Source organism: Catellatospora coxensis, from assembly GCF_016862635.1.
Taxonomy (GTDB): Bacteria; Actinomycetota; Actinomycetes; order Mycobacteriales; family Micromonosporaceae; genus Catellatospora; species Catellatospora coxensis.
On record NZ_BONI01000001.1, the window covers coordinates 56,495 to 114,165 of the forward strand.

A 57,671-nucleotide genomic window follows, 5' to 3' on the forward strand; every position below is an offset into this window, starting at 1 on the left:
GCAGCACGCCGTTGGCGGCGTCGTCGATGGAGAAGGTGTCGGTCCAGATCGTCGACCAGGGGTCGCCCTGCCGGTTGACCGTGGTGCGCTTGATGTCGCCGTCCCCGGACGCCCAGCGGCCCATCGTGTACCAGGGGGTCTGCCCGCCGGTGTTGTAGGTGCCCTGCATCTCGATCTGGATCCAGGTGCCCGCCGGGGTGTCGGCGTTCCAGGAGGCGACCAGCTCGGTGGCGTCGAAGCCGACCTCGGTCACCGGGGAGGTCCAGGTGCTGTAGTCGTAGCTCTTGGTGACGCTGGTGTACGGGTCGGTGTACTCGGTGGTGCCGGCCGGCCGCAGCATGGTGATGCCGGTGCGGATGCCGGGCAGGGCGAGGGTGCCCTGGTGGGTGCCCTGCCGCCACTCGGTGAAGCGGGACCACTCCTGGAACGTGATCTGCTCGTCGTGCGTGGGCGGCGCGGCTGCGGCGGGCGCGCCGGCGGCGGACAGCGCCGCGAGGCTGAGCGCGGTGAGGCCGGCGACGACGGCCGCCCGCAGGCGTGATCTGGCCATGGGTACTCCGCGGAAGTGATGGGTGGACATTCACCCGCCACTATCGCCGTTGAAGTTAACTTTCGCCAGACCCTAGTTGTCCCGAAGATTTCTTCATCCGGCCCCGGCGGCCGGCGAGAAGAAGCTCAGGCGGCCACATTGGCCACCGACGGCTCCGGCACCTCGTCCTGCTGCTGCCGGCTGCCCGCCTTCTTCTTGCGCCGGCGCAGCAGCCAGCTCACCACGCCGACGAGGCTGGTGACCACGGCCGACCAGGTGCCCCAGTGGGTGACGAGCTGCCACAGGGTGTACGACATGGTCCGGCGCACCTGCACCGACAGCGCCACCTCGTGCGTGATGGTGTGCCCGTTGCTGAGCGGCACCTCCAGATAGGCGGTGAGCAGCAGGTCGTCGGTCGGGTGTTTGGGGTGCACCAGCCAGGTCCACAGCATCTGCACGTCGCTGCCGGTGGTGGCGTTCACCGACTCCGACGGCGTGATCTCCACGTCCTCGGCGTTGCCGCGCAGCGTGGCCTTGACCGTCGGACCGACCTCCACCGGCCCGGCGGCCGTGGTCCGGGTGTCCTTCAGCATCGTGTTGATCTTCTGGGTCAGCTTCTCGCCCTCGCCGACCGCGAGCCCGATCCGCTGCGTCTGCTCGACGTCGAGCACGGCGGGCGACTGCCAGTAGGCCTGCCGCGTGACCAGCTCACGGGCTGCCGTGTCGATGTCCTTGAAGGTCCCCGTGCCGGGTGCGACCTGGCTGGGAGAGGGCTGCTGCTGGGAGTCGCCGTTCCGCTCGGCCCCGCAGCCGGCCAGTACGGCCATGGCGGCCACGGTGGCCACGGCCAGCAGCGCTCGCGTTCCGATGTGCATGGTGACGGCTCCTCCCCGATGAAATCCCGTCACATCATGGCACCCGTCGATAACGCGGAGGTCACCTCAAGGCCGCTGCTCGCGCAAGCTCGACCGCAGCTGCTCGATGCTCTCCTCGGCCAGGCCGGCCCCGGTGAGGTAGGCCCGCACCGAACCGTGCCGCTCGCGCAACTGCGCCAGGAAGGTGCGCATCACCTCGGCCGGAGTGCTCGCCAGGTAGGGCTGCAGCGGGCCCTTGTCCGGCCGGTTCCGGCGCTGCCAGGCCAGGTAGCGCGCCATGCCCTGCTCGGTCAGCTCGTAGTCGGCGGCGATGTCCGCATCGGACACCCCGACCAGCTCCAGCACCAGCGCGACCACCACACCGGTGCGGTCCCGCCCGCCCCAGCAGTGCACCACCGTCGGACCCTGGCCGGCGGCGATCAGCTCGATGGCGCGGGCGATGTCGGCCGCCGCGTGCTCGGCCGTCTCGTGATAACGCGCCAGCAGGAACGCGACCACCCCCGCCTCCGCGGAGTAGTCCTCCGCCCGCCACACCGGGTTGTTCAGCGGCACGTTGTGCCAGTCCTCGCAACACCAGGCCGGGGCGCGGCCGAAGCGCTCCAGCTCCACCGGGTGCCGCAGGTCGATCACGGTACGCACGCCGAACCGCGCGAACCGCTCGCGGTCGGCCTCGCCCAGCGCGGTCAGGGTGTCCGAGCGGAACAGCACACCCCGGCGCACCTCGGCCCCGTGCGTGGTGGCCAGCCCGCCCACGTCCCGGAAGTTGAACAGCGGACTCTCGAAGTCCACCAGCCGCGAGTACTCCGCCTGTTCGCTCACGCTTCGAGCATCCGTTCGCGCAGGCGCTGCACCCGGTCGCGGTGCAGGCCCGCGCCGACCAGGTATTCGGTCACCGAACCGTGGCGGTAGCGCAGCCCGTGCAGCGTCATCAGCATGGCCTCGGCCGGGGTGTACGTGAAGAACGGCGGCGTGGTCGCGTGGTCCTCGTTCGGGAAGGCCGAGCGCACCCACTGGGTGAACATCGGCGCGCTGCGCTCGGTCAGCGCGTAGTCGGCCGCGATCTGGTCGTCGGGCACGCCGAGCAGGTCCAGGGCCAGCGCGACGATCAGGCCGGTGCGGTCCTTGCCGGCCACGCAGTGCACCACGGTCGGGCCGTGCTGCTCGTCGGTGAGCATGCCCACCACCCGGGCGATGTCGGCCCTGCCGTGGTGGGCCAGCTCCAGGTAACGCTCGGAAAGCCAGCGCGCGACGCCGATCTCCGTGGTGTAGGTCGAGTGGTCCCAGAGCGGGTGCTCCAGGTGGTTGTGCCGCCACACCACCTGCGTCCACTCCGGCACCCGGCCCATCGAGGCGACCTCGGCGGGCCGGCGCAGGTCGATCACGGTGCGGACGCCGAGCGCCGTGAACGCGTCGCGGTCCTCGGCGCCCAGTCTGCTGAGCGTGTCCGACCGGTACACCGTGCGGCGGCGTACGGTGCGGCCGTCGGCGGTGGTCAGCCCACCGAGGTCACGGAAGTTGAAGACGGCGGCGAACGCGATGCTGCGCTCAACGGGCGTGGTGGTCACCCCGATACCGTAATCAAGGTCACGTGGCCGGGTGTAGGCCGACCGCGTCACATCCCGGGCGTGTCAGCCGAGTTGCACGGAACGTTTGGCCAGGCCCATCCAGAAGCCGTCGATCACGGTGCGCTGCGAGGCCAGGTCGTCCTCGCCGGCCCCGAGGGTGACGAACAGCGGTGCGAAGTGCTCGGTGCGCGGGTGCGCCATAGCGCCCGACGGGGCCTTGTGCAGGAAGTCGAGCAGCCCGTCGACGTCACCGGCGTCCAGCGCCTGCCGGCCCCAGTCGTCGAACTCGGCCGACCAGCCCTGCACCGGCGCGTCGAAGCCCAGGTGCAGGTACGGCATCGCGGCGCGCAGGTTGTGGGTGAAGAAACCCGAGCCGATGATGAGCACGCCCTCGTCGCGCAGCGGCGCGAGCCTGCGGCCGATCTCCAGCAGGCGCTGCGGGTCCAGGGTCGGCATGGAGATCTGCAGGACCGGGACGTCGGCCTCGGGGAACATCTCGACCAGCGGCACGTACGCGCCGTGGTCCAGGCCCCGGTCCGGCACGTCGGCCACCGGCGTCTGCGGTCCGCGCAGCAGCGCCCGCACCTTCGCGGCCAGCTCGGGCGCGCCCGGCGCCGGGTACTTCACCTCGTAGTAGTGCTGCGCGAAGCCGCCGAAGTCGTAGTAGAGCGGGACCGTGGTGGTCGCGCCGACGGCCAGCGGGGCGTTCTCCCAGTGCGCGGAGACGACCAGGATCGCGGTGGGGCGGGGCAGGCCGCTCGACCAGTCCGCCAGCTGCCGGGTCCACAGCGGGTCGTCGGCCAGCGGAGGAGCGCCATGGCTGAGGTAGAGCGTGGGCATGCGGGTGCTCATACCGACCAGAATACTTGACCATTCAACTAACGTCGAGTGGCCGCCCTCACCCTGACATGCGGAAAGCCCGGCGGGACGTCTCCCGCCGGGCTCCCTTCCGGGTAAAGCCTCGGCCGGCCCCCGGCCGCAACTCTTGAAGAGTTGCGGCGTCAGGGGCCGTCGGAAGGCGCGACTCTTCAAGAGTTGCGCCAGGTGGTCGTCAGGCCGCGAGGGCGGCCTCGGCGTCGAGGGTGACGGCGGCGGCGTGGATGACCGCGGCGATGCGCAGGGCCTCGTGCACGGCCTCGCGGCCGACGCCGGTGCCGATCAGCGTCTTCTCGTGCGACTCCAGGCAGACGCCGCAGCCGGTGATGGCCGAGACGGCCAGGCTCCACAGCTCGAAGTCGGCCTTGTCGACACCCGGGTTGCCGATGATCTGCATGCGCAGCCGGGCCGGCAGCGACTGGTACGCGTCGTCGCCGATCAGGTGCTTGGACCGGTAGTACACGTTGTTCATCGCCATGATCGACGCCGCGCCCTTGGCCGCCTCGATCGCCTCGGGCTTGAGGTGATCGGCCGCCTCGGCTGCGATCTCCCGCAGCACGAACCCGTTGCGAGCGGCGAACGCGCAGGCCAGAGCGGTGCCCCAGAGCTGCTGCGCGGTCAGCGGCGAGGTGCCCAGCACGGCGCCGAGGTTGAGCTTGGTGTCCCGGGCGTACGCCGGCAGCGCCGCCTTGATCGCCTCGATGCCCATCAGGCCGCGGCCAGCAGCTTGCCGGCGTCGAGGGTCTCGCCGCCCTTGTTCCAGTTGCACGGGCACAGCTCGTCGGTCTGCAGGGCGTCGAGCACCCGCAGCACCTCGGCGACGTTGCGGCCGACCGAGCCGGCGGTGACCATCACGAACTGGATCTCATTGTTCGGGTCCACGATGAACGTCGCGCGCTGCGGCACGCCGTCCTCGCCCAGCACGCCCGCCGCCTCGGTCAGCTCGCGCTTGACGTCGGCCAGCATCGGGAAGGGCAGCTCGCGCAGGTCGGGGTGGTTCTTGCGCCAGGCGTGGTGCACGAACTCGTTGTCGACCGACCAGCCCAGCACCTGCGCGTCCCGGTCGGCGAACTCGCCGTTGAGCCGGCCGAACTCGGCGATCTCGGTGGGACATACGAAAGTGAAGTCCTTGGGCCAGGAGAACAGCACCCGCCACTTGCCCTCGTAGGTCTTGTTGGTGATCGTCTCGAACGCCTTGTCGGCGTCCAGCGAGACGCAGGCCGTGAGTTCGTAGGCGGGGAAGTGATCGCCGACGGTGAGCAAAGCAGGTACCTCCTGAACGGTCTTTCTTGAGCCGTTCAAGATTAGGCAGGGCGTGACGACGCGGCGATTACCGGATAATGACATTGTGGCGACCGACACGGGGCCGTCCCGGTGCACCGCGGCGCAGGTCATCGACGTGATCCAGTGCCCGGAGCGCGACACGGCATCTCGAAATGCGGGAGCCTGCTGGTCTGAGGGCCGCAGAAGTGGGACGCTACCGAGCGTGATCCGCCTCGTACTGATTATTGGCACCTAGCGCGCCGGCCGCACCTGGGCAACCAGGCCCCTCGCCGACGCGCAGACCTCCCGCGACCGCGGGGGGTCTTTTGTTTTGCAGCTCCTTCCCGGTTTCACGGTCGGCGCCCCGCAGGCGGGCGCCCGCACAGGAGGTCACACGACATGCAGATCTTCGACACCACGCTGCGCGACGGCGCCCAGCGCGAGGGCATCACCTACTCGGTAGCTGACAAACTCGCGGTGGCGCGCCTGCTCGATCAGTTCGGGGTCGGGTTCATCGAGGGCGGGTGGCCAGGGGCGGTGCCCAAGGACACCGAGTTCTTCGAACGGGCCAGGACCGAGCTGGAGCTGAAGAACGCGCTGCTGGTGGCGTTCGGCTCGACTCGCAAGGCGGGCGTCGCGGCGGCCGAGGACGCGCAGCTCGCGGGCCTGCTCGCGGCGCAGACGCCGGTGGTCTGCCTGGTCGCCAAGTCCGATGTGCGCCACGTCGAGCGGGCGCTGCGCACCACCCGCGAGGAGAACCTCGCCATGGTCGCCGACAGCGTGACCCACCTGCGCTCGCACGGCCGCCGCGTCTTCGTCGACTGCGAGCACTTCTTCGACGGCTTCCGCTTCGACCCCGACTACACCGCCTCGGTGGTGCGTACCGCGCTGGACGCGGGCGCGGAGCGGGTCGTGCTCTGCGACACCAACGGCGGCATGCTGCCCTCGCAGGTGGGCGCCGCCATCGCCGACCTGGTCGCGCGGCTGGGCGTCTCGCCGGAGCTGTTCGGCATGCACGCGCAGAACGACACCGCGTGCGCCGTCGCCAACACCATCGCCGCGGTGGAGGCGGGCGTACGCCACGTGCAGGGCACCGCCAACGGCTACGGGGAACGCCCCGGCAACGCCGACATCTTCGCCGTGGTGGCGAACCTGCAGCTCAAGCTGGGCATGACCGTCCTACCGGACGGCTGCCTCGAACAGATGGCGCACGTCTCGCACGCCATCGCCGAGATCGCCAACATCGCACCCGACTCCCACCAGGCCTACGTCGGGTCCGCGGCCTTCGCCCACAAGGCGGGACTGCACGCGAGCGCGATCAAAGTCGACCCGGCCCTCTACAACCACGTGGACCCGGCCGTGGTCGGCAACGACATGACGATCCTCGTCACCGAGATGGCCGGCCGGGCCAGCATCGAGCTCAAGAGCCGCGAGCTCGGGCTGGACCTGGCCGGCCATCCCGACACGCTGTCCAAGGTGACGCACCGGGTGAAGGAGCTGGAGGCGGCCGGCTGGTCCTTCGAGGCCGCCGACGCGTCCTTCGAGCTGCTGGTGCGCCAGTCCCTGGGGGAGCAGACGACCCCGTTCACGCTGGAGTCGTACCGGGTGATCGTCGAGCACCGCGAGGACGGCGCGGTGGTCAGCGAGGCGACCGTGAAGCTGCGGGTGCGCGGCGAGCGGGTGATCGCCACCGCGGAGGGCAACGGCCCGGTGAACGCGCTGGACCAGGCGCTGCGCCAGGCGCTGGAGCGGCACTTCCCGCAGCTGTCCGGGCTGGAGCTGGCCGACTACAAGGTGCGCATCCTGGCCGGCTCGCACGGCACCGACGCGGTGACGCGGGTGCTGGTGGAGACGGTGGACGTCGACGGGCGCGACTGGACCACGGTCGGCGTGCACGAGAACGTGGTGGAGGCGAGCTGGCGGGCCCTGGTCGACGCGCTGGCGTACGGCGTGGCCGCCGCGGGCGGGGACCGCAAGGTGCGCTCGCGCCGCTGATCCTGTGCGGAACGTCCGCGCTCGGTGACGGCCCGTTGCGTGAATTTTCGGAAGGATACTACGTAGTAACTGCAAGACATGCAAGTTCTTGACATCGACAGACGTGGTTGGCACAGTGCCTGGCATGTCTCGTCGCTTCCCTCGCAACGCCTTCATCCGGGCGTTCACCGTGCTGGTGATGGCGGCCATCGGATCGGTGGCCGCCATCACCGTCGGCGCGTCCCCCGCGTACGCCGACGGCTGCTACACCTGGGGCCGTTCGCTGTCCTCGGGCATGTCCGGAGAGGACGTCCGCCAGTTGCAGATCCGCGTCGCGGGCTGGCCTGGCTACAACAACACCATCGTCATCGACGGCATCTTCGGCGCGGAGACCCGGGACGCGGTGGTCCGCTTCCAGCAGGCGTACGGCCTCGGTGCGGACGGCATCGCCGGCCCGCTGACCTTCAACAAGATCTACGCCCTGCAGGACGACGACTGCACCCCGATCCACTTCAGCTACGCCGAGCTGAACAAGTGCAACACCACCTGGGCCGGCGGCGCTGTCTCGGCCGCCACCGCCAAGGCCAACGCGCTGCGGGCCATGTGGCGCCTGGAGGCGCTGCGCCACGCCCTCGGCGACCAGGCCCTGCGGGTCACCTCCGGCTTCCGCAGCACCGCCTGCAACACCGCCGCGGGCGGCGTCTCCGGCAGCCGCCACCTCTACGGCGACGGCGTCGACCTCGGCTCGGGGCCGCTCTCCCTCTGCGCCATCGGCCGGCAGGCCCGCTACCACGGCTTCACCGGAATCCTCGGCCCCGGCTACCCCGACCACTCCGACCACATCCACACCGACGCCCGCAGCGGCACCCTCTGGTCCGCCTCCCAGTGCTTCTGACCTGACCCACCCCGAGCAAAGGAAGGGCACCTTCACATCGCTATGCGTTGTAGAAGGTGCCCTTCCCATCGCCCCCTGGGGTCCCTGGTGGCGGTTCGGGGGAGGGCCCGGGGTCGCCGGGTGACGGTAGGCTGCGGCGGCAACGCACTCTGGCGGCCCGGCCGCGTCCGACGTGGAGGCACCCCGTGAGCGACAACCCGTACCGGGCACCGAGCCCGCCCGCTCCGCCCGAACCGCCCGCGACGGAGGCGCCCGCCGTCGCCGCGTGGTCCCACCCCTCGCTGGACATCCCGCCCCCGGTCCGGCGACCCGTGCAGGCCCGGCTGGTGTGGCGCGGCATCTTCACGATGCTGGGCGCGCACGCGCTGACCATGGTCGTCGGCGTCGTCGCGGGGCTGCTCTTCGGGCAGCAGAACGACTACGGCCCGGCCGGCGAGGGCAGCGACGAGTCCGTCTTCATGCTGGTCGGCGTCTTCGGGCAGTTCATTCTCGGCATCGTCGCCCTGGTCATGGGCATCGGCGGCGTCGTCGGCAAGGACGGCGGCAAGGGCGCGGGCATCCTCATCGGCTGGGTCGCCGGCATCCCGGCCAGCCTGATCGCCGGCATCGCCCTCACGATCACCCTCGCCAACGCCTGACCAACCGCCCTCGCTCGCCCGCCCCGGGGCTGCCCCGCGCTGCCTCGGGCCGCCTGGATTGATCATGAACTTGTGGCACCGACACGCCGTCGAACCGTGCCATAAGTTCATGATCAACGCGGATGGGGTGGGTGGGTGGGTCAGGTGGTGGCGGGGGCGACGGTGAGGGTGCCGGTGTCGGCGTCGAGGGTGGCGTGGGTGCCGAGGGGGACGGCGGTGTGCTGGGCGCCGTGACCGATGGGGAGGCCGCCGAGGACGGGTAGGTCCAGGTCGAGCAGGCGGTCGGTGAGGACGTCGGCGATGGTGACCGGCCAGGCGTCCGCGCAGTCGGTGAACTGGCCGACGGCGATGCCCGCGACGCCGTCGAGCGCGCCGCTGCGGCGCAGGTGGGTGAGCATCCGGTCGACGCGGTACGGGTACTCGCCGACGTCCTCGATGAGCAGGATCGCGCCGGTCAGGTCCGGCAGGTGCGGGGTGCCCAGGGTGCTGACCAGCAGCGACAGGTTGCCGCCGAGCAGGGTGCCTTCGGCGTGGCCGGAGGTGCGCACCCGGTGGGTGTCCTCGGCCGGGTCGGCGGCCACCGCGACCGGCTCCCCGCTCATCAGCGCGTGCCGCGCGCCGAGCGCGGTCGGCGAGTCCGCGCCCTTGTCGAACTGCGCCGCGACCGGCCCGTGCACGGTGGCCAGGCGCGCGCCGCGCCACAGGGCCAGGTGCAGCGCGGTGATGTCGGAGAACCCCATGACCAGCTTCGGGTCACGGCGTACGGCGTCCAGGTCGACGCGGTCGGTGATGCGCTGCGCGCCGTAGCCGCCGCGGGTGCACAGCACGGCGCGCACCTGCGGGTCGCCGAGCGCGTCGTTGAGGTCGCCGAGGCGCTGGTCGTCGGTGCCGCCGAAGTAGCCGTGCCGGGCCAGCACGTGCGGGTACACCCGGGGCGCCAGGCCCCAGCCGGTGAGCACGGACACCGCCGCCTCGACGCGCTCGGCGGGCACCGGCCCCGAGGGCGACACCAGCGCGACCGTGTCGCCGGGCCGGAGGGTCGCGGGGTGCAGGGTGGCCGTCATGGCCGCAGAGCCTAACGCCGCGCACGGAACCTTCACAAAGCCCACACCTAGTTGACCATGAAAACGTATAGCATCCCGCGCATGAAACGGTTCCTTCTGCGCGCGCTGCCCTGGGTCCTGGCGCTGCCGGCGGCGGTGTGGGCCGTGTTCCGGGTCGCGGGCTGGGACGACCGGTATCCGATGGCGCAGTTGATGGCGTTCACCCCGTACGTCGCCGCGGGTTCCCTGGTGCCGCTGGCGGCGCTGCTGCTGTGGCGGCGCTGGGCGGCCGCCGGTCTGGCCGCGGTGACCGCCGTGGCGCTGGCCGTGGTGGTGCTGCCGCGCTGGTTCGCCGACGGCGACCCGATGGCCGGGGCGGCGGGCGCGTCGCTGCGGGTGCTGAGCGCGAACGTGCTGGTCGGCTCGGCGGGCCCGGCCGAGCTGGTGGGCCTGGTCCGGGCGCACCGGGTGGACGTGCTGGCGCTGCAGGAGGTGACACCGGAGTTCCTGGCCGCGGCGGACGCGGCGGGGATGAGCGGCGAGCTGCCGTACCGGGTGGACTATGCGGTCCCCGGGGTGGAGGGGTCGGCGCTGCTGTCCCGGTTCCCGCTGCGCGACGACGGGGTGCGGGTCAACCCCGGCGGATTCCGGCAGGCGCGGGCCGAGGTGTCGGTGCCGGGCGGGGGCACCGTGCTGGTCGAGTCGGCGCACCCGCTGGCGCCCTGGGCCGACTTCGTGACCCCGCTGTGGGTACGCGGCTTCGAGGGGCAGCCGCGGGCCACGCCGGAAGGGCCGGTGCGCGTGCTGCTCGGCGACTTCAACGCGACCCTCGACCACCACCTGCTGCGCGACCTGATCGACTCGGGTTACCGGGACGCGGCCGACGTGCTGGGCCGCGGCTTCACCGGGACCTGGGGGCCGTACGACGGGGACCCGCTCCCGCCGGTGACGCTGGACCGGGTGCTGGCCGACCGGCGGGTGGGCGTCAAGGACTTCCAGGTGCTGGAGCTGCCGGGCAGCGACCACCGGCCGGTGTACGCCGAGCTGGTCCTGCCGTAGCGAAAGCCACTGTTTGAGCGGACGCTCAAGCCTGCTAGGCTGACGTTTGATCGACCGCTCAAATATGTGGCACGGGCCGTGTTTCCTGGAGACACCGTCCTGACCCGACACTGCCGCGCATCGGGCATCTGTTTTGTCAGACCGGTGCGAGAAAGTCTGGCCGTCCCGCGAGTCGGGGACGCGACAGTACGGGCGGTGCCGGCCACATTGGCAACGGGGGGTGGCCGGCACCGCCCGCTTTCGTGTGCGCAGCACGTCGCGGGCCCGGGAAACGAGGGGAGCGGCATGTCCGACACGAAGCAGCGGTTGCTCGACGGAGCCATGGACACGCTGCGCAAACAGGGGATCGCGGGGGTGTCCGCGCGCAACATCGCGGGCGCGGCCGGGGTCAACCAGGCGCTGATCTTCTACCACTACGGCAGCGTGGACGACCTGCTGGTGGCGGCGTGCACGGCCGCGACCGGCGCGCGTGTCGAGGCGTACCGGGAACGCTTCGCGACCGTGGGCTCGCTGCGCGAGCTGCTCGACGTCGGCCGCGCGCTGCACGAGGAGGAGCGCGACCTGGGCAACGTCGCGGTGCTCGCGCAGATGCTGGCGGGCGCGCAGCACGACGAGAAGCTCGCCCGGGTGACCGCCGAGACGCTGGGCATGTGGACCGCCGAGATCGAGTCGGTGCTGCGCCGTGTGCTGGCGGGTTCGCCGTTCGCCGAGATGGCCGACGTGCCGGGGCTGGCCGCCGCGATCTCCGCCTCGTTCGTCGGGCTGGAGCTGTACGAGGGCGTGGACCGCCCCGGGGCGCAGCGCGCGATGGCCGCGCTGGAACAGCTCGGCACGCTGATGGAGGTCGTCGAGGAGCTGGGGCCGGTGGCCCGGCGGGCGCTGCGAAGCAAGATCAATAAAGCGGCGGCCCGGCGGTCCTGAGCAAGCCGGCCGAGCGGTTTCACCGGACAGCGGCCGGTGGCACGGCTCGTCTAGCATCGCGCCCGTGAACGGACGGCTGGCGGGGGAGACCGGGCGGCAGGCCTGGTGGCGCAGGCATCGGCGCACCGTGGCGGGCATCGCGCTGCTCGGGATCGGGGTCGGGTTGTTCACGGCATACCTGCGGGGCGGCTCGGCGCAGATCATGCCGCCCGCGCCCGGGGCGGTCTGCCCGCTGCTGCGGGCCGAGCTGCTCGACCTGCTCGTGCCTGGCCGCAGCGTGAGCACGCTGGAGAACGACCGGAACGACGAGACGCTGTCGGCCTGGTGCATCGTCCAGCGACCCGAGGACGACGGCGAGGACGCCTCGCTGATGGTGGGCGTGATCAACGTGGGCCGGGCCGAGGGCGAGGACCCGGTGACCCGGGCGCGGCGGCACTTCAACCGCCAGTTCGCGGCCAACCGCGAACGCTTCCCGCTGGACGGCCTCGGCGAGCAGGCCGGGTACTGGTCCGAACTCGGCCCCGCCGGGCGGATCTACCTGACCGTGCGCGTGGGCGCGCGGCTGGTGCACGTGCAGTACCGCAACACCATGGTCGGTCCGGAGCGCAGCCGGGAGGCGGCCGTGCTGGCCGCGCGGGAGGTGCTGGCGAAGCTGTGAGAAACGACGATCTGGTGGACGACCTCGTCGCGGGCCGCGGCGGGGCGGTCAGTCACCTGCTGCAGGAGCTGCGGCCGGAGCCGAACTGGCTGATCCGGTGGGCGGTGGCGATCGCCGTGATGGTCGCCTGCGGGCTGGCCGGACACCACGGCAGCGGCCTGCTGCTGGAGCTGTCCACCCGGCTGGAGCTCGCCTGGTCCGGCTCGTCCTGGCAGGCCCCGCCGCAGCCGGACCTGCCGGCCGCGCCGTTCGGCCACCCGGTGCCCTGACCGCGGGCAGGCTTCGCGCCCGGTTGGGCCTCTGGTGCCCGGACCGCGGGCAGGCTTCGCGTCCAGCGCGGGGTGCCTCGGGCAGCCTGGGCGCTGACCTGGGGCGGGCGACGCTGGGCCGCTGACCGGCGCTGCCGCGGCCGGGCTAACCTCGTCAGCGTGGCGACCGCACTGGTGATCGAGAACGACCCGACCGACGACCTGCGCCGGCTCGGCGACTGGCTGACCGAGGCCGGGCTGGAGCTGACCGTCCTGCGCCCGCACGCCGGCGACGCGCTGCCCGACGACCTCGACGGGTACGCCGCGTTCGTGGTGCTGGGCGGCGAGCAGGACGCGTTCCCCAAGGACGGGGTGCCCGGCGCGCCGTGGTTCCCGAAGCTGGAGTCGCTGCTGCGCAAGGCGGTCAAGAACCGGGTGCCGACGCTGGGCGTCTGCCTCGGCGGGCAGCTGCTGGCACAGGCGCACGACGGCACCGTCGAGCGCTCCACCAGCGGGCCGGAGATCGGCGCGCGCCTGGTCGCGCGGCGGGACGTGGCCGAGGCCGACCCGCTGTGGTGGGCGGTGCCGTTCGCGCCCGACGTGATCCAGTACCACTTCGACGAGATCACCGAGCTGCCCATCGGCGCGACCCTGCTGGCCGCCTCGCCGCGCTACCCGCACCAGGCGTTCCGGGTCGGCGACCGGGCCTGGGGCACCCAGTTCCACATCGAGTGCGACGTCGACATGTTCGCCGGCTGGGTGGAGAACAACCGCGAGTGGATGACCGAGCAGGGCTGGCAGCCCGACGGGCTGATCGCCGGCGTCGAGGCGACCCAGGAGGACGTGGCCGAGGTGTGGCAGCCGTTCGCCCGGCGCTTCGCCGAGCTGGCCCTGGGCACGCTGCCCGAGGCGGGCCGCCGGGAACTGCCGCTGCTGAGCTGAGCCGCCGCGCCGTGGCTTCTGCGCCCGGGCGCGCGCCGATAACCTGAGCGGGTGGCGGGAATCGGGCGGTTGGCACGGTACGGCTTCACGCTGTCGGCGACCGGCCCCGACCCGGCCGTGCTGCTGGGCGGGACCGGGCTGAACCTGTGGGACGCGGCCGCGCAGCGGCCCGTCGACGAGGAGAGCGCGCTCGTCCTGGAGCAGCTCGGCCGCGCCGCCGATCCCGACCTGGCGCTGCGCCAGCTGCACCGCATCGCCGAGCGCGACGCCGGACCCGACAAGGGTGTGCTGGAGCGGCTCGGCGCCGACGAGGACCTGCGCATCCGGCTGATCACGGTGCTCGGGGCGTCGTCCGCGCTGGGCGACCAGATCGCCGCGCAGGCCGGGCAGTGGAAGGTGCTCACGCACACCGTGCCGCCGCGCTACGAGGTGCACAGCGGGCTGGCCGACGTGCCGTCGCTGCGGGCCGGCTACCAGCGCGGGCTGCTGCGCATCGCGGCCGGCGACCTGGCCGACGGGGTCGACGTCGAGACGACGATGGCCGAGGTGACCGCGCTGGCCGACGCGACGCTGCGGGCGGCGTACCGGATCGCGCTGGGCCGGGTCGGCGACCAGCGGCCCCGGCTGGCCGTCATCGCGATGGGCAAGTGCGGCGGGGACGAGCTGAACTACGTCTCGGACGTCGACGTCATCTTCGTCGCGGCCGAGGACGAGGACCTCGCCGCGGGCACCACCGTCGCCGCGGCGCTGATGGAGATCTGCGGCCACGTGGCCTGGCCGGTCGACGCCGCGCTGCGGCCGGAGGGCGGGCGCGGTCCGCTGGTGCGCACCCTGGCCAGCCACCTCGTCTACTACCAGCGCTGGGCCCGCACCTGGGAGTTCCAGGCGCTGCTCAAGGCCCGCCCGGTCGCCGGCGACGCCGGGGTCGGCAAGGCCTGGCTGGCCTCGTTGCAGCCGCTGATCTGGCACGCCGCCGAGCGGCCGGAGGCGGTCGAGGACGTGCGCGCGATGCGGCGGCGCATCATCGACCAGGTGCCGCGGGCCGAGATCGAGCGGGAGATCAAACGCGGACCGGGCGGGCTGCGCGACATCGAGTTCGCGGTGCAGCTGCTGCAGCTGGTGCACGGGCGCGGCGACGAGACGCTGCGTTCGGGCAACACGCTCAACGCGCTGCGGGCGCTGGTCGCGGGCGGTTACGTGGGCCGCGGCGACGGGGAGGCGCTCAGCGCCGCGTACCGCTTCCTGCGCAACGTCGAGCACCGGCTGCAGCTGCAGCGGCTGCGGCGTACGCACACCGTGCCGGCCGACGACGGCCAGGCCGGCACCCTGGCGCTGCGCTGGCTGGCGCGCGCGATGAACTACAAGCGCGAGGAGCCGTCGCTGGGCACCGGCCGGGGCCGCGAGGGCGGCGGGCTGGACCCGATCGCGGCGTTCCGCGCCGACTGGGTCACCCACGCCGCCGAGGTCCGCCGGCTGCACGCCAAGCTGCTCTACCGGCCGCTGCTGGCCGCCGTGGCCAAGGTCCCCGCCGACGGCCTGTCGCTGCGCGCCGACGCCGCCCGCAAGCGCCTGGAGCTGCTCGGCTACGCCGACCCGGCGGGCGCGCTGCGGCACATCGAGGCGCTGACCTCAGGCGTGTCCCGGACCGCCGCGATCCAGCGCACCCTGCTGCCGGTGCTGCTGGCCGAGTTCGCCGACGCGCCCAATCCCGACGCCGGCCTGCTGGCCTACCGGCAGGTGTCCGACACGCTCGGCACCACCCCCTGGTATCTGCGCCTGCTGCGCGACGAGGGCCCGGTGGCGCTGCGGCTGGCCCGGGTGCTGGACAGCTCGCGCTACCTGACCGACCTGCTCTCCCGCGACCCGGAGGCGCTGCGGCTGCTGGCCGACGACACCGAGCTCGCCCCGCGCACCCGGCAGTCGCTGCTGGACGGCACGGCCGCCGCCGCCGGGCGGCACGCCGACCCGCGCGCGGCGGTGGCTGCGGTGCGGGCGATGCGCCGCCGCGAGCTGTTCCGCATCGGCAGCGCGGACCTGCTCTCCGGGGCGGGCGAGCTCGCCCCGGCCAAACCGGTCGGCATCACCGAGGTCGGGCAGGGGCTCGCCGACCTCACCGACGCCACCATCGCGGCCGCGCTCGCGGTGGCCCGGCAGGCCGCGGGCGCCCCGGACGAGCTGCGCTTCGCCGTGATCGGCATGGGCCGGCTGGGCGGTGCCGAGACCAGCTATCCGAGCGACGCCGACGTGCTGTTCGTGTACCAGCCCGCGCCTGGGATGAAAGATGACGAGGCCAACGGCGTCGCGCTGGCGATCGCGGAGCAGCTGCGCACGCTGCTGTCCGCGCCCGCGCCCGACCCGCCGCTGGGCATCGACGCCGACCTGCGCCCCGAGGGCCGGCAGGGTCCGCTGGTCCGCAGCCTCGCCGCGTACCAGCGCTACTACGCGACCTGGTCGCAGGTGTGGGAGGCGCAGGCGCTGCTGCGGGCCCGGCCCGTCGCCGGGGACGCCGGGCTGGCCGCCGAGTTCACCGCGCTCGTCGACCCGGTGCGCTACCCGGTCGACGGGCTGCGGCGGGAGCAGATCGTGGAGATCCGCCGGATCAAGGCCCGGGTGGAGAACGAGCGGCTGCCCCGGGGCGCGGACCCGCTCACCCACACCAAGCTGGGGCGCGGCGGCATCGCCGACGTCGAGTGGACGGTGCAGCTGTGGCAGCTGCGGCACGGGCACGAGGTGGCGGGGCTGCGCTCCACGCGCACCCTCGACGCGCTCGCGGCGGCGCACGCGGCCGGGATCGTATCGGTCGAGGACGCCGAGGTGCTGGCCACGGCGTGGACGCTGTGCTCGCGGGTGCGCAACGCGCTGACGCTGATCCGCGGCCGGGCCGTCGACCAGCTGCCCCGGCACGGCGTCGAGCTGGCCGGGGTGGCCCGCCTGCTGGGCGGCGGCGACCCGGGCGGGTTCCTGGACGAGTACCTCAAGGTCACCCGCCGGGCCCGCGCCGCCGTCGAGCGGCTGTTCCTGGCCTGACCGCCCGCGTGTCATCGACGCCGGCCCATCACGTCGAAAATGATCTACCGCCAGTCGATGTCATAGGCCAATGTCGATGCGGGCGGGGGTGGGTGGCGCGGAGACCGTCAGCCCTGCGTGTGTACGGCGCGCGCGAGGGCTCGGCGTGCCCAGGGAGCTTTCATGGTCATGTCGTACTGTGATCGCGTGACGCTCTACGTGGTCGGTGACGTGCACGGGCATCTCACGCCGCTGACCCAGGCGCTGCGGGTGACCGGCCTGCTCGACGCGCAGGGCGCGTGGTCCGGTGGCGACGCGCGGCTGTGGTTCCTCGGCGACCTGACCGACCGCGGCCCGGACGGCATCGGCGTGATCGACCTGATCCGCCGGCTGCAGGGCGAGGCCGCCGCGGCCGGCGGCGAGGTCGGCTGCGTCATCGGCAACCACGACATGCTGCTGTACGGCAGCCGCTTCGTCCCGCAGTCGCCGGTGACCGAGGTGCGCACCATCGTGCAGGTGTGGGCGCTCAACGGCGGCCAGGAGCACGACCTGGAGGGCCTGAACGAGCAGCGGGCCGCCTGGCTGGCCGACCTGCCGGCGGTGGCGCTGGTGGACGACCACCTGCTGCTGCACGCCGACACCCTGGCCTACCTGGAGTTCGGGCCGACCGTCGACGAGATCAACGCCGCGGTGCGCACCATCATGCGCGAGCGCGACGAGCAGACCTTCGGCCGCAACACCCGGCTGCTGTTCCGCCGGTTCGAGTTCCTGGAGCACAACGACGGCGTCGCCAACGCCCGCCTGCTGCTGGACAGGCTGGGCGGCCGGCAGATCGTGCACGGCCACTCGACCATCCCGGAGACCTTCGGCGTCGCCCCGACCGCGGTACGCGGGCCGGTCACCTACGCCGACGGGCTGGCCATGGCCGTGGACACCGGCATCTCGCTGGGCGCGCCCTGCATCGTCGTCTCGCTCACGCCCGCCGCCGCCTGACGTCGGCGGCGTCCGGTGAGGCCGGACGAGCCGCAGGGGGTGCCCGCGGCGTGTCGCGGTGGCCTAGGCTGGCTCCCCGTGACGTGGGGGATGGCGCGGCCGGCGGACCTGTCCCGGCGGGCGTGGTCGGTGGACGTCGGGCTGACCCTGACAGGCCGGGACTACCCGAGATCATTCGAGTTGCCCGGCACCTGTGCGAATGTGTCGTCAAGATACGCACAGGTGCCAGGCAACTCCGATGATCAAGGCTTTACGGCTTGAGGATCTGCGTGTTCGTCGCTTCCTTCTCGATCGTCGCCTGGGCGAAGCGGAACGGCAGGGTCTGGCCGGTACGCCACAGTTCGAACTGGTCGGCGTAGTTGTCGTGGAACGCGTGGCCGGAGTTGCCGGTCAGCTGGATCCAGCGGGAGTCGTCCAGGTCGGCCAGGTTCACGATCATGCGCATGGACGGCACCGCGTCGACCTCGTACCCCTGCCCGGCGCTCCAGCCCGTGGCGTTGACGATCGCGTCGCCGCCGGAGACGCCGACGGTGTCCCGGTTGAACAGCCACTCGATCGGGCCGATGCCGGACTCGCCGAACGTCGCGTGGGTCGGGGTGAGGGTGTGCATGTCGCCCCAGCGCCACTGCTTCGGGTCCTCGCCCTGCGCCTCGGACAGCTCCTGCACCGCCGCCGACATGGCCTGGGCCAGCATGTCGTCCCGCTTCTCGACGGCGGGCGTGCCCTTGTTGTCCCACCACTTGTCGTCGGGCTTGGCCAGCAGCGCGCGGACCACCTCGAACCAGCGGTCCCCGCCGTCGGCGGCGTAGTCCTCGCCCAGCTCGTCGAAGGTCAGGCCGAGCAGGTTCTTCCAGACCGCGTTGTAGTACGCGGCCGCGGCCGAGTCCTCGCCCTGCTGGAAGTCCCAGTCGACGAGCAGCGCGTCGGCGTTCTTCTCGACCTGCGACGGGGCCTGCCGAGGGGCCTTCTGCAGGGCCGGGATCAGCGTCGGGGCGAAGCCGTTGCGGTTGTCGAACTGCTGCTTCTGCACGTCGTCCAGCGTGATCTTCCCGCCGGCCGCGCCGAGCATGTCGTAGATGCGCTGGCTGCGGTAGCCGTAGCTCCAGTCGTCGGTCAGGTGCTGCTGGTACTGGTCGCCGATGACGGCCTGGTTGGCGGTGACCACGTAGCCGCGCTCGGGGTTGAGCACGTTCGGCAGCTCGTCGAACGGGATGAAGCCGGTCCAGTCGTACGCCGGGTCCCAGCCGGGCGCGAACCACTTGCCGTCGCCCTTGCCGCGCACCGGGATACGCCCCGGCGACTGGTAACCGATGTTACCCTCGACGTCGGCGTAGACGATGTTCTGCGCGGGCACCTCGAACAGCGCGGCCGCGGCCCGGAACTCGTCCCAGTCGCCCGCCTTGTTGATGGCGAACACGGCGTCGCCGGTGCGGCCCGGGTCGAGCGCGGTCCAGCGCATCGCGATCGCGTACTGCCCGCCGAGCTTCTTCAGGCTCTCGCTGGCGTCCGACAGCAGCGGGCCGTGCTTGCTGGTGCGCACCGTGATGGTGACGTCGGAGCCACCGGCGACCTTGAGCACCTCCTGGCGCGTGGCCAGCGGCTCCCAGGTCTCGCCGACCTTCACCTTGTCGCCCTCGACCTGCTCCAGGTACATGTCGATGACGTCGGGGTCGAGGTTGGTGAAGCCCCAGGCGATCTTCGCGTTGTGGCCGATGACCACGCCGGGCACGCCGGAGAAGGTGAAGCCCGCGACGTCGGTGCCGCACTCGCAGTGCAGGCCCATCTGGTACCAGATGCCGGGCTGGCTCGGGCTCAGGTGCGGGTCGTTGGCCAGGATCGGCTTGCCGGTGGCGGTCAGCTTGCCGCTGATCACCCACGAGTTGGAGCCGATGCCGTCGCCGTCGGCGTTGCCCATCAGGCCGGGCAGCCCGGCCAGCGCGTCGGCCATGTCGTTCAGGCCGTCGGCCGCCAGCGCCGCCAGGGGCGTGGCCGGCGGGGGGACCGATGCGGCCGGGGCGGTCGCCTTGGCGTCGAACGCGCCGTTCACGATCGCGCCGCCGGTGACGATCGGCAGGTTGCGGTCGATCGGGTACGCCGGGTAGAGCTGGTCCACCTGCTCCTTGCTCAGGCCCTCGGCCTGCAGCGCGGCGCGGCGGATCTCGGCCTCCATGTTGCCGCGCAGGTCCCAGGCCATCGCCTTGAGCCAGGCCAGGCTGTCCACCGGCGACCAGCGCTCGATGACGTAGTCGGAGTTCTGCAGGCCGAGGATGCCGTACTCCAGGCTCAGCGCGCCCGACGCGGCGAACCCGTCACCGTCTTTGTCGGTGTTGGCGGCCAGCCACGCGTTCACGCCCTCGGCGTACGCCTCCAGCCCCTTGCGGGACTCCGGCGTCAGCAGCGCCACCTCCTGCTCGGCGACCCGGCGCCAGCCCATGGTGCGCAGGTACTTGTCCGTCTCCAGCTGCGACTCGCCGAACAGCTCGGAGACCCGGCCGGCGGTGACGTGGCGGCGGAAGTCCATCTCCCAGAACCGGTCCTGGGCGTGCACGAAGCCCTGGGCGCGGTACAGGTCGTCGCTGGTCTTGGCGTAGATCTGGGGGATGCCGTGGCTGTCGCGGCGCACGGTCACCGGCGCGGCGAGCCCGGTCAGGGTGAGCTCGCCGTCGAGAGTCGGCAGGGCGCGGCGCACCGACCAGACGGCCAGCCCGGCGACGAGGACGGCCAGCACCGTCACGACGCCCAGCAGCCAGAACGCGGTCTTACGCAGGCGGCGGAGCCAAAGGCGTGGGGGGTTCACGTTGGCGGAGTCTACGCACATGTTGTGACCCGCGTTACCACCAGGTAACACAGACTTTGCTGGTCAGGTGCGCAGTCTTACCTGAGCCGTTCCGGTCGCCCGGTCGTTCGGGTCCACGATCAGCTGGTACGTCCCGGTCGCCGGCAGCTCGGTGCCCTCCTCGCGCAGCCCGCCCCTGCCGTTGATCACGCAGCCGGACTCGACCACGTCGCCGTCCGGGCCGCGCAGCTCCAGGCCGCCGCACTGGCTCGGCAGGTCCGTGCTCGGGACCTCGATGAACACCCGCTGCCCGATCCGCCCGGTGAAGGTCAGCACGCCGACCGCGCCCGGCCGGTCGATCCGGACGGTGACCGCGTCGCCGTCCACCGGAAGGTCGAGCCGTTGGTCCACGGCGAGGACCACGCGCACCTTCGCCTCGCCGACGTTCGTGTCCCGCGGGTCCACGACCACCGTGTACGTGCCGCCGTCCGGCAGGGTGAAGCCGTCGATGTAGCCGCTGCCGTTGATGACGCAGCCGGAGGTGACCTGCTTGCCGTCCGGGCCGAGCAGGTCCAGGCCGCCGCACTGGCTCGGCAGGTTCGTGCTCGGCACGTCCACGAACACCTTCTGCCCGGCCGTCGCGGTGAAGGTGAACCGGGCGACCGTGCCCGGCTTCGCCAGGCGTGCGGTCAGCTCCGGGCCGTCCGGCGTGATCGCCTCCTGCTGGTCCTCGACGGTCAGCAGGCGCAGCCGGGCCTCACCGGTGTCGTCGCCCCGCGGATCGACCGTGATGCTGTACGTGCCGGTCTCCGGCAGCACCGTGCCGTCGATGTACCCGGCGCCGTTGATGACGCAGCCCGACGCCACCTGCTTGCCGTCCGGGCCGAGCAGGTCCAGGCCGCCGCACTGGCTCGGCAGCGTCGTCGCGGGCACGTCCAGGAAGACCTTCTGCCCCTTCGTGCCCGCGAACTCGACCTTCGCGACCGCGCCCGGGGCGTCCACCCGCACCGTCCAGGTCTGCCCGCCCAGGTCCGCGCCCCCGGCGAAGACCTGGCCCGCCTTGGCGGCCACGGCGAAGTCGGGCTGCCCGGTCAGCGCCACGTCCAGCACGCAGCCGGCCAGCACGGCCGGGTCGGAGACGCCCAGCTCGCGGCAGATCGCCTCGGCCGAGGCCCGGTTCGGCAGCTCGGCGGTGGCCGCGTCCTGCTCCGGGAAGGCGCGGTCGACGTAGCTGTCGGTGGACTTGCCCGCCGGGTAGGTGAACAGGGACGACGCGGCATCGACGCGCCAGCTGTCGGCGTACGCCGGATAGAGCGCGGCGAACGTCGGCTGCGTGCCCAGCGGCGTGCCGCCGCGCGGGCGCACGTCGTCGTCGGACTTGCCGTTGAAGTCGCCGAGCAACCCTTCCAGCTTTCCCGCGTACGCCTGCGCGGGCTCGACCGACAGGGCCAGGCCCCAGATGCCGATCGGATCGATCACCAGGCGGGAGCCGTCCTTCCAGCGCAGCTCGACGTCGCCGTCGGCGTTCGTGCGCACCTCGCCGCCCCCGGCGAGCCGCCGGGGGGCGGCCAGCTCCGCCGGGGCCGGGCCGGTCGCCACGCCCGCCACCAGCAACTCGACGCCGGCCGTGGTCATCCGGGCCTCGACCCGCTCGCCGTCGACCTTCGCCGCGACCGCCGAGTTCACCGCGACCATGCGCGAGCCCGGCACCGGCTCCTGGCGGACCTGGATCTCGTACGCCCCGGCGGTCTCGCGCACCGCGACGAACTCGCCCGCGGCCTGGAAGTCGTAGCGCAGCCCGTCGATCGTGCGCAGGTGCGGGTCCCCGGTGCTGTGCCCGCAACCCGCGCCCGTGCAGGCCGGGGGCGGCGGGGGAGCGGTGCAGTCCCCGCTCGGCAGCGGCCGGTCGCCGTAGTGGCTGCGCGCCGGGCGGCCCAGCGCCTCCCGCAGCCGGTTCTGCGCCCGGGTGGCCATCACCTCGGTCGTCGGGATGCCGCTGCCCGCGCAGTCCTCCCGGCTGTACGTGCCCTGGTTGTGCTGCCAGCCGTGGTGGAACTCGTGGTAGAGCACGTCGCACGGGTCGGCGTTGCCGCCGCTGCCGAAGTAGGCGTGCCGGTCCTCGGTGTCCCAGAAGACCAGGATGTTGTTCTTGTCGAGCGCGCCCTCGTGGCTGTCGCCGGGCTGGGCGCGGATGATGCTCACGGTCACCCCGGGCGCCTCCAGCGCGGGCAGGATGCCCGCCGGGTCGCCGCCGGGCGCGTGCAGGATCGCGCTGCAGGCGGCCCAGGCGTCGGCCAGCTCCGGGTCGGTCACGATGATCTCCGCGTACGCCGGGCGGCCCGGCCCCGCCACTGCGCCGAGCGCCACCACCAGCGCCAGCACCACCGCCCCGCCGATCCCGGCCACCCCGCCGGACCTGCCGGAGTCCCCGTTCCCGTCCGCTCCGTCGGACCCGGACCTGCCGGAGTCCGCGGTTCCGTCTCCGGCGCTGGAGCCTGTGCCGCCGGCCGCCGGACCGCCGTCGGGAGCGGGGCCGTCACCCGTCGCGGCGGCCGCGCGGCCGCGTCTGCGCCGCTTCACCAGGATCACGACGAGCAGCACCACCACCAGCACCGACGCGACGGCCCCGGCGAGGATCGCCCAGTGCCACCACGGGCGGCCGGCGTCCACCGCTTCGGCCGTGACAACTGCCCCGGCCAGCGGGGCGCAGGCGGCCGGCCCGCTCTCCGGCACGATCGGCACCGCGTACGTGAACTCCAGCCGCAGCGGCACCCCGGGCTTCACCGGGTACAGCGAGCCGAACGCGCCCGCGCCGGCCGACCAGGTGACGATCTCGATGGCGTGCCCCGTCGGCCCGATCGGGATGGCGCGCAGCGGCACCTCCGTGCTCGCCCCGGGCTCCAGCGTGTGCAGGCGCTCGGCCAGCACTGCCTCCAGCGATTCCGCGAACGAGGTCTCCATCGGCAGCGGCGTGACGGTGACGCCGTCCTGCTCCAGCCGGGTCACCGCGAGTGTGCCGTACGCCGAGGTCACCACCTGGCAGGCCGCGTCACCCCGGTTGGCCAGCACCAGCACCGTCGCGAGTGGATCATCACCGCGTACGGTCACCGCCAGGTCGCCGGCCGCACGGGCGGGCGTGGCGGGCAGGAGTACACAAGCGATCGCGGCGGCGCTGAGCAGCGCGCGGCGGAGGGGGTGCGCCATGCGGCACACGATATGGCCTGCGGGCCTCCGCGGTCGGTCGGGAAGCGGATAGGTGACACGGGCGCATGCGATCTAAGCTCGTGAGCGCCTTTCGGGCATGCCCCCTCATCCCCCAGGAGAACTCCGATGTACCTGCTGAACAAGCAGTTCTGGATCGCCAGCGCCGAGCGTGCCATCAAGACCTTCGTGCAGGCCCTGATCGCCGCGTTCGGTGTCGGCCAGGTCAGCGGCGTGGTGGGCGTGGACGTCGCCGCGATCGACTGGCGCGGCGCGCTGTCGCTGGCCTTCAGCGCCGCGCTGCTGTCGGTGCTCATGTCCGTCGGTTCCGGACCGATCGGCGCGTCCAACAGCCCCAGCGTGCTCGCCGCCGCCCCCGCCGCCGCGGCCACGGCTCTCGTCGCGGCCGCCGCCGCCAGCCCGGTGCTCGCCCCGGCCGTCGCCGCCGCCACCGCGGCCACCGAGCCCGCACCCGCCGCCGAGCCCGCCCCGGCCGCCGCCCCGGCGGAGCCCGCGCCCGCCGCAGCAGCCTGACCGGAACACGGAAAAAGGCCCCGCCAACCGGCGGGGCCTTTTTCCGTACCGCTTCTCAGCAGTCACTGGGCTTCTGCTTCGACTGCTATCCGCTTCGCTCCTAGCAGTCGAAGTACATCTGGAACTCGTGCGGGGTCGGGCGCAGGCGGACCGGGTCGATCTCGTTGGACCGCTTGTAGTCGACCCAGGTCTCGATCAGGTCGCTGGTGAAGACGCCACCGGCCTGCAGGTAGTCGTTGTCCTTCTCCAGCGCCGTGAGCACGTCGGCGAGGGAGCCCGGCACCTGGGTGACGTTGGCGACCTCCTCCGGCGGCAGGTCGTAGAGGTCCTTGTCGATCGGAGCCGGCGGCTCGATCTTGTTGCGGATGCCGTCGAGACCGGCCATCAGCATCGCCGAGAACGCCAGGTACGGGTTCGACGACGGGTCGGGGCAGCGGAACTCGATGCGCTTGGCCTTCGCGTTCGTGCCGGTGACCGGGATACGGGTGCACGCGGAGCGGTTGCGCTGCGAGTACACCAGGTTGACCGGCGCCTCGAAGCCGGGCACGAGGCGCCGGTACGAGTTGATCGACGGGTTGGTGAACGCCAGCAGCGACGGCGCGTGGTGCAGCAGACCGCCGATGTACCAGCGGGCCATGTCCGACAGGCCGGCGTAGCCGGTCTCGTCGTAGAACAGCGGCTCGCCGCCCAGCCAGAGGCTCTGGTGGGTGTGCATGCCCGAGCCGTTGTCGCCGAACAGCGGCTTCGGCATGAAGGTCGCGGTCTTGCCCGCGTGCCAGGCGGTGTTCTTGATGACGTACTTGAACAGCTGCATCTGGTCGCCGGAGGCCAGCAGCGTCGAGAACTTGTAGTTGATCTCGGCCTGGCCGGCGGTGCCCACCTCGTGGTGGCCGCGCTCGACGGTGTAGCCGAGGTTCACCAGGTTCGTCACCATGGTGTCGCGCAGGTCGGCGTAGTGGTCGGTCGGCGCGACCGGGAAGTAGCCGCCCTTGTAGCCCGGCTTGTAACCGCGGTTGGCGCTGCCGTCGGCGTTGGTCGTCGCGCCGGTGTTCCACGCGCCCTCGACCGAGTCGATGTGGTAGAACGCCTGGTTGGCCTGGGTGGAGTAGCGGATCGAGTCGAAGATGTAGAACTCGGCCTCGGCGCCGAAGTACGCGGTGTCCGCGATGCCGCTGGCCGCCAGGTAGGCCTCGGCCTTCTTGGCCACGTTCCGCGGGTCACGGGAGTACGCCTCGCGCGTGAACGGGTCGTGGATGAAGAAGTTCAGCGCCAGGGTCTTCTGGATGCGGAACGGGTCGACGAACGCGGTGGTCACGTCCGGCAGCAGCAGCATGTCCGACTCGTGGATCTGCTGGAAGCCGCGGATGGACGAGCCGTCGAAGGCGAGACCGTCGGTGAAGACGCTCGCGTCGAACGACTGGACCGGCACGGTGAAGAACTGCATCACGCCGGGCAGGTCACAGAAGCGGACGTCGACGAACTTGACGTCTTCGTCCTTGAGGTACCGAAGCAGTTCCTCGGAATTGGCGAACAACACGTCCTCCTGGCACGGATGGTCTGCGGGAGCCTCCCGGCCCCCACTTCAGCACATCTCCGGGGCTGACCTCGGGAGACGCGGCCGACGGCGCTGCACTGCGTCGGGTGGCCATTGGCTGGTGGCGACGCTAGAACCGTGGCGTTGCCCGGCCGTGTCAGCTTTGTTTCCGCCGTGTTACGTCACCCGTAAACCGGCCGTATGGGCTGGCCGGACAGCTCACCCGGCCGGTGCGGCGGGGCGGACGGTACGCTCGGCGGGTGACCGACGTATCCCTGCCTGCCGTACCCTCCCTGGCCCGAAGGTTCGGGGCGCTGCTGCTCGACTGGATGCTGTGCGTCCTGGCCGCCGGCGTCTTCGCGGACCCGATGCGGGACGGCTGGGCGGCACCGGTGGTGCTGATCGCCGTGTACACGTTCTTCGTCGGGTTCTTCGGGCAGACGCCGGGCATGCGCGTGACGAAGATTACCTGCCTCGGCGTCGACTCGGGTCAGCCGGTCGGCCCCCTCAAGGCGGCCCTGCGGGGCACCCTGCTCGCGCTGGTCATCCCCGCCCTGATCATGGACGGCGAACGCCGTGGCCTGCACGACCGCGCCGCCGGCACCATGATCCGCCCCGCCGCCTGACCCACCCCGCCCCTTCTTGCGAAGGGTGGGGGTGGGGTGGGGCGTCAGGCGGGTGGAGTGAGGCGGGCCTGGCGGAGGGTGGGGATGGCCAGGCAGAGGGCGGCGGCGACGAGGATCAGCGAGGCGCTGGCGGCGAAGGCGGCGACCGTGCCCAGCAGGGCCGCGGCGAAGCCCATGACCGCCATCGCCGGCGGCACGATGCCCAGGCTCGCCAGGTTGTTGATCGAGGCGACCCGGCCGCGGTGCGAGTCGGCGGTGTACGTGTGCGTCAGGCCGCTCAGCAGCACCGCCTGCGGGCCGCCGGCCAGGCCGCCGACCGCGGTGGCGGCGAACGCCCAGCCCGGCGTGGGGGCGACGGCGATCGCGAACAGCGCGCCGCACTGCACCACCGCGCAGCAGGCCACGATCGCGCCGAGCCGTCCAGTGGGCCGCCACCGCATCATCAGCAGGTTGCCGCCGACCGAGCCGACACCGAACCCGGCCAGCATCACGCCGATCCCGCCCGCGCCCCAGCCCCGGTCGTCGGCCACGAGAGCCAGGCCCACGTTCAGCGGCCCGACCGCGCCCAGGTTGACCAGCAGCCCGACCAGGGTCACGGCCCGCAGCAGCCGGTGTCCGAGCAGGTAGCGCAGGCCCTCCCGCACCGCGGCGCCGATGGGCGCGCGGGCCGGTCCCGATGCCGGCTCGCCGTTCGCGTCCGCACCGCCGCCTTCACGGTCCGCGCCGTCGGGATCTAGAAGGTTTGTGGTCGCCCCGGCGACGACAACCCTTCTAGATCGCTGGGGATCGGGGGTGGTGGGGTGGACGGACCAGAGGGCAAGGACGGAGATGGCGAAGGTTGCGGCGTTGACGAGGCAGGCCAGGGGGAGGCCGCCGAGCGGGAGCAGGAGGCCGCCGAGGGGTGCGCCGACGGTGAGGGCCAGGCGGGCGGTCAGGCCGGACAGGGCGAGGCCGCCGGTGAGCTGGGCGGGGGACAGCAGCCGGGGCAGCATCGCCCCGGCCGCGGGCAGGAACAGCGCGTCGGCCAGCCCGAAGAGGAGGGCCACCACGACGAGCAGGGCGACACTCGGTTGGGCCAGGGCCAGCGCGGCGGTGGCGAGGGCGATCGCGCCGCGGGCGACGTCGCTGCCGATCATGAGCCGGCGGGGGCCGTACCGGTCCACGATCGCGCCGCCGAACAGCAGCAGCGCGAGGCGGGGCAGCGCGGAGACGGCCAGGACGGCCCCGGCTGCGCCCGGGGAGGCGAGCTGGACCGCGCTGTAGGACAGCGCGACGTACCAGACCTGGTCGCCGAGGATCGACACCGCTTGGCCGCCGAGGTAGCGCAGGAAGGCAGGCGACCGGTGAGCGGGCAGGTCGGCCGGGGGCGCGGGGTGCGCCGGGCTGCCGGTGACGCCGCGCTGCCGCGGCGCGACGCCCGGGTCGGGCAGCGCGCGGCCGGCGTCGGGTGTGCTGGTCGGGGTCGTGGGCACAGCGGAGGTCGGGGCGGGGGCGGCGGCGTTCATCAGGGGCGCTCCGGGAAGGCGTGGAAGAAGAGGAAGACGTGCTCGCGGGGCTCGGCGTCCGGGGCGGCGGCGTGTTCGTTGCTGCGCTGCTTCCAGCGCACGACCAGCTCGTGCAGCTCGCCGGTCAGCTCGGCGAGCTCGGCGGGGGTCAGGCGCAGGAAGGTGTCGCTGCTCATGGCGGCGGCCTGCCACTGCTCGGTCCAGGTGTCGCGGGACTGCTCGTAGGCGCGTACCCGCTCGAACTCGTCGATGACGGTCTGCGCCTTGACGGCCGACGCGATGGCCTGGCCCTCAGGGGTGGGGAAGTCGAGCGACGACCAGCCGTGCGGGCCGGGCACCGCGCGCCACCAGCGCTCGCGGCGGTCGCGGGCCAGTTCCGGGACGTCCTCGACGAAGCCGGCCTTGACCAGCTCGCGCAGGTGGTAGCTGGTCTGCCCGGGGTCGGTGCCCAGGCGCTTGGACAGGGTCGCGCCGGTGGCCGGCCCGGCCTGGACGAGCAGCCGGTAGAGCTTCTGCCGGATCGGCTGCGCCAGGCCCTTGAGGACCTGCGGATCGGTGATGCGCCTCATCTCCATACCCACCAACCTAGATCCAGTAGATCCCTACCGCAATACTTCTACTGGATCTTGCGAACATCGATGGATTCGAGCGTTCAAAAGGGCACCTTCTACAACGCATGGCGTTGTGAAGGTGCCCTTCCTTTGGGCTCAGCGCTGGCGGCCGCCGCCGCGGGGCATGCGCGGCGGGCGGAACTCCTTGGGGAGCTGGCCGCGGGGCATCTGGGGGCGGGCGTTGAGGGCGGTCAGGGCCCGGTCGAGGGCGTTGACCTCCTTGCCCGACAGGTTGCGGGGCAGGCGCATCAGGGTCATCCGCAGCTTGCGGATGGACAGCTGGCCCTCTTCGGTGCCGATGATGTAGTCGTACAGCGGGGCGTCGCCGATGACCTTGGTCAGGCGGCGCTTCTGCTCGCCCAGCAGCGGCTTGAGCCGCGCCGGGTTGCCCTCGGCGAGCAGGATGACGCCCGGCTTGCCGATCACCAGGTGCACCACGTCGAACTGGGTGGTCGCCGAGACGGCCTGCTTGACCCGCCAGTCACCGCGCATCTGCTCGACGAGCTGGCCCGCCGCGCCGGGCTGGCCCTCCATCATGTTCATCATCGCGGTGTTGGACCGCAGGTTGAGCACGATGAGCACGGCCAGCAGCGTGGTCAGGATGCCCAGCGGGATCCAGATCCAGGCACCGGTGTACAGGAAGACCGCCACGGTGATCGCCAGCGGCAGCACGACAGCGGCCACCACCAGGGGTGTGAACCATTTGTCCTGCTTGGCGGTGAACTTGAACACCATGCCGATCTGCTTCAACCGCTGGAAGAAGCTGACCTTTTCTTCGGCCTTTGCCATAGACGATCCTTCAGATGGGCAGAGTCTAGTTTGGGTGACGGTGGGAGGTTCAGGCGGCGGCGGTGCGCGCGTCGAGTGCTTGACGATACAAGCGACCGGCCCGGTACGACGAACGCACCAGCGGTCCGCTCATCACGCCGGCGAAGCCGATCTCCTCGGCCTCCTCGCGCAGCTCGACGAACTCCTCCGGCTTCACCCAGCGCTCCACGGGGTGGTGGCGCGGGGTGGGGCGCAGGTACTGCGTGATGGTGATCAGCTCGCAGCCGGCCTCGTGCAGGTCGCGCAGCGCCTGGGAGACCTCCGCGCGCTCCTCGCCCATCCCCAGGATCAGGTTCGACTTGGTGACCAGCCCGGCCTTGCGGGCCTGGGTGATCACGTCGAGGGAGCGCTCGTAGCGGAACCCGGGCCGGATGCGCTTGAAGATGCGCGGCACCGTCTCGACGTTGTGCGCCAGCACCTCGGGCGCGGCCGAGAACACCTCGGCGAGCTGCTCCGGGACGGCGTTGAAGTCGGGGATCAGCAGCTCGACGCCGCAGCCCGGGACGAGCGCGTGGATCTGGCGGACGGTCTCGGCGTACAGCCAGGCGCCGCCGTCGGGCAGGTCGTCGCGGGCCACACCGGTCACGGTGGCGTACTTCAGGCCCATGGTGGCGACGGACTCGCCGACCCGGCGGGGCTCGTCGGCGTCGAACTCGGCGGGCTTGCCCGTGTCGATCTGGCAGAAGTCGCAGCGCCGGGTGCACTGGTCGCCGCCGATGAGGAAGGTCGCCTCGCGGTCCTCCCAGCACTCGTAGATGTTCGGGCAGCCGGCCTCCTGGCACACCGTGTGCAGGCCTTCCCGCTTCACCAGTGAGCTGAGCTGGGTGAATTCCGGACCCATCTTCGCCTTGACCTTGATCCACTCAGGCTTACGCTCGATGGGGGTCTCGGCGTTGCGGGCCTCGACGCGCAGCAGGCGCCGGCCCTCGGGAGCGACGATGGTCATGCCGCCAGCGTACGCGCCGAAAAGGCCCTGATCTTCCGCTGGGTAACGGACGTCTCAGCCCCGCCGTGACCGGAAAACCGGGCTGCGCGCTTCCCGATCATGGTCTACAGTCTCCGCTCAACAGCAAGTGACGGAGCGAATCACCGGAGTGACGCCCGGGTCGGGTCGGCGTGCAGCCGCCCGTGTGGCCCCTTCACCTGCTGGTAGAGGCCCGGATCATCCGGGTGAAGGTGTGGTGGCACCGCGGGTTCCCAAACCGCCCACACCCCTTTGGGGATGGCGTTGCGGAAGAACCGGAGGTAACCCACCATGCAACGCGTCCTTTCCGTCGAGCTGCCCCGCCATGTGGGCGCACGGATCACCATCGCCGGCTGGATCCATCGCCGCCGGCTGCTCAAGTCGGTCTCCTTCCTCATCGTGCGCGACGCGTCCGGCCTGAGCCAGGTCGTGGTCACCGCACCGGAGCTGCGCGAATTCCTGGAGACACTGCCCGAGGAGACCGTGGTCGCCGTCGAGGGCCTGGTCACCGCGAACCCGGCCGCGCCCGGCGGGGTGGAGCTGACCGAACCGGCGGTACGCCTGCTCGGCGAGCCCGCCCAGCCCACGCCGTTCGACCTGTACCGGCCGGTGCTGACGCCGACCCTGCCCACGCAGCTGGACCACGCCCCGCTGTCCCTGCGCCACCCGTCCCGGGCCCGCGCGCTGCGGATCAGCGCCGCGGCGGCGGCCGGCTTCCGCGAGGGCCTCGACACGCTCGGCTTCACCGAGATCCACACGCCCAAGATCGTGGCGACGGCGACCGAGTCCGGGGCGAACGTGTTCGCGCTGGACTACTTCGGCCGCCCCGCCTACCTGGCCCAGTCGCCGCAGTTCTACAAGCAGCAGCTGGTCGGCGTGTTCGAGCGGGTGTACGAGGTCGGGCCGGTGTTCCGGGCCGAGCCCAGCGACACCACCCGGCACCTGGCGCAGTACACCTCGCTGGACGCGGAGCTGGGTTTCATCGGCGACCACCGCGACGTGATGGCGGTGCTGCGCGAGACCGTGGCGGCCATGGTCGCCCGGGTCGGCGCGCTCGGCGCGGCCGTGGCGGGGCTGGAACTGCCCGAGGTGCCGGCCGAGATCCCGTCCCTGCACTTCAGCGAGGCGCTCAAGATCGCCGGGGCGCCGGCGGACGAGCCCGACCTGGCGCCGGCGCACGAGCGGGCGATCGGGGAGTGGGCCAAGCGCGAGCACGGCAGCGAGTTCGTCTTCGTCACCGGCTACCCGATGGCGAAGCGGCCGTTCTACACCCACCCGCAGCCCGGCGACGAGCGCTGGTCGAACAGCTTCGACCTGCTGTTCCGGGGCCTGGAGCTGGTCACCGGCGGGCAGCGGCTGCACCGCCACAGCGACTACCTCGCGGCGCTGGCCGCGCGCGGGGAGAGCGCCGAGCCGTACGAGCCCTACCTGCAGGCGTTCCGCCACGGCATGCCGCCGCACGGCGGGTTCGCGATCGGCCTGGAGCGTTTCGTCGCCCGCATCACCGGGGCGCAGAACATCCGCGAGGTCACCGCCTACCCGCGCGACCTGCACCGCGTCACCCCGTAACCCCCAGACCCGCCGCGCGGCCCACCACACCGGGTCGCGCGGCGCTCGATCCACCGACGTGCCTGGCAATCGGGCGTATGAGCAGTCAAGATACGTCCGATTGCCAGGCAAGACGGATGATCAGGTGGCACGGTGAGGGCATGGAGTTCCTGATCGGGCTGATCTGCCTGGTGGTCATCGCGGTGGTGATCGTGGCCTGGGTCGCCTCGCTCTACAACGGCCTGGTCCGGGCGCGCAACGGCTACCAGAACGCGTTCGCGCAGATCGACGTGCAGCTCACCCGCCGCCACGATCTGATCCCGAACCTGGTCGAGACGGCGAAGGGCTACCTCAAGCACGAGCGCGAGACGCTGGAGGCGGTCACCGCCGCGCGGACCGCCGCGATGACCGCCCAGGCCAACGCCGCCCGCAACCCGGGCGACCCGGCCGCGATGCAGGGCCTGGCCGGTGCCGAGAACGGACTCACCCAGGCGCTGGGCCGGCTGTTCGCGGTGTCCGAGGCCTACCCGGACCTCAAGGCCAACCAGAACATGATGCAGCTGTCCGAGGAGCTCACCTCGACGGAGAACCGGGTCGCGTTCGCCCGGCAGGGCTACAACGACGCGGTGCTGGCGTACAACAACAAGCGCGAGACGTTCCCGGGCAGCCTGCTCGCCGGGCCGTTCGGCTTCCACCGGGCGGCGCTGCTGGAGATCGACGACCCGGGCAAGCGCGAGGCGCCGCGCGTGCAGTTCTGACCGCCGCGCCGATGGACTTCTTCGAGCGCCAGCGCCAGGTCAAGCGGATGTCGTTCCGCCTGATCCTGCTGTACGTGCTGGCCGTGCTCGCCATCGTGGTGGTCGTCTGCCTCGCGGTCGCTTTCGCGCTGGGCGCGTTCGAGGCCCCGGCCGCCGAGCTGGCCTGGCTGATGGTGTGGACCGCGGTGCTGACCGCCGGGGCGATCCTGCTGGCGTCGCTGTTCCGCACCATCGGGCTGCGCGCCGGCGGCGGCAAGGTAGCCCGTGACCTGGGTGGCGTGCTGGTCCCCGAGGACACCACCGACCTGCGGCTGCGCCGGCTGCGCAACGTGGTCGAGGAGGTCGCGCTGGCCTCCGGCGTGCCGGTGCCCGAGGTGTACGTGCTGGAGGACGAACCCGGCATCAACGCGTTCGCGGCCGGCTGGTCCCCGGCGGACGCGGCGGTCGCGGTGACCCGCGGCGCGCTCGACCGGCTCAACCGCGACGAGCTGCAGGGCGTCATCGCGCACGAGTTCAGCCACGTGCTCAACGGCGACATGCGGATCAACATCCGGCTGATCGGGCTGCTGTTCGGCATCCTGTTCCTGGCCATCGTCGGCCGCACCTTCCTGTACGCGGGCGCCTTCGGCGGCGGCCGCGACCGCCGCGACAACCAGGGCAGCAACCCGCTGCCGCTGATCGGCATCGCGCTGATCGTGGCCGGGTCGATCGGCGTGTTCGCCGGACGGCTGATCCAGGCCTCGGTGTCGCGGCAGCGGGAGTACCTGGCCGACGCGTCGGCGGTGCAGTTCACCAGGCAGACCTCCGGCATCGCCGGGGCGCTCAAGAAGATCGGCGGCCTGGAGACCGGCTCCCGGCTGTCCACCCCGAAGATCGACGAGGTCGGGCACATGCTGTTCGGCGAGGCCCGGCTGCGCTCGCTGTTCGCCACCCACCCGCCGCTGGCCGACCGCATCCGGGCCCTGGAACCGGACTTCGACCCGGCGCAGCTCGACGCGCTCGCGCGCAAGTGGCGCGCCGCGCCGCCCTCGGGGCTGGTCGAGGACGCCGCGATGGGCCTGTCACTGGCCGAGCAGGGCGGCCCGCTGCCGGATCAGGACACCCGGATGGCGGTACGCCCCGACGCGGTCGCCGCCTCCGTGGGCACGCCGCAGCAGCCCGCGTACCAGCGGGCGGAGTCCATCCTGGAGCGCTTCCCGCCCGAGATCCTGGCCCGCGCCCGGCGCGGCGACACCGCGCCGTCCCTGGTGTTCGGCCTGCTGCTGTCGGAGCAGCCGGAGGTCGCCGACAGCCAGCTCGCGGCGCTGCGCGAACGGCACGGCGAGGCCGCCGTCGCGGACACCGTCGCCGCCGCGGGCCGGCTGGCCGGGCTGCACCCGCTGCTCCGGCTGCCGCTGGCCCAGCTCTGCTTCCCGGCGCTGCGCGCCCACCCGGCCGCCACCCGGCAGGACCTGCTCGGCACCATCGACGCCCTGACCAGGGCCGACGGCCGCGTCAGCGTCTTCGAGTACGCCCTGTCCCGGCTGCTCTACCGCGACCTGTACGAGGCCACCTACGACACCCCGCCCTGGCCGGTCCGCGCGCACAGCCTCGCGACCTGCCGCAACGCGATCGCCTCGCTGCTCGCGGTGCTGGCCCGCGCGGGCCACCCCGACGAGGCGTCGGCCGACCGCGCGTACCACGTCGGCCTGGCGCTGGTCCTGCCCGGACAGCAGGTGCCGATGACCGCCCCCCAGCACGGCGTACTGGCCCTGGACGCCGCCTGGCCGATGCTCGACGGCCTCGCCCCCCAGGACAAATCCCTCCTGATCAAGGCCGTCGTAGCGGTCATCTCCGAAGACGGCACCATGACCGTCACCGAACAGGAACTCACCCGCACCATCTGCGGCATGCTCCACTGCCCCCTGCCGCCCTTGACGCAAGGAAGGGCACCTTCTTAACGCTATGCGTTGTAGAAGGTGCCCTTCCTTCGCTCGCGGTCAGGTGGCGAGGAGTTTGGGGAGGTGGCGTTCGACGATGGGGAGGACCTCGTCGATGGTGACCTCGCGGCCGAGTTCGGCGGACAGGGAGGTGACCGAGGCGTCGGTGATGCCGCAGGGCACGATCCGGTCGAACCAGGTCATGTCGGGGTTGCAGTTGAGCGCGAAGCCGTGGAGTGAGACGTCGCGGGCGACCCGGATGCCGATCGCGGCGACCTTGCGGTCCGGGCCGCGCTCGTCCTCGCGCACCCATACGCCGGAGCGGTTGTTGCCCTTGATCCGGGTGGTGGCGACACCCAGCTCGGCGCAGACGTCGATGAGCATCTGCTCGGTACGCCGCACGTGCGCGACCACGTCGGCGAGCCCGCCACGCTGCTTCGGCAGCTTGATGATCGGGTAGCCGACGAGCTGCCCCGGGCCGTGCCAGGTGATCTTGCCGCCGCGGTCCACGTCCACCACCGGGGTGCCGTCGAACGGCCGCTCCCAGGGCTCGGTGAGCTTGCCGGCGGTGTACACGCTGGGGTGCTCCAGCAGCAGCACGGTGTCCGGCTCGGTGCCCGCGACGACGCCCGCGTGCAGGCGGCGCTGCTCGTCCCAGGCGGTCAGATACTCGACGGTGCCGGCGCGGCGTACCGCGAGTGCCGGCGAGACGATGCTGGTCACGTCGCTCAGGCTACTCGCGCCCGCGCGCCTGGCCAGGGAAGGTGCTCGGCGTCACCCGTACCCGTGAATGCGTGCCCGGCTCGCGACCGGTTAGGGTGTGCGCGAACACGCTTGTGAAAACTTTCACGAATAGTGTCACGCAGTGCCAACCATGCTCCGCACGTAGGGAAAGGACGCCTCGCGATGACGGCGACGCGGGAGAAGAAGGAGCTCCGGGCCGCACCGGAGCAGGAGGCGGCCGCCCCGCCGCGGCCGGGGCGGCGGCGCTGGCTGCTGCCGGCGCTCGGGCTCGTGGTCTGGCTGGTGCTGGGCGGGGCCATGGGCGGCTTCGCGAGCAAGACGGCCGACGTGCAGAAGAACGACAACGCCTCCTTCCTGCCGGCGAGCGCCGAGGCGACCGTCGTGCTCGACCTGAGCAAGAAGTTCGCCGGGCTCGACGTGGTGCCCGCGCAGCTCGTCTACGGCCGCGACAGCGGGCTCACCGAGGCCGACAAGACGGCCATCACCGAGCAGCTCGCCAGCATCAAGCGGGAGCTGGGCAGCCGGCTGGCCGACGTGCCGATGCTGCCGCGCTACTCCGACGACGGCAAGGCGGCCCAGGTCACCGTGCTGTTCACGGAGACCGACGCGCAGAAGAACATGGCCGACGTGACCTGGATCCGCGAGCACACCGGCCTGCCCGACGGGCTGAACGCCCACGTCGGCGGCCTGGGCGGCATCCTGACCGACATGATGGAGGTCTTCGGCTCCATCGACGGCCTGCTGCTCGGCGTCACCGTCGGCATCATCGGCGTCATCCTGCTGATCGTGTACCGCAGCCCGATCCTGCCCGTGGTCGTGCTCTTCGGCGCGGGCCTGGCGTTCGCGCTCGCCAACGGCGTGGTCTACCTGCTGGCCAAGGAGGAGATCATCACGGTCTCCGGGCAGAGCCAGGCCATCCTCGACGTGCTGGTGCTCGGCGCGGCCACCGACTACGCGATGCTGCTGGTCTCCCGGTTCCGCGAGGAGCTGCGGCACACCGAGAGCCGGTACGACGCGATGCGGGTCGCGCTGCGCGCCTCGTTCGAACCGATCCTGGCCAGCGGCGCGACCGTCATCCTGGGCCTGCTCTGCCTGCTCGTGTCCGACCTCGCCTCCAACAAGGGCCTCGGCCCCGTCGGCGCGATCGGCATCGCCAGCAGCCTCGCCGTCTCGCTGACCCTGCTGCCGGCCGTCCTGGCCCTGCTCGGCCGGGTGGCGTTCTGGCCGGTGCGGCCGAAGTTCGGCTCCGCGCCGGTCGAGGAGAAGGGCCTCTGGGCGAAGGTGTCCGCGCTGGTCGGCCGCCGGGCCCGGCTGGTCTGGATCGGCACCGCGGTGCTGCTGCTGGCCGGCGTCGCGGGCCTGACCAGGCTGGACGCCGACGGCATCCCGCAGTCCGAGGGCTTCACCGGCCACCCCGACTCGGTCTCCGCGCAGGAGCTGACCACCGCCCACTTCCCGGGCGGCACCGGCAACCCTGCCGAGATCGTGACCCGGGCCGAGAAGCTCGACCAGGTGCTGCTCGCGGTACGCCAGACCAAGGGCGTGGCCGAGGCGGCCCCGTTCACCGGGATGCCCGCCATGCCGGTGCTGCCGCCGTCCGGCGACGGCCAGACCCCGGCACCGGGCCAGACCCCGGCACCGGGCCAGACCCCCGCACCGGGCCAGACTCCGGCGGCCGGGGAGACGCCCGCGAGCGGGGCGACGGGCACCGGGCAGGGCACGCCGGCGCCGGTCGCGGTGCCGCCGCTGCCGGAGCCGAAGGTCGTCGACGGCATGGCGCGGATCGACGCGACGCTCACCGACCCGGCCGACTCACCGGCCGCGCTGGCGACGGTCGAGCGGCTGCGGGCCGCCGTGCATGCGATCGACGGCGCGGACGCGAAGGTCGGCGGGTTCAGCGCGATCAACTACGACGTGCAGCACACGTCGCAGCGCGACCGCAACGTGATCATCCCGCTGGTGCTGGGCGTCATCTTCCTGATCCTGATGGTGCTGCTGCGCTCGCTGATCGCGCCGCTGCTGCTCATCGCGACGGTGGTGCTGTCCTACCTGGCCACGCTGGGCATCTCCGGGGTCGTGTTCAAGGACCTGCTGGGCTTCCCCGGAGCCGACTCGTCGTACCCGCTGTTCGCGTTCGTGTTCCTGGTGGCGCTGGGCGTCGACTACAACATCTTCCTGATGACCCGGGTGCGCGAGGAGGCCGCCAAGCTCGGCCACACACCAGGCACGCTGAAGGGCCTGGCGGTGACCGGCGGTGTCATCACCTCCGCGGGTGTGGTGCTCGCGGCGACGTTCGCGGCGCTCGCGGTGCTGCCGCTGGTCTTCGTGGTCGAGATCGCGTTCGCGGTGGCCTTCGGCGTCCTGCTGGACACGCTGCTCGTGCGCTCGCTGCTGGTGCCGGCGCTGACGGTCGACATCGGCCGGTTCGTCTGGTGGCCGGGCCGGCTCTGGCGCGCCGGCAGCCCCGAGAAGGGCGTTCACCTGCCGTAACAGCCCCGGGGTGGGGGTGAAGCGCACCTTCGGCCGATCGTCGGCCGGAGGTGCGCTTCCGCGTTTCGGCACCGGCGGGGGCAGGTGACGGCGGGAGGCGGTGCGTAAGGTGACGCCGTGTCGCTGACCACCATGGCACCCGCCGCCGAGAACCTGTCCGAGCCGCCCGCGCGGCGGCGTCCACCCTGGACGTCGGTCGTGGAGACGCTGCTCATCGTGGCCGGGCTGGCCCGCCTGGTCTGGGGCCAGCAGGTCGCGGTCGTCGCCGACGGCCAGGACCGGCTCGCCAGCCTGAGCCTGCTGCTCGGCGAGGGCCGCCTGAACAACAGCGAGTACTCCATCGTCGGCCCGCTGTTCTCCGCCCCGCTGTGGCTGCTGGGCCGGGCCGTGGCCACGCCCGAGGCCGGGATCAGGTACTTCAACCTGGTCGTCTTCACCGCCGGGCTGGCCGCGCTCGGGCTGCTGCTGCGCGGGCTGGTCCCCGGCGCGCTGATCCGCCGGTTCATGCTGATCACGATCGCGGCGAGCATGCTCGCGCCGGACGTCGGCCACTACGGCAGCGAGACCTTCACCATGATGGGCGTCATGGTCGGCATCGTCGTCGTGGTCCGTGGGCGGCGGCGCGGCTGGGGCTGGGCGGCGGCGGTGCTCGGCGCGGTCAACACCCCGGCGACGGTGGCCGGGCTCGGGCTGGTGAGCCTCGCCGAGACCTGGCGGCACCGGCGGCTGCGGCTGCTGGTCCCGGTGGCGGTCGCCGCGGCGCTGGTGCTGGTGGAGATCCTGGCCCGCAAGGGCGGGTACGCCGGGGACCGCGGCGCGAGGGACGTCATGCCGTTCTCCGGGCGGCCCGGGTTCTCGTACCCCGTCTTCTTCGGCGTGCTGGCGATCCTGTTCTCGTTCGGCCGCGGCCTCGTCTGGTACCTGCCCGGCATGTTCCTGCCGACCCGCCGCGCGCTGGCCGACCTGGGCCCGACCGGCATCGACCTGGCCCGGATCCAGCGGCTCTGGCTGATCTTCGTCGGCGGCCTGGTGCTGGTGTACGCCCCCTGGTGGGCCTGGTACGCCGGGATGTCCTGGGGGCCGCGCTTCTTCCTCGCCGGCATCCTGCCCGCCGCGCTGGCGCTCGCCCTGCGCCTGGGCCACCGCCAGGCCGGGCTCGGCGCGAACCTGGTCACGCTGGCCGTCCTGGTGCTCTCGGTCTGGATCGGCCTGAACAGCCTGTTCTGGCACGAGCTGTGGCCCGCCGCCTGCTTCGGCACCCCGCAGTCGGTCGAGGCCCTGTGCTGGCACTCACCCGAGTACAGCTCGCTGTGGTACCCGCTGGTGTCCTGGCAGTTCGCCCACCTGACCGGCGGGCAGTGGATCAGCGCCGCCTACAGCGCGGTCGTGCTCGGCTGGCTCGGCACACCCCTGGTGCGCCGGATCGGCGGCCAGCTCACCACCGCCTGGCGCGACCACCTCAACCCGCGTCTGGCCCGTACCGCCTGGCGCTGGTAGCCCGCGCTTGGTGTGGCGCGGTGCGGTGCCACACCATGATCATTCGACTTGCCAGGCACTTGGGCGAATGGCGCTTCAAGATACGCACGGGTGCCAGGCAAGTCGGACGATCATGGGCGCGGGCCCGCGTCAGGCCGTGGGGACCTTCCAGAGCCAGACGTCGGCGACGCGCTGGGGCGGGCCGAGGAGGTCGGTCATCACGGACTTCAGGGCGGGCTGGTAGGTGGGCCAGTGGGCGCCGTGCACGTCGTCGCCGAGCACCACGATGCTCGCGTTCCAGTAGCGCAGGTCCTCGCGCAGCGCGGCCCGGTCGGCGTCGGTGACCGCGGGGGCCGCGCCGGTCTTGGCGACCGTCTCCAGCAGCGTCTGGGTCGGGCGGGGGATCGGGCCGATGCGACCGGTGCCGTTCGGGCCGCCGGGGCCGAGGAAGAAGCCCGCGGGCAGGCGGAACACGCCCTCGCCCGCGCCTGCCGCGTCGGCCAGGGCGGCGGCCTGCCAGCGCTGGCCGTCGGGCAGCAGGTCGTTGGTGATCGGCACGGGGACCACGGTGCCGCCGTCGGCGACGTACTCGCGCCACTGGCCGGAGGCGAAGAAGTCCGGCACGGGGGCGCGCTCGCGGGCCAGCAGCGGGGTGGGGACCAGCGGCAGCAGCGCGACGGTGAGCCCGGCGACCCAGGCCCAGCGCGGGCCGGGCAGGGACACCTTCATGCTGCCGCCGTCGGTGCGGCTCAGCGCGGTGGCCAGCCAGGCCAGGACCAGCCCGAAGACGGGCGCGACGATCAGCGCGAGCCGGGACGGCAGCGCCGCGTTGAACACCGGCAGCCCGCCGATCAGCGCCTCGGGCATCGGGATGCCGGTCAGCTGACCCAGCCAGCGCAGCTCGGGGCCGAGCGAGAGCACGAGGAACACGCCCGCGGTGACGCCGAGGCCGAGCAGGTTGGCCCGGTGCGCCCGGTCGGTGCGCCGCCACAGCACCACCAGCCCGATGATCACGAGCAGTAGCAGCGGCAGGCCGAAGAACGAGTTCTCCTCGGTCGGGTTCGCGGCCAGGTCGGTGTTGAGGCCGACCGCGCCGGCCAGCGAGCGCTCCGGCCAGGCGGCGTACGCGGCGAGGTCCTCGTTGTGGATGCGCGGGTCGAAGCCGGTGCCGTGGTAGCGCTGCGGCCCGGCGAAGTGCAGCCACAGCGGGTACGCCAGCAGCGCGCCCGCGACGAGCGCGCCGCTGCCCAGCCCGATCAGCACCGGGCGCAGCAGCGCCTTCACCTCGTCACGCCGGAACAGCACCCAGACCAGCGTGAACACGCCCAGCGCCAGCGCGGTGAAGAACAGCGCCTCGGCGGCGATGGAGAAGCAGACCGCGATGAGCAGGCCCAGCAGCGCGCCGTCGCGCACGGGCCTGTCCCGGCGCACCAGCAGCAGGCAGCGCGCGATGATCAGTGGGATCACCCACTGCGCGGTCCAGTTCAGGTGGGCGTTCGCGTGGGAGATCATCGCCGGGGCGAAACCGCAGAACAGGCCGCCGACGGCCGCGCCGATCCGGTTCGCGCCCAGGTGCCGGGAGAACAGCCAGTACCAGGCGTAGGCGGTGCCGGCCAGGTTCAGGGTGAGGATGACCAGGAAGGTCAGCGCCGGGCCGGCCAGGATGGTCAGCGGGGCGAAGGCGAACGCGTACACCGAGATCGAGGTGTTGACCGCCAGGTTCACCCCGTCCGGGACGTTGAGCAGGTGGGTGAAGAGCGGGTCGGCGCCGTGGGTGAGCGCGTACGCGCCGTACGACAGCAGCCACTCGAAGAACGCCTGGTCACCGGAGTTGACACCGCTGGCGCGGTGCGCGGGGTCGGACCAGAGCGCGCCGGTGACCCATACCGCCAGGACCAGGGCGGTGGCCGCGACCAGCAGGTCGGCGCGGCGGCGGCGGGTCCGCACGGCGCCCTCCGCCTGCTCCGGCGTGTCCACGACCTGGTCGTCGGCAGGGCTCAGCGGGGCGGCAGGCGAGGCGATCGACACTCGGCGCAGTTTATCAGCGCGTCCGCCCCGCTCCACCGGCCGCCGGACGGCGTCACACCGCCCCGCGCCCGCCCCGGTCCAAGATCGCTCGACTTGCCAGGCACCAGGGCGAATGGCGCTTCAAGATACGAACATATGCCCGGCAAGTCGGACGATCAAGGGCACGTCCGGCGGACGGACTGGACGGCGGTCACGGGGCGACACGCGCGGGATACGCGGGGTGATTGACCCGCCTATTGAAAATGACTATCAATAGCAGTATGAAGATGGCATTCGTCGGCAAGGGCGGTAGCGGTAAGACCACCCTTGCGGCGCTGGTGGCCAGGCATCTGGCGGCGGCGACTACGCCCGCGGCCCTGCTGGCCATCGACGCGGACATCAATCAGCACCTGGCGACGGCGCTCGGGCTCAGCGAGGACGAGGCCGTCCTGCTGCCGTCGCTCGGTGATCACCTGGACAAGATCAAGGACTACCTGCGCGGCGACAACCCGCGGATCTCCTCGGCGGCCGCCATGGTCAAGACCACCCCGCCGGGGGAGGGCTCCCGGCTGCTCCGGGTGGGCGGGAGCAACCCGATCTACGACGCGCTGGTGCGCCCGGTCGGCGGGGTGCGGCTTGCCGTGACCGGGCCGTTCGCCACCGAGGACCTGGGCGTGGCCTGCTACCACTCCAAGGTCGGCGCGGTCGAGTTGCTGCTCAACCACCTGGTCGACGGGCCGGGGGAGTACGTGGTGGTGGACATGACCGCCGGCGCGGACAGCTTCGCCTCCGGCCTGTTCACCCGGTTCGACGCCACCTTCCTGGTGTGCGAGCCGACCCTGCGCAGCGTGGGCGTGTACCGGCAGTACATCGGCTACGCCCGCGACTTCGGGGTGCGGGTGCACGTGATCGGCAACAAGATCGACGACGAGTCGGACGTGGCCTTCCTGCGCGAGCACGTCGGCGACGACCTGCTCACCTGGATCAGCAGGTCTCGATTCGTGCGCGCCGCCGAGCGCGGCGCTCCGCAGCCGATCAACGAGCTGGAGGCCGCCAACCGCGCCGCACTGGACAGGATCGGGTCCACTGTGGATGGTGTTGGTAAGGACTGGCCGCGCTACACCGCGCAGGCCGTCGAGTTCCACCTGCGCAACGCGCAGGCCTGGGGCAACGCCCGCAGCGGCGAGGACCTCGCCGCTCAGGTCGACCCCGCGTTCGTGCTCGGGCCGCAGCGGCTCGAGCTGGCACGACACCACTGACGGCCCCGCCGTCCCCACAGAAGGAGAACACCATGTCCCTGGACGTCCCCGTGGCGCTGCTGGAGCGGGCCGAGGCCGGGCAGGTCGACGACGCCGAGTTCGTCGACTGCGTGCGCCAGTCGCTGCCGTACGCCTGGACGGTGGTCAGCGCCGCCGCCCAGCGTCTGGCCGACGAGCCCGGCGCGGAGTTCGGCGAGCACGGCACGCCGCCGCCGAGCGAGGCCGAGCGCGGCGAGCTGCTGCGCGCCCTGGCCAGCGACGCGATCCGGGGTGGCCTGGAGCGCCACTTCGGCATCAAGCTCGCCTTCCAGAACTGCCACCGCGTCGCCGCCTTCTCCCTCGCCGCCGTCGGCGGCGAGACCTACCAGGACTTCATCTCCCCGGTAGCCCAGCTCCGCAACCAGTCCCCCGAACTCCGCGACTGCTGAGTGAGGGAAGGAAGGGCACCTTCTTAACGCTCCGCGTTAAAGAAGGTGCCCTTCCTAATGCGTGAGCCCCTGTGAGCTGGGCTGATTCGATCCAATGACGGGAGCGACCGTGGACATCTTTCTGACCAGCGCCTTCGGCCCGGCCGTGGCGGTGGCCCACGCGCGCGCCGCCGAGCAGGCCGGTATGCGCGGGGTATGGCTGGCCGAGCACCACTTCGTCGAGTACGGGCAGTGCCCGTCGGCGACCGTGCTCGCCGGGCACCTGCTGGCCGGCACCCGGCGCATCACCGTCGGCACCGCCGCCTGCGTGCTGGGCTCCCGGCATCCCGTCGCGCTCGGCGAGGAGGCGGCCCTGCTGCACGCGCTGGCCGGGGACCGGTTCCAGCTCGGCGTGGCACGCGGCGGCCCCTGGCAGGAGATCGAGATCCTCGGGCGCGGCCTCGACCACTACCGCCGCGGCTTCGCCGAGTCCCTCGACGTGCTGCTGCGCTGGTTGTCCGGTGCTCCCGAGGCGCAGGCCCGTGGCGAGTTCCACCGCTTCGGGCCGCTGACCGTGGTGCCGCGGCCCGCGACACCCGTGCCGGTGCGGGTCGCGGTGACCTCGGCCGAGACCGCGGACCTGGCCGGGCGGCACGGCCTGCCGCTGCTGCTCGGCGTGCACGCCGACGACGCCGAGGTCACGGTGCTGGTGGACCGGTGGGCGCAGGCGGCCTCCGCGCACGGGCACGACCCGGCCGCCGCGGACCACGCGCGGGTGCGGCTGGCGTACCCCTGCCCGACCCGGGCCGACGGCGAGCGCGAGCTGCGCGCCAACCTCCCACGCTGGCTCGCGGGCATCCGCGCGGCGGTCCCGGTCGGCGGCGCGCCGCCCGCCCGCGACCTGACCGCCCACGTCGAGAACCTGCTGCGCAGCCAACCGGTCGGCCCGCCGGGGGAGGTCGCGGCTGCGTTGGCCCACAGTGCCGAAACCACGGGGGTACGCCGTCAGCTGTGCATGGTCGAGGCGGCCGGCTCGCCCGAGGCGACCTCGGACCTCATCGCGACCCTGGCCGCCCTGCCGTCCGCGTGGCGGCTCGAACGAGCACCGCTGGGCCCTGCCCTCACCGGCTCCTGAACGGACCGGGCCGGGTCGGTGCGCGGTGACGCCATAACGGGGCGGGGCAATGTGTGTTTCGTGGACATGTCGGGAGTGTTGCGGCAGACCGTAGCGTGCGGCTCCACAGGGGAGTGACACGGATCACTATCGAGGAGCCCGCCATGCCCAGACCCTCCGCCCCGCGGTTGCTCCGCGCGGCGCTCGCCGTCCTGACCGGACTCGCCGGGGTGGCCGTCGCGGCCGCCCCCGCCCAGGCCGCGACGCTGACCCAGGTCAGCTCGTTCGGCAGCAACCCCGGCAACCTCGCCATGTACAGCTACCGCCCCGACAACCTGCCCGCGGGCCGCCCCGTGGTGGTGCTGCTGCACGGCTGCACCCAGAACGCCTCCGGCTACTTCACCAACTCGGGCTGGCGCAAGTACGCCGACCTGTGGGGCTTCGGCCTGATCGTGGCCGAGCAGAAGTCCGCCAACAACTCGCTGAGCTGCTTCAACTGGTTCCAGGCCGGGGACATCGCACGCGGGCAGGGCGAAGCCCTGTCGGTCAAGCAGATGGTCGACCACGCGGTCGCCAACCTCGGCGCGGACGCGAGCCGCGTCTACGTGTCCGGCCTGTCCGCGGGCGGCGCGATGAGCGCGGTGATGCTCGCGACCTACCCGGACGTGTTCAAGGCCGGCTCGGTCGTCGCGGGTATCCCGTACAACTGCGGCACCGCCTGCCAGTCCGCCGCTCAGAGCAAGACCCCGCAGCAGTGGGGCAACCTGGTCCGCAACGCGTACAGCGGCTACACCGGCCCGTGGCCGAGGGTCGCGATCTGGCAGGGGCAGTCGGACTCCACGGTGGTGCCCGCCAACGGCACCGAGCTGATGACCCAGTGGACCAACGTGCACGGCGTCGCGCAGACCCCGACCGGCACGACGAGCCTGCCCGCGGGCACGACGCTGGAGACGTACGGCAGTGACGTGGTGCGGCTCTACAAGATCGCGGGCATGGGCCACGGCACCCCGGTCGACCCGGGCAGCGGCACCGACCAGTGCGGCACCGCGACGTCGTACTTCCTGGACACCATCTGCTCGGCGTACCGCGACGCCGTGTACTTCGGCCTCGACAGCACCGTGAGCACGCCGCCGGGCGCGCCCACCGGCCTGGCCGTCACCGGCACCACGAACGTCAGCGTCACGCTGTCCTGGACGGCGGTCTCCGGCGCGACCGGCTACCACGTGTACCGGGGCGGCACGAAGGTCACGGCGTCGCCGGTGACCGGGACGTCGTACACCGACGGCGGCCTGACCGCGTCCACCACCTACAGCTACACCGTGCGCGCCGTGAACGCGGCGGGCGAGGGGCCCGCGTCCGGCGCGGTCTCGGCGACGACCGCGGCCACCGCGCCGCCCGGCCCCGCCGCCCCGACCGGGCTGGCCGTCACCGCGGTCACCGACACCAGCGTCGCGCTGTCCTGGACGGCGGTCTCCGGCGCGACCGGCTACCACGTGTACCGCGGCGGCGTGAAGGTCACGTCGTCCCCGGTCGGCGGGACGTCGTACACGAACACGGGACTGGCCGCGTCCACCACGTACAGCTACACGGTCAGCGCGGTGAACTCGTCCGGGGTCGAGGGAGCGCAGTCGGCGGCCGTGCCGGCGACCACGGCCGCGACGGCAGCCTGCTTCACCGCCAGCAACTACGCCCAGGTCGCGGCGGGGCGGGCGTACCACTCGCTCGGGTACACGTACGCCAACGGCTCGAACCAGAACATGGGCCTCTACAACACCTTCTACACCCACACCCTCAAGCAGACCGCCCCCAACTACTACGTCATCGCCGACGGCCAGTGCTGACCCCCTGAACCGACCCGCCGGCCGGGGCGCGCACCCGGTACGCCTGTCATCGACGTTGGCCTATCTCATCGAAAATCCGTGCTCCGGATTCGATGTGATAGGCCAACGTCGATTGAACGACGGGGCCCGGCTACGCCGGGATGGGGTCGGTGAGGGCGGCGTGGAGGGCCTGGGTGACGGTGCGGTGGCGGAACGGGAAGCCGGCCGCCGTCAGCGCCCCCGGCATGGCCCGCAGGCTGCGGTACGCCTCGTTGCCGAACTCCCCGTAGAGGATCTTCAGCGCGGCCTTCGGGATCGGCATCACCGTGGGCCGGTGCAGCTCCGCCCCGAACGCCTTGGTGAACTGCGCGTTGGTGACCGGCGCCGGCCCGACCATGTTCACCGGCCCCTCGACCTGGTCGCTGTCCAGGATGAACTGCGTCGCGGCCAGCCAGTCGAACAGCGAGATCCACGGCACCCACTGCCGCCCGTTGCCCAGCCGGCCGCCGATGCCCATCTTGAACGGCACCAGCTGCGCCTTGAGGAAGCCGCCGTCGCGGTGCAGCGGGTAGCCGGTGCGCAGCAGCGACACCCGGGCCCCCGCCGCCGCTGCGGGCGCGGTCGCCTGCTCCCAGTGTTTGGAGACACCGGCCAGGAAGTCGTCCCCGGCGGGGGACAGCTCGGTCACCTCGCGGTCGCCGGTGTCGCCGTAGTAGCCCACCCCGGAGGCGTTGACCAGGATCGGGACCCGCTGCGCGGCGACCGCGCGGGACAGCGTCGCGGTCGGCACGACCCGGCTGGACAGGATCAGCGCCTGGTAGTCCTCGGTCCAGCGGCGGTCGCTGACGCCGACCCCGCACAGGTTCACCACCGCGTCGGTGCCCTCGGGCAGCCGGATCGGCTCGGCCGGGTCCCACTGCCGCTCCGAGGCGTCCGCCGCGGGACGGCGTACGAGCTGGACGACCTCGTGACCCGTTGAGCGCAGGGTCGACACCAGGGGCTGGCCCAGGAAGCCGGAAGCTCCCGCCACCACGATCCGCATACGACAATCATGCCCGATCGCGGCGCGCGCTCAGCGTGCCGACACCGCCTGGCGCAGTTCCTCGAAGCGGTTCGCCAGTTCCCCGTCGATGCGGGCGTTCTGCTCGGCGGTCAGCTCGACCAGCGCGGCCCGGGGCGGTTCGGCCTGGTGCGCCTCCAGCAGGCGGGCGCGCAGACCGCTCGGCGGGTGCGAGGCGAACAGCGACGCCTCCTCGCGCACCGACAGCTGGCGCAGCCGGGTGCGCCGGGGCGCGGCCTGCTCCCGTACGTGCTCGGCGCCGGACAGCCACACCGCCGGGCCCGCGCCCATCCGGGCCGAGCGGCCCAGCGGCTCCAGCACCTCGTGCAGCACCACCATGCCGTCGGCAAGGTCCCGCGCGGCCACGTCGCCCGCCACCCGGGCGGAGATCCGGTCGGCGAGATACTCCGCCTGGTGGCCGCCCCGCGCCGCGGCGACGTGCATGGCGAACTCCAGCAGCCCCACCACCCAGCCGAGCGCGCCGGTGAAGACCCGGACGGCCAGGCCGCCGGGACCGGCCAGAGCCATCGAGGCGTACGACGGCCGCAGCACCTCGATCAGCCGGGCCACCAGCGTCATCGCCGGCGCCACCAGGTACGCCCGCCGCTGGTCGCCGTTGACGAAGTGGCCCATCTCGTGGCCGAGCAGCGCCACCCGCTGCTGCGCCGGCAGCACCGCCCACATCGGCAGGCCGAGCAGCATGACCCGGCGACGCCGGAACAGCCCGATCTCGGCGGTGCCCGCGTTCATGTCGTAGGTCAGCGCGACGACGTCCGGCGGCGCGGTGCCCACCGCCGCGGCGACCCGGTCGATCAGCTCGTGCAGGGCCGGGAAACGCTCCCGGGTGGCCACCGGCAGCTCGTCGTCGAGCCGGCCGAAGCGCGGTCGCAGCCCGTACGCCAGCACCAGGCAGAGCACGCCGATGATCAGCCAGCCGTTGACCTCGGTGAACACCAGCCGGACGCCGGTGAACAGCAGCAGCGCCCAGCCCGCCAGCAGGACGGCCGACACCGCCTGCAACGCCAGCCAGGTCGCCCGGCGCGGACGCTGCACCCCGTCCCGCGCCCAGGCGGCGAAGTCGCGCGTGGACCGGCGCAGCGCCCAGCGGAACGTGAGCCGGTCGATCCACCGCGACCCCGGGCCGCGGCGACGTCGGTCGTACGCGTCGAGGTTCCACTCACACGACTCGCACCACGGCAGCGCATCCCGCTCGGACACCAGCGGCTGCCCACACGCCCCGCAGCCCGCACCCGGCACCAGACCCGATCTCCTCGACACCGCCGCATTCTGCCCCGCCCCCACCGATCCCGCCGCCCCCCACCCTAGTTGATCATGAACTTATGGCACGGTTCGACGGCGTGTCACCGGCATAACTTCATGATCGACGGTGGTGGGGCGCTCGGCTCTGGCCGCTCGCGGGCCGGCGGTCAGGGGCGGCGGTGGCGTCGCCACAGGTATCCGGCGAGCACGAGTGCCGACAGCGCCGCCTGCGCGGCGGTTGCCGGGCCGGGCGCGGCGGTCGGGTCGGACAGGGCCAGCAGCAGGGGGAGCAGGCCCGGCACGGCCACGTCCAGCCCGGACAGGGTCCAGGTGAGCCAGCCGAGCGGGATCCGGGAACCGGTCATCGGCATCACCACGGGCGCGGACGCGTGGTCGATGTGGCCGCGCCGGGCCATCCGCAGCGCGGCGACCGCCGGCACCCCGGCCGCGGCCGGGCCGAGCCATGCCCAGCCTGTGCCCGGCAGCGCCCCGGCCGGCTCCAGCAGGGCCAGCGCGCCGGTGAGCCAGGCACCGGCGAGCAGCGCGGGCAGGACCAGCCGGGCCGCGTCGGTGGGCAGTCCGGCGACGCCGAACAGGCGGCGCAGGGCGGGGCTGCCGGTCTCGCGGCGTACGCCGCCCGCACCGGCGCTCGCCGCGGCGAGACCGAGGACCAGCACGGCGGCGGCGAACAGCAGCGGGCGGTCCGGCCACACGGTGGCCAGCAGGACGGGCACCAGCGTGCTCAGTGCGAGCGCGGCGAGCCGGGCCGGACGTCGGCGCAGGCCGCGCCAGTCCAGCCAGGCCAGCACCAGCGGGCCCGGCCAGGCAGGCCACGGCCGGGACGGCGGCCGGCGCTCGCGCCAGTACGCGTTCTCCGCCACGCGGGACAGGAACGACGGCTCCAGCGCGACGACCGCATCGCCCGCGGCGCTCAGCCGGGCCGCCGCGTCCAGCACCGGCCGCGCCGGGAACGTCACGAGGCCGCGCCACACCGCGACCGCCGTCACCAGCGCGCAGAGCAGACCAGCCGCGGCCGCGGCGAGCGCGGCGGGCAGCGGAACGGTGGGCAGCGGGCGCACCGCGCCACCCGCCGCGGCCACCGTCGCGCCGGTGAGCAGGGCGAGCACCGCCGCACCGCTCGCGATCCGGCGCAGCCACGGCGCGGCCCGCTCGGAGCGCTGCGCCAGCGCGGCCAGGCCGACGCCGGTCAGCGCGTACGAGCCGCCGGACACGACGGCCGCGGCCAGCCGCAGCGCCCCGTGATCGGGGATGCCGAGCAGCGACAGCGTCCCACCGCCGAGCACCACGCCGACGACCACCGCGGTCACGGCGGCGCGCAGCACGGCAGGGGTGAGCACCGCGCGACGGTCCAGTGGCGACATCAGCAGCCAGCGCGCGTCCGCGGGGGTGAGCAGCACCGGGCCTGCCACTGCGGCGACCTGCGTCAGCGCCGCCAGCGCCGCCACCGCCAGCGCGAGGCCGACCAGGGCGGTCACCGGCGGGGCGGGCGGGAGCGGCGTCGACAGGTCGCTCAGCAGGCGCTGGAACGGGCCGAACAGCAGTGCCCCGCCGACGCCGACCCCCGCGAACGGCAGGTATCGGTCTGACCAGTGTGGATCGGCGGACCGCCGGGCAGGGGAGCGGAGCATCGCCCGTGCGGCGCGGGCGGTGGCAGGACCGGTGGCAGGGGCGCCGGTGGCGCCGTCGACCCTGGGCGGAGGCACGCTGGGGGCGGTCATGCGACCACGGAGCCGGGCCGGGCGGCGGTCAGGTGCGGCCCGGGTGGGGCAGCCGCGGGCCGGTGGCGGCGGTGCTGTCCCACGGGATGTGCGCGCTGCCGGAGAACAGCGGTCATCGGGCCACCGGGCCCGGCTCGGCGAGCCGGCCGTCGCGCATGCGCAGGCTGGTCGCGTTCATGGCGGTGACCAGGGCCGCGTCATGAGTGGCCAGTACGACCGTGCCACCGGCGTCGGCGTACGCCCGGATCATCGCGGCCAGGCGGTCGCGGAACCCGGCGTCGAGCTTCTGCTCGGGCTCGTCGAGCAGCAGCAGGCGGCTGGGACGGGCCATCGTCGTGGCGAGCGCCAGCCGCTGGCGCTGCCCCGACGACAGCGTCAGCGGGCTCGCGCCGGCGCGGGAGGTCAGCTCGAACTCGTCGAGGGTGCGGTCCACCGGCGCGGCCCCGCCGTGGGTCAGCGCGACCAGTTCGAGGTGCTCGCGTACGGACAGGCCGGGATACCAGGCGGGCTCCTCGGCCAGCAGGCCGACCTCCCGCCAGAACGCGGGATCGGCGGACGGGGCCGTGCCCAGCACCTCCACCTCGCCGCCGCCGGGGCGCAGCAGCCCGCTGAGGCAGCGCAGCAGGGTGGACTTGCCGCAGCCGTTCACCCCCTGCACGGCCACGATCTGGCCGGTGCCGGCGGTGAGGTTCACGCGGTCCAGCACGGTGCCGCCACCGAGCTCGACCGACAGGTCACGGGTGACGACGGCGGGCATTCCGCCACAGTAGCGACGCCGTCCAGCACGTATCCCTCGCAAGCGAAAGGGCGGTCGGCTCGCGCCGACCGCCCTTCACTGCTTCTCAGCCCGGATCGCCGACCCGGACCGGGCTCACAGACCCAGTTCGCCCTCGAAGTTGCCCGTCTCCAGGCGCTCCTTGACCGTGCCCAGGAAACGCGCGGCGTCGGAGCCGTCGACCAGGCGGTGGTCGTAGGACAGGGCCAGGTAGACCATGTACCGCGGCACGATCAGCTCGCCCAGGCTCGGGTCGTCGACGACCACGGCGCGCTTGACGACCGCGCCGGTGCCGAGGATGGCGACCTGCGGCTGGTTGATGATCGGCGTGTCGAACAGGGCGCCCCGGCTGCCGGTGTTGGTCAGCGTGAAGGTGCCGCCCGACAGCTCGTCCGGCAGGATCTTGTTGGAGCGGGTGCGCTCGGCCACGTCGGCGATCCGGCGGGCCAGGCCCGCCAGGTTGAGGTCGCCGGCGTTGCGGATCACCGGGACGATGAGGCCCTTGTCGGTGTCCACGGCCATGCCCAGGTGCTCGGCGTCGTGGTAGGTGACCGTGCCGGCCTCCAGGTCCATCGACGCGTTCACGTTCGGGTGCACCCGCAGCGCCTCGACCGCCGCCAGCGCGAAGAACGGCAGGAAGGACAGCTTCACACCGTTCTTGGCGAGGAAGTCGGCCTTGGCCTGCTCACGCAGCTTGGCGATCTTGGTGACGTCGACCTCGACCACGGTGGTGAGCTGCGCCGAGACCTGCAGCGACTCCACCATGCGCTTGGCGATGGTGGTACGCAGCCGCGACAGCTTCTCGGTGCGGCCCCGCAGCGGGCTCGGCGCGGCCTTGGCGGCCGGAGCCGCGGCAGCCGCGACGGGGGCGGCAGCGGCGGGCGCGGCGGCCGGAGCCTTGGCCTTCTCCGCCGCGTCCAGCACGTCCTGCTTGCGGATACGGCCGCCGACACCGGTGCCGGTGACCTTGCCCAGGTCCACGCCGTGCTCGGCGGCGAGCTTGCGCACCAGCGGCGTGACGTAGCCGTCCGCGCCGTTGACCGCCTCGGCGGCCGGAGCCGCCTGCGCCGGAGCCACCGCGGGAGCCGGAGCGGCCGGGGCGGGAGCAGCGGCGGCCGGTGCGGCCGGAGCCGGTGCGGCGGCCGGGGCCGGGGCCGGGGCGGGAGCCGCGGGGGCGGCCGGCGCGGGCGCCGGTGCGGCCGGAGCGGCGGCCGCCGGAGCGGCACCGGCGGCGCCGATGAGGGCGAGCTGCGCGCCGACGGCGGCGGTCTCGTCCTCGGGCACCGTGATCTCCAGCAGGGTGCCGGCGACCGGGGACGGGATCTCCGTGTCGACCTTGTCCGTGGAGACCTCGAGCAGCGGCTCGTCGACCTCGATCGTGTCGCCGACCTGCTTGAGCCAGCGGGTGACGGTGCCCTCGGTGACGCTCTCGCCGAGCGCGGGCATCTTCACCGGGGTGGCGTCCCCGGCGGGAGCCGCGGCCGGAGCCGGAGCGGCGGCGGGAGCCGGCGCCGGTGCCGGTGCCGCCTCCTGAACCGGGGCGGCCGGGGTGGGCGCCTCGGCGGCGGGTGCGGCGGCCGGGGCCGGAGCGGCCGGGCTCTCGCTGCCGTCGCCGATGATGGCGAGCTCGGCGCCTACCTCAGCGGTCTCGTCCTCACCGACGATGATCTTGCTGAGAATGCCGGCCGCCGGCGACGGGATCTCCGTGTCGACCTTGTCGGTGGAGACCTCGAGCAGCGGCTCGTCGACCTCGACCCGGTCACCCTCCTGCTTGAGCCACCGGGTGACGGTGCCCTCGGTGACACTCTCGCCGAGCCGCGGCATGGTTACCGATACCGGCATTGCTTCAGACTCCTCAGTTAAGTGCAGATCCGCAGTGATAAAAGGACGAGGTGAGCTTATTCGCTCAGTTGTGCGCGTGCAGCGGCTTGCCCGCCAGCGCCAGGTGCGCCTCGCCGAGCGCCTCGTTCTGCGTCGGGTGGGCGTGGATGAGCGCCGCGACCTCGGCCGGGAACGCCTCCCAGTTGACGATCAGCGAAGCCTCGCCGACCTGCTCGCCGATCCGGGCGCCGATCATGTGGATGCCCACGACCGGGCCGTCCTTCTGGCGGACCAGCTTCACGAAGCCCTGGGTGCCCAGGATCTTGCTCTTGCCGTTGCCGCCCAGGTTGTAGTTGTACGTCTCGATGGCGTCCGCGCCGAACTTCTCCTTGGCCTGGGCCTCGGTGATGCCGACCGACGCGATCTCGGGGTCGGTGTAGGTGACGCGCGGGATGCCCGACTCGACGATCGGGGCCGGGTTCTGCCCGGCGATGGTCTCCGCGACGAAGATGCCCTGCGCGAAGCCGCGGTGCGCCAGCTGCAGGCCGGGCACGATGTCGCCGACGGCGTACACGTTGGGCAGGTTGGTGCGCAGGCGCTCATCGGTGATCACGAAGCCGCGCTCCATGGTCACGCCCTGGGCCTCGAAGCCGCAGTCGGCGGTGGCCGGGCCGCGGCCCACGGCGACCAGCAGCAGCTCGGCCTCCAGGGTCTCGCCGCCGGCGATGGTGACCTTCACGCCGGAGTCGGTCTTCTCGACCTTCTCGAACGGCTTGCCGACCTTGAAGCCGATGCCGCGCTTGCGGAAGGTGCGCTCCAGCTGCTTCGAGATGTCCGGGTCCTCGGCCGCGACCAGGCGGGGCAGCGCCTCGACGATGGTCACGTCGGCGCCCAGCGACTTCCACGCGCTGGCGAACTCGACGCCGATCACGCCACCGCCCAGCACGATCGCGGACGTGGGGACCCGGTCCAGGGTCAGCGCGTGCTCGCTGGCGATGACCCTCTCGCCGTCCAGCTCCAGGCCGGGCAGGCTCTTCGAGTACGACCCGGTGGCCAGCACGATGTTGCGGCCGGTGACCCGCTGCCCGTTCACCTCGACGGCGTTCGGGGCGACCAGGGTGCCCTTGCCCTCGATGTAGGTGACCTTGGCGGACTTGATCAGACCCTGCAGGCCCTTGTACAGGCCGGCGACCACGCCGTCCTTGTACGAGTTCACGCCCGCCATGTCGATCTGGATCAGCTCGGCCTTGATGCCGATGTGCGCCGCGTCGCGGGTCTGGTCGGCGACCTCGCCGGCGTGCAGCAGCGCCTTGGTCGGGATGCAGCCCCGGTGCAGGCAGGTGCCGCCCAGCTTGTCCTTCTCGATCAGCGCGACGGACAGACCCAGCTGCGCCGCACGCAGCGCGGTGGCGTAACCACCGCTGCCGCCGCCGAGGATGACTACGTCAAAGGTCTCGCTCACGATCGCTCCAAGGTCGCGTCATTGCCACTTCGCGTCACTGTGAGCCGGCGTGTGCTCAGCCCACACTCGGCCATCTTGTCACTGCGGGAGTGCTCCCGCGCACCGAGGTGCTCAAGGACACGTCTGGCTACTCTTGCCCGGTACCATGCGCACCGCAGAGGCACCGTCGGAGAGGAGCAGGTGTGGGTTGGTTCCGCCGCCGGGGCGGGTCCCCGGCTGATCGCCCGGCCAACCCGGCCGACGTCACCCATCTGGAGCAGTTCGCGCAGTCCCGCCGCGGCGTCGAGGCGTTCATCGAGCCCCGTACGACGGTGACCGGCACCACGGTCATCCTCATCGCCCACGACGGCGAGTGGACCCGCCGCCGCATGCCCAGCCCCACGGCCGTGCGCCAGTTCGCCCAGCGCCTCTCCATGCCCGTCTACGACGTCCAGCTCGTCGGCTACCCCCAGCGCATGCGCGACTTCAACGCCCGCCAGAAACTCCGCCCCGCGGAATAGCCAAAAGCGCCGATCTTGCGCGAATGACCCCCACGACACGCCCGAAACGGGCAGCGGAGGGGCCATTCGCGCAAGATCGGCGCTTCGGGTGGGTGGGTCAGCCGTTCGGCGCAGTGCCTGACCGGCGGCTCGGCGGCCGATCCGCTGCGCTTCTCAGCCGTTCGGCGCAGTGACTGATCGGCGGCTCGGCGGCCGATCCGCTGCGCTTCTCAGCCGTTCGCCACAGTGCCTGACCGGCGGCTCGGCGGCCGATCCGCTGCGCTTCTCAGCCGTTCGCCGCGATGTCGTCGACCAGGGCGAGGAGGGTGCGGACCGGGACGCCCGTGCCGCCCTTGCTCCAGTGGCCGGTGGCCTCGCCGGAGTGGAAGGACGGGCCGGCGATGTCGATGTGGGCCCACTCGACGCCCTCGGTCACGAACTCGCGCAGGAAGACGCCGCCCTGCAGCATGTGGCCGGCGCGCTCCATGCCCGCGCTGACCTGCAGGATGTCGGCGACATCGGACTCCATCGACTTGCGGATCTCGTCCGGCAGCGGCATCGGCCAGGTCGGCTCGCCGACCAGGTCGCCGGCGGCCTTGGTGCGCTGGGCCAGCTTCTCCGAGCCCATCACGCCGGCGATCTTCTTGCCGAGCGCGATGACCTGGCCGCCGGTCAGCGTCGAGGTCTCGATGAGGTAGTCGGGCTGGGCCTCGCAGGCCAGCGCGATGGCGTCGGCGAGGATCATGCGGCCCTCGGCGTCGGTGTTGAGCACCTCGACCTTCTTGCCGCTGCGCATGGTGATCACGTCGCCGGGCCGGTACGCCTCACCGGAGAGCATGTTCTCCGCGATCGGGATGTACGCGGTCACCGCCACGGCGGGCCTCAGCTCGGCGATCGCGGCCATGGTGCTGGCCACGGCGGCCGCGCCGGCCATGTCGGACTTCATCTCCCACATGCCCTGCGCCGGCTTGATCGACACGCCGCCGGTGTCGAACGTGATGCCCTTGCCGATCAGCGCCACCTTGGTGGTCGACTCGGCCGGCGTGTACGTGATCTTCACCAGGCGCGGCTTGGCGGCCGAGCCCATGCCGACGGCGAGGATGCCGCCGAAGCCGCCCTCGATGAGCGCCTTCTCGTCGAGCACCTCGACGTCCAGCCCGGCCTTGCCGGCCAGCGCGGCGATCTCGTCGGCGAAGTTCGGCGGGCGCAGCAGGTTGGCGGGGGCGTTCACCCAGTCGCGGGTGCGGGCTACCGCGGCGGTCACCACGCCGGCGCGCTTGAGCTCGGCGTTGGCGGCGGCCTCCTTGGCGTCGGGCACCAGCACCGACACCGCGGTGACCGGGTCCTTGCGGCCGGCGGCCGGCTTGCCCTTGTAACCGGTGAACCGGTACGCCCCCAGCGCCGCGCCCTCCGCGACCGCGCGCAGGGTCAGCGCGCCGCTGTCGTCGGCGTCGTCGGACAGGGGCAGCGCCAGCACGACCTTCTTCGCGCCGGCCAGGGCGCGGACCGCGGCGGCGGTGGCGCGCCGCAGGGTGTCGGGGGCGGGCGCCGGGCCGGTGGGCTCGCCGCCCAGGCCGACGGCGACCAGGACGGGCGCGGTGATGGTGCCGAGCGTGGCGAGCTTGGTGACCTCGCCCGCGCCGCCGGTCGCCCCCAGCAGCGCCAGGGTGGCGGTCAGCTTGCCGTCGAACGCGGCGGCGATGCTCTCGGCCCCGGACGCCAGCAGCAGCTCGCCGACCGCGCCCTCGGCGCCTTCCTGACTGTGTACGCCGATGACGACGGCGTCCACGGTGAGGTCGGCGGGGTCGGTGTCGGCGAGGCTCAGCGTGGGCAGAGCCGTGGTGGGCGTGGTCACAAAGTACTCCTGGTGGACGTGGGTTGCTGCGCCGATGCTAACGAACCCCAAACGCCAGGGTAAGTTGCGCTCATGACCGACATGGGTTCAAAAGACTCAGCCGACCTGCTCACATCGCCTCTGCACGATCGTCACACGGCGCTGGGAGCGAAGTTCGCCGCTTTCGGCGGCTGGGACATGCCGCTGGAGTACGCCGGGGGCGGGGTGCTCAAGGAGCACGCCGCGGTCCGCGAGGGCGTGGGCGTGTTCGACGTCAGCCACCTGGGCAAGGCGCGGATCACGGGGCCGGGCGCGGCGGACTTCGTCAACGCCTGCCTGACCAACGACCTGGGCCGCATCAAGCCTGGTAAAGCGCAGTACACGCTGTGCTGCGACGATGCGACCGGCGGCGTGGTCGACGACATCATCGCCTACCTGTACGGCGACGACCACGTCTTTCTGATCCCGAATGCGGCCAACACCACCGAGGTCGTCCGCCGGCTGACCGCCGCCGCGCCCGCCGAGCTGACCGTCACCAACGAGCACGCGGACTTCGCGGTGCTGGCGGTGCAGGGTCCGCGCTCGGCGGAGCTGCTGGCCGAGCTGGGCCTGCCCACCGACCACGAGTACATGAGCTTCGCCACAGCCGAGCTCGACGGGGTCACCCTGACCGTGTGCCGCACCGGCTACACCGGCGAGCACGGCTACGAGCTGGTCGTCCCGTCGGCCGACGCGACCCGGGTCTGGGATGCCCTGTTCGGCGCGTCCGTGCCCGCCCGCGCCTGCGGCCTGGCCTCCCGCGACACCCTGCGCACCGAGATGGGCTACCCCCTGCACGGCCAGGACCTGTCCCTCGACATCACCCCGGTGCAGGCCCGCGCCGGCTGGGCCGTCGGCTGGAACAAGCCCGCCTTCTGGGGCCGCGACGTGCTGACCGCCGAGAAGGCCGCCGGCCCGCGCCGCACCCTGTGGGGCCTGGTCGCCACCGACCGCGGCATCCCGCGCGCCCACATGAGCGTGCTCTCCGGTGACCGGACCGTCGGCGAGATCACCAGCGGCACCTTCTCGCCCACCCGCAAGATCGGTATCGCGCTCGCCCTGCTCGACACCGCCGCCGGCCTGACCGAGGGCGACACCGTCGAGGTCGACGTGCGTGGCCGCCGAAGCTCCATGACGGTCACCAAGCCGCCGTTCGTGCAGCCGTCCGTCAAGTGACCGCGACACGGCGACAGGCACCGGCCGCCGCTGGTGCGGCTGTCCGTGAGATGAGCCCGTCGCGGTGACGCCGCCAGAGGCCACCGCGCGGCGTGCGCTGTCGGCGCAGCACCGCATGCGCCGGACACGGACCGTGACGCGAACGGCGCGGCCATACGCGTGAGCGGCTACATCTTTTTTGATGTGGGCACATCAAAAAAGATGTAGCCGCTCGGCGAAGACTGTCGTGCCGAAGCCCCCGCAACGGCATCGAGGCGGTGTCGCAGGTTCGCCGATGGCCTAGGGTGGGCGCCATGGCGGTCGCGTACGAGCAGGTGAGGGACTGGGTGCTGGCGCTGCCCGGGTGCGCCGAGGTGATGGTCGAGGAGTGGGGGCACCCGACCCTGCGGGTGGGGGACAAAATGTTCGCCTCCGGCATGC

The 57,671-nt window shown here is 72.5% G+C and carries 48 protein-coding genes (2 of these 48 running past the window's edge); 24 read left to right on the forward strand and 24 right to left on the reverse strand.

What is annotated here, in order from left to right:
• The 7 genes from Cco03nite_RS00265 to Cco03nite_RS00295 all read right to left on the reverse strand — a co-directional run.
• On the reverse strand, nt 1-550 hold the beginning of the coding sequence (locus Cco03nite_RS00265; RefSeq protein WP_203687837.1) for a C39 family peptidase. The gene continues 788 nt to the left of window position 1, outside the view; only the first 550 of its 1,338 coding nucleotides appear in the window; the start codon lies at nt 548-550; its stop codon lies off the left edge, out of view.
• Nucleotides 551-675: 125 nt separating this feature from the next.
• Nucleotides 676-1,404 carry a hypothetical protein gene (locus Cco03nite_RS00270; RefSeq protein WP_203687838.1) on the reverse strand — a complete coding sequence of 243 codons (729 nt, stop codon included), beginning with the start codon at nt 1,402-1,404 and terminating at the stop codon, nt 676-678.
• Between the two features lie 66 nt (nt 1,405-1,470).
• A complete protein-coding gene (locus tag Cco03nite_RS00275) occupies nt 1,471-2,223 on the reverse strand; it encodes a tyrosine-protein phosphatase (protein WP_203687839.1) in 753 nt (250 codons plus the stop codon).
• On the reverse strand, nt 2,220-2,969 hold the full coding sequence (locus Cco03nite_RS00280; RefSeq protein WP_203687840.1) for a tyrosine-protein phosphatase: 750 nt from the start codon (nt 2,967-2,969) through the stop codon (nt 2,220-2,222). Before Cco03nite_RS00280 ends, Cco03nite_RS00275 begins: the two co-directional genes overlap by 4 nt.
• A 63-nt stretch (nt 2,970-3,032) precedes the next feature.
• Complete coding sequence (locus tag Cco03nite_RS00285; protein WP_239167005.1) at nt 3,033-3,821, reverse strand: dioxygenase family protein; 789 nt, start codon at nt 3,819-3,821, stop codon at nt 3,033-3,035.
• 199 nt (nt 3,822-4,020) lie between these two features.
• Nucleotides 4,021-4,554, reverse strand: a complete 534-nt coding sequence (gene ahpD, locus Cco03nite_RS00290; protein WP_203687841.1) for an alkylhydroperoxidase, AhpD family — start codon at nt 4,552-4,554, stop codon at nt 4,021-4,023.
• Nucleotides 4,554-5,108, reverse strand: a complete 555-nt coding sequence (locus Cco03nite_RS00295) for a peroxiredoxin (RefSeq protein ID WP_191842283.1) — start codon at nt 5,106-5,108, stop codon at nt 4,554-4,556. Before Cco03nite_RS00295 ends, ahpD begins: the two co-directional genes overlap by 1 nt.
• Before the next feature lie 399 nt (nt 5,109-5,507).
• On the opposite strand from Cco03nite_RS00295, the gene cimA reads away from it, so the two are divergent.
• The 3 genes from cimA (at nt 5,508) to Cco03nite_RS00310 (ending at nt 8,615) form a co-directional block, all read left to right on the forward strand.
• Nucleotides 5,508-7,103, forward strand: coding sequence for a citramalate synthase (gene cimA, locus Cco03nite_RS00300; RefSeq protein ID WP_203687842.1), 1,596 nt, complete (start codon nt 5,508-5,510; stop codon nt 7,101-7,103).
• A 124-nt stretch (nt 7,104-7,227) separates the two neighbouring features.
• Entirely contained in the window at nt 7,228-7,977 is a 750-nt protein-coding gene (locus Cco03nite_RS00305) for a D-Ala-D-Ala carboxypeptidase family metallohydrolase (RefSeq protein WP_203687843.1), read from the forward strand.
• 185 nt (nt 7,978-8,162) lie between these two features.
• Entirely contained in the window at nt 8,163-8,615 is a 453-nt protein-coding gene (locus Cco03nite_RS00310; RefSeq protein ID WP_203687844.1) for a hypothetical protein, read from the forward strand.
• Nucleotides 8,616-8,755: 140 nt separating this feature from the next.
• On the opposite strand, the gene Cco03nite_RS00315 is transcribed toward Cco03nite_RS00310, so the two are convergent.
• The gene (locus Cco03nite_RS00315) at nt 8,756-9,679 is read right to left on the reverse strand and encodes a S66 peptidase family protein (protein WP_203687845.1); all 924 of its coding nucleotides are present in this window, start codon (nt 9,677-9,679) and stop codon (nt 8,756-8,758) included.
• A gap of 81 nt (nt 9,680-9,760) precedes the next feature.
• Here Cco03nite_RS00315 and Cco03nite_RS00320 point away from each other — a divergent pair, with 81 nt between their 5' ends.
• From Cco03nite_RS00320 to Cco03nite_RS00350, 7 genes are all read left to right on the forward strand, one after another.
• Nucleotides 9,761-10,717, forward strand: a complete 957-nt coding sequence (locus Cco03nite_RS00320; RefSeq protein WP_203687846.1) for an endonuclease/exonuclease/phosphatase family protein — start codon at nt 9,761-9,763, stop codon at nt 10,715-10,717.
• Between the two features lie 285 nt (nt 10,718-11,002).
• Nucleotides 11,003-11,638 (forward strand): TetR/AcrR family transcriptional regulator, encoded by a 636-nt coding sequence (locus Cco03nite_RS00325; RefSeq protein ID WP_203687847.1) that lies wholly within the window; start codon nt 11,003-11,005, stop codon nt 11,636-11,638.
• A 64-nt stretch (nt 11,639-11,702) separates the two neighbouring features.
• Complete coding sequence (locus Cco03nite_RS00330) at nt 11,703-12,296, forward strand: hypothetical protein (protein WP_203687848.1); 594 nt, start codon at nt 11,703-11,705, stop codon at nt 12,294-12,296.
• Entirely contained in the window at nt 12,293-12,565 is a 273-nt protein-coding gene (locus Cco03nite_RS00335; protein ID WP_203687849.1) for a hypothetical protein, read from the forward strand. The genes Cco03nite_RS00330 and Cco03nite_RS00335 overlap by 4 nt, the downstream gene beginning before the upstream one ends.
• Nucleotides 12,566-12,724: 159 nt before the next feature.
• A complete protein-coding gene (locus Cco03nite_RS00340) occupies nt 12,725-13,486 on the forward strand; it encodes a type 1 glutamine amidotransferase (protein ID WP_203687850.1) in 762 nt (253 codons plus the stop codon).
• 51 nt (nt 13,487-13,537) lie between these two features.
• On the forward strand, nt 13,538-16,513 hold the full coding sequence (locus Cco03nite_RS00345) for a bifunctional [glutamine synthetase] adenylyltransferase/[glutamine synthetase]-adenylyl-L-tyrosine phosphorylase (RefSeq protein ID WP_203687851.1): 2,976 nt from the start codon (nt 13,538-13,540) through the stop codon (nt 16,511-16,513).
• 186 nt (nt 16,514-16,699) lie between these two features.
• Complete coding sequence (locus Cco03nite_RS00350; protein ID WP_203687852.1) at nt 16,700-17,485, forward strand: metallophosphoesterase; 786 nt, start codon at nt 16,700-16,702, stop codon at nt 17,483-17,485.
• A gap of 250 nt (nt 17,486-17,735) precedes the next feature.
• On the opposite strand, the gene Cco03nite_RS00355 is transcribed toward Cco03nite_RS00350, so the two are convergent.
• Together Cco03nite_RS00355 and Cco03nite_RS00360 are read right to left on the reverse strand one after the other, a co-directional pair.
• The gene (locus tag Cco03nite_RS00355; RefSeq protein ID WP_203687853.1) at nt 17,736-20,282 is read right to left on the reverse strand and encodes a penicillin acylase family protein; all 2,547 of its coding nucleotides are present in this window, start codon (nt 20,280-20,282) and stop codon (nt 17,736-17,738) included.
• A 63-nt stretch (nt 20,283-20,345) separates the two neighbouring features.
• Nucleotides 20,346-23,465 carry a VWD domain-containing protein gene (locus Cco03nite_RS00360; protein WP_203687854.1) on the reverse strand — a complete coding sequence of 1,040 codons (3,120 nt, stop codon included), beginning with the start codon at nt 23,463-23,465 and terminating at the stop codon, nt 20,346-20,348.
• 126 nt (nt 23,466-23,591) lie between these two features.
• Here Cco03nite_RS00360 and Cco03nite_RS00365 point away from each other — a divergent pair, with 126 nt between their 5' ends.
• A complete protein-coding gene (locus tag Cco03nite_RS00365) occupies nt 23,592-23,996 on the forward strand; it encodes a holin (RefSeq protein WP_203687855.1) in 405 nt (134 codons plus the stop codon).
• A gap of 100 nt (nt 23,997-24,096) precedes the next feature.
• Here Cco03nite_RS00365 and glnA read toward each other — a convergent pair whose 3' ends face one another.
• Complete coding sequence (gene glnA / locus Cco03nite_RS00370; protein ID WP_203687856.1) at nt 24,097-25,530, reverse strand: type I glutamate--ammonia ligase; 1,434 nt, start codon at nt 25,528-25,530, stop codon at nt 24,097-24,099.
• Between the two features lie 260 nt (nt 25,531-25,790).
• On the opposite strand from glnA, the gene Cco03nite_RS00375 reads away from it, so the two are divergent.
• The gene (locus Cco03nite_RS00375; protein WP_239167006.1) at nt 25,791-26,156 is read left to right on the forward strand and encodes an RDD family protein; all 366 of its coding nucleotides are present in this window, start codon (nt 25,791-25,793) and stop codon (nt 26,154-26,156) included.
• A gap of 44 nt (nt 26,157-26,200) precedes the next feature.
• Here Cco03nite_RS00375 and Cco03nite_RS00380 read toward each other — a convergent pair whose 3' ends face one another.
• The 4 genes from Cco03nite_RS00380 to lipA all read right to left on the reverse strand — a co-directional run bounded on the left by Cco03nite_RS00380 (nt 26,201) and on the right by lipA (nt 30,046).
• Complete coding sequence (locus Cco03nite_RS00380; RefSeq protein ID WP_203687857.1) at nt 26,201-27,661, reverse strand: MFS transporter; 1,461 nt, start codon at nt 27,659-27,661, stop codon at nt 26,201-26,203.
• On the reverse strand, nt 27,661-28,236 hold the full coding sequence (locus Cco03nite_RS00385; RefSeq protein WP_203687858.1) for a winged helix-turn-helix domain-containing protein: 576 nt from the start codon (nt 28,234-28,236) through the stop codon (nt 27,661-27,663). Before Cco03nite_RS00385 ends, Cco03nite_RS00380 begins: the two co-directional genes overlap by 1 nt.
• A 132-nt stretch (nt 28,237-28,368) precedes the next feature.
• A complete protein-coding gene (locus Cco03nite_RS00390; protein ID WP_203687859.1) occupies nt 28,369-29,061 on the reverse strand; it encodes a DUF4191 domain-containing protein in 693 nt (230 codons plus the stop codon).
• Between the two features lie 49 nt (nt 29,062-29,110).
• Nucleotides 29,111-30,046 (reverse strand): lipoyl synthase, encoded by a 936-nt coding sequence (gene lipA / locus Cco03nite_RS00395; protein WP_203687860.1) that lies wholly within the window; start codon nt 30,044-30,046, stop codon nt 29,111-29,113.
• Between the two features lie 309 nt (nt 30,047-30,355).
• On the opposite strand from lipA, the gene aspS reads away from it, so the two are divergent.
• From aspS to Cco03nite_RS00410, 3 genes are all read left to right on the forward strand, one after another.
• Nucleotides 30,356-31,633, forward strand: a complete 1,278-nt coding sequence (gene aspS / locus Cco03nite_RS00400) for an aspartate--tRNA(Asn) ligase (RefSeq protein WP_203687861.1) — start codon at nt 30,356-30,358, stop codon at nt 31,631-31,633.
• 140 nt (nt 31,634-31,773) lie between these two features.
• Nucleotides 31,774-32,370 (forward strand): LemA family protein, encoded by a 597-nt coding sequence (locus Cco03nite_RS00405; RefSeq protein ID WP_203687862.1) that lies wholly within the window; start codon nt 31,774-31,776, stop codon nt 32,368-32,370.
• An 11-nt stretch (nt 32,371-32,381) separates the two neighbouring features.
• A complete protein-coding gene (locus tag Cco03nite_RS00410) occupies nt 32,382-34,310 on the forward strand; it encodes a M48 family metallopeptidase (protein ID WP_203687863.1) in 1,929 nt (642 codons plus the stop codon).
• A 39-nt stretch (nt 34,311-34,349) separates the two neighbouring features.
• Here Cco03nite_RS00410 and lipB read toward each other — a convergent pair whose 3' ends face one another.
• Nucleotides 34,350-35,012 carry a lipoyl(octanoyl) transferase LipB gene (lipB, locus tag Cco03nite_RS00415; protein WP_203687864.1) on the reverse strand — a complete coding sequence of 221 codons (663 nt, stop codon included), beginning with the start codon at nt 35,010-35,012 and terminating at the stop codon, nt 34,350-34,352.
• A gap of 183 nt (nt 35,013-35,195) precedes the next feature.
• On the opposite strand from lipB, the gene Cco03nite_RS00420 reads away from it, so the two are divergent.
• Both Cco03nite_RS00420 and Cco03nite_RS00425 read left to right on the forward strand, forming a co-directional pair.
• On the forward strand, nt 35,196-37,523 hold the full coding sequence (locus Cco03nite_RS00420) for an MMPL family transporter (RefSeq protein ID WP_203687865.1): 2,328 nt from the start codon (nt 35,196-35,198) through the stop codon (nt 37,521-37,523).
• A 117-nt stretch (nt 37,524-37,640) separates the two neighbouring features.
• Nucleotides 37,641-39,020: a hypothetical protein gene (locus Cco03nite_RS00425; protein WP_203687866.1), complete on the forward strand. Its 1,380-nt coding sequence runs from the start codon at nt 37,641-37,643 to the stop codon at nt 39,018-39,020.
• Nucleotides 39,021-39,149: 129 nt separating this feature from the next.
• On the opposite strand, the gene Cco03nite_RS00430 is transcribed toward Cco03nite_RS00425, so the two are convergent.
• Nucleotides 39,150-40,976 carry a DUF6541 family protein gene (locus Cco03nite_RS00430; RefSeq protein WP_203688037.1) on the reverse strand — a complete coding sequence of 609 codons (1,827 nt, stop codon included), beginning with the start codon at nt 40,974-40,976 and terminating at the stop codon, nt 39,150-39,152.
• A 311-nt stretch (nt 40,977-41,287) separates the two neighbouring features.
• On the opposite strand from Cco03nite_RS00430, the gene Cco03nite_RS00435 reads away from it, so the two are divergent.
• From Cco03nite_RS00435 to Cco03nite_RS42135, 4 genes are all read left to right on the forward strand, one after another.
• A complete protein-coding gene (locus tag Cco03nite_RS00435; RefSeq protein ID WP_203687867.1) occupies nt 41,288-42,265 on the forward strand; it encodes an ATP-binding protein in 978 nt (325 codons plus the stop codon).
• A gap of 32 nt (nt 42,266-42,297) precedes the next feature.
• The gene (locus tag Cco03nite_RS00440) at nt 42,298-42,693 is read left to right on the forward strand and encodes an SCO5389 family protein (protein WP_203687868.1); all 396 of its coding nucleotides are present in this window, start codon (nt 42,298-42,300) and stop codon (nt 42,691-42,693) included.
• A 109-nt stretch (nt 42,694-42,802) separates the two neighbouring features.
• A complete protein-coding gene (locus tag Cco03nite_RS00445; protein ID WP_203687869.1) occupies nt 42,803-43,807 on the forward strand; it encodes an LLM class flavin-dependent oxidoreductase in 1,005 nt (334 codons plus the stop codon).
• 143 nt (nt 43,808-43,950) lie between these two features.
• Nucleotides 43,951-45,627, forward strand: a complete 1,677-nt coding sequence (locus tag Cco03nite_RS42135; protein ID WP_239167007.1) for an extracellular catalytic domain type 1 short-chain-length polyhydroxyalkanoate depolymerase — start codon at nt 43,951-43,953, stop codon at nt 45,625-45,627.
• A 130-nt stretch (nt 45,628-45,757) separates the two neighbouring features.
• Here Cco03nite_RS42135 and Cco03nite_RS00465 read toward each other — a convergent pair whose 3' ends face one another.
• The 6 genes from Cco03nite_RS00465 to lpdA all read right to left on the reverse strand — a co-directional run bounded on the left by Cco03nite_RS00465 (nt 45,758) and on the right by lpdA (nt 53,723).
• Entirely contained in the window at nt 45,758-46,648 is an 891-nt protein-coding gene (locus Cco03nite_RS00465) for a TIGR01777 family oxidoreductase (RefSeq protein WP_203687870.1), read from the reverse strand.
• 30 nt (nt 46,649-46,678) lie between these two features.
• Nucleotides 46,679-47,884, reverse strand: coding sequence for a M48 family metalloprotease (locus Cco03nite_RS00470; protein WP_203687871.1), 1,206 nt, complete (start codon nt 47,882-47,884; stop codon nt 46,679-46,681).
• Between the two features lie 209 nt (nt 47,885-48,093).
• Nucleotides 48,094-49,665 carry a DUF6297 family protein gene (locus tag Cco03nite_RS00475; RefSeq protein WP_203687872.1) on the reverse strand — a complete coding sequence of 524 codons (1,572 nt, stop codon included), beginning with the start codon at nt 49,663-49,665 and terminating at the stop codon, nt 48,094-48,096.
• 112 nt (nt 49,666-49,777) lie between these two features.
• The gene (locus Cco03nite_RS00480; protein ID WP_203687873.1) at nt 49,778-50,422 is read right to left on the reverse strand and encodes an ABC transporter ATP-binding protein; all 645 of its coding nucleotides are present in this window, start codon (nt 50,420-50,422) and stop codon (nt 49,778-49,780) included.
• A 114-nt stretch (nt 50,423-50,536) separates the two neighbouring features.
• A complete protein-coding gene (sucB, locus tag Cco03nite_RS00485) occupies nt 50,537-52,282 on the reverse strand; it encodes a 2-oxoglutarate dehydrogenase, E2 component, dihydrolipoamide succinyltransferase (RefSeq protein ID WP_203687874.1) in 1,746 nt (581 codons plus the stop codon).
• Nucleotides 52,283-52,346: 64 nt separating this feature from the next.
• On the reverse strand, nt 52,347-53,723 hold the full coding sequence (lpdA, locus tag Cco03nite_RS00490) for a dihydrolipoyl dehydrogenase (protein ID WP_203687875.1): 1,377 nt from the start codon (nt 53,721-53,723) through the stop codon (nt 52,347-52,349).
• A 182-nt stretch (nt 53,724-53,905) separates the two neighbouring features.
• Between lpdA and Cco03nite_RS00495 the strand changes: the two genes are divergently transcribed.
• Complete coding sequence (locus Cco03nite_RS00495) at nt 53,906-54,223, forward strand: hypothetical protein (RefSeq protein WP_203687876.1); 318 nt, start codon at nt 53,906-53,908, stop codon at nt 54,221-54,223.
• A gap of 265 nt (nt 54,224-54,488) precedes the next feature.
• Here the strand turns inward: Cco03nite_RS00495 and Cco03nite_RS00500 are convergent, their stop codons facing one another.
• Nucleotides 54,489-56,057, reverse strand: coding sequence for a leucyl aminopeptidase (locus Cco03nite_RS00500; RefSeq protein ID WP_203687877.1), 1,569 nt, complete (start codon nt 56,055-56,057; stop codon nt 54,489-54,491).
• A gap of 72 nt (nt 56,058-56,129) precedes the next feature.
• On the opposite strand from Cco03nite_RS00500, the gene gcvT reads away from it, so the two are divergent.
• Both gcvT and Cco03nite_RS00510 read left to right on the forward strand, forming a co-directional pair.
• The gene (gene gcvT / locus Cco03nite_RS00505) at nt 56,130-57,251 is read left to right on the forward strand and encodes a glycine cleavage system aminomethyltransferase GcvT (RefSeq protein WP_203687878.1); all 1,122 of its coding nucleotides are present in this window, start codon (nt 56,130-56,132) and stop codon (nt 57,249-57,251) included.
• A gap of 293 nt (nt 57,252-57,544) precedes the next feature.
• Nucleotides 57,545-57,671: the start of an MmcQ/YjbR family DNA-binding protein gene (locus Cco03nite_RS00510; protein ID WP_203687879.1), read on the forward strand. 224 nt of this gene lie beyond the right edge of the window; the window shows 127 of its 351 coding nt (coding positions 1-127); the start codon lies at nt 57,545-57,547; the stop codon falls past the right edge of the window.

Bases quoted from the DNA above. Each gene is read 5' to 3' on its own strand.
- Cco03nite_RS00270 (WP_203687838.1), bottom strand. From the start codon at position 1,404: ATGCACATCGGAACGCGAGCGCTGCTGGCCGTGGCCACCGTGGCCGCC.
- Cco03nite_RS00285 (WP_239167005.1), bottom strand. From the start codon at position 3,821: ATGAGCACCCGCATGCCCACGCTCTACCTCAGCCATGGCGCTCCTCCG.
- ahpD (WP_203687841.1), bottom strand. From the start codon at position 4,554: ATGGGCATCGAGGCGATCAAGGCGGCGCTGCCGGCGTACGCCCGGGAC.
- cimA (WP_203687842.1), top strand. From the start codon at position 5,508: ATGCAGATCTTCGACACCACGCTGCGCGACGGCGCCCAGCGCGAGGGC.
- Cco03nite_RS00305 (WP_203687843.1), top strand. From the start codon at position 7,228: ATGTCTCGTCGCTTCCCTCGCAACGCCTTCATCCGGGCGTTCACCGTG.
- Cco03nite_RS00315 (WP_203687845.1), bottom strand. From the start codon at position 9,679: ATGACGGCCACCCTGCACCCCGCGACCCTCCGGCCCGGCGACACGGTC.
- Cco03nite_RS00320 (WP_203687846.1), top strand. From the start codon at position 9,761: ATGAAACGGTTCCTTCTGCGCGCGCTGCCCTGGGTCCTGGCGCTGCCG.
- Cco03nite_RS00325 (WP_203687847.1), top strand. From the start codon at position 11,003: ATGTCCGACACGAAGCAGCGGTTGCTCGACGGAGCCATGGACACGCTG.
- Cco03nite_RS00360 (WP_203687854.1), bottom strand. From the start codon at position 23,465: ATGGCGCACCCCCTCCGCCGCGCGCTGCTCAGCGCCGCCGCGATCGCT.
- Cco03nite_RS00365 (WP_203687855.1), top strand. From the start codon at position 23,592: ATGTACCTGCTGAACAAGCAGTTCTGGATCGCCAGCGCCGAGCGTGCC.
- Cco03nite_RS00380 (WP_203687857.1), bottom strand. From the start codon at position 27,661: ATGAACGCCGCCGCCCCCGCCCCGACCTCCGCTGTGCCCACGACCCCG.
- Cco03nite_RS00385 (WP_203687858.1), bottom strand. From the start codon at position 28,236: ATGGAGATGAGGCGCATCACCGATCCGCAGGTCCTCAAGGGCCTGGCG.
- Cco03nite_RS00390 (WP_203687859.1), bottom strand. From the start codon at position 29,061: ATGGCAAAGGCCGAAGAAAAGGTCAGCTTCTTCCAGCGGTTGAAGCAG.
- lipA (WP_203687860.1), bottom strand. From the start codon at position 30,046: ATGACCATCGTCGCTCCCGAGGGCCGGCGCCTGCTGCGCGTCGAGGCC.
- aspS (WP_203687861.1), top strand. From the start codon at position 30,356: ATGCAACGCGTCCTTTCCGTCGAGCTGCCCCGCCATGTGGGCGCACGG.
- Cco03nite_RS00405 (WP_203687862.1), top strand. From the start codon at position 31,774: ATGGAGTTCCTGATCGGGCTGATCTGCCTGGTGGTCATCGCGGTGGTG.
- Cco03nite_RS00410 (WP_203687863.1), top strand. From the start codon at position 32,382: ATGGACTTCTTCGAGCGCCAGCGCCAGGTCAAGCGGATGTCGTTCCGC.
- Cco03nite_RS00420 (WP_203687865.1), top strand. From the start codon at position 35,196: ATGACGGCGACGCGGGAGAAGAAGGAGCTCCGGGCCGCACCGGAGCAG.
- Cco03nite_RS00435 (WP_203687867.1), top strand. From the start codon at position 41,288: ATGAAGATGGCATTCGTCGGCAAGGGCGGTAGCGGTAAGACCACCCTT.
- Cco03nite_RS00440 (WP_203687868.1), top strand. From the start codon at position 42,298: ATGTCCCTGGACGTCCCCGTGGCGCTGCTGGAGCGGGCCGAGGCCGGG.
- Cco03nite_RS42135 (WP_239167007.1), top strand. From the start codon at position 43,951: ATGCCCAGACCCTCCGCCCCGCGGTTGCTCCGCGCGGCGCTCGCCGTC.
- Cco03nite_RS00465 (WP_203687870.1), bottom strand. From the start codon at position 46,648: ATGCGGATCGTGGTGGCGGGAGCTTCCGGCTTCCTGGGCCAGCCCCTG.
- Cco03nite_RS00475 (WP_203687872.1), bottom strand. From the start codon at position 49,665: ATGACCGCCCCCAGCGTGCCTCCGCCCAGGGTCGACGGCGCCACCGGC.
- Cco03nite_RS00480 (WP_203687873.1), bottom strand. From the start codon at position 50,422: ATGCCCGCCGTCGTCACCCGTGACCTGTCGGTCGAGCTCGGTGGCGGC.
- sucB (WP_203687874.1), bottom strand. From the start codon at position 52,282: ATGCCGGTATCGGTAACCATGCCGCGGCTCGGCGAGAGTGTCACCGAG.
- gcvT (WP_203687878.1), top strand. From the start codon at position 56,130: ATGACCGACATGGGTTCAAAAGACTCAGCCGACCTGCTCACATCGCCT.